47 protein-coding genes and 1 pseudogene (1 of these 48 running past the window's edge) are annotated in these 57,671 nt (G+C 47.6%); 28 read left to right on the top strand and 20 right to left on the bottom strand.

Annotation, left to right across the window (positions count from 1 at the left end; all coding sequences use genetic code 11):
* The 3 genes in view from AAKU61_RS01240 to AAKU61_RS01230 are tightly spaced (each overlapping or abutting the next) and all read left to right on the top strand, a layout consistent with a single transcriptional unit that may run on beyond the window.
* A protein-coding gene (locus tag AAKU61_RS01240; RefSeq protein WP_354328941.1) for a DUF1839 family protein crosses the window boundary here: on the top strand, positions 1-850 show its 3' portion. The gene continues 212 nt to the left of window position 1, outside the view; 850 of the gene's 1,062 nt are visible here — the last part of the coding sequence; its start codon lies off the left edge, out of view; it ends in the stop codon at positions 848-850.
* Positions 850-3,525: a glycoside hydrolase family 2 protein gene (locus AAKU61_RS01235; RefSeq protein ID WP_354328939.1), complete on the top strand. Its 2,676-nt coding sequence runs from the start codon at positions 850-852 to the stop codon at positions 3,523-3,525. The genes AAKU61_RS01240 and AAKU61_RS01235 overlap by 1 nt, the downstream gene beginning before the upstream one ends.
* The gene (locus AAKU61_RS01230; RefSeq protein ID WP_354328937.1) at positions 3,522-5,504 is read left to right on the top strand and encodes an alpha/beta fold hydrolase; all 1,983 of its coding nucleotides are present in this window, start codon (positions 3,522-3,524) and stop codon (positions 5,502-5,504) included. Before AAKU61_RS01235 ends, AAKU61_RS01230 begins: the two co-directional genes overlap by 4 nt.
* 23 nt (positions 5,505-5,527) lie before the next feature.
* Here AAKU61_RS01230 and AAKU61_RS01225 read toward each other — a convergent pair whose 3' ends face one another.
* Positions 5,528-6,868, bottom strand: a complete 1,341-nt coding sequence (locus AAKU61_RS01225; protein ID WP_354328935.1) for a lipopolysaccharide biosynthesis protein — start codon at positions 6,866-6,868, stop codon at positions 5,528-5,530.
* Positions 6,869-7,149: 281 nt separating this feature from the next.
* Here AAKU61_RS01225 and queC point away from each other — a divergent pair, with 281 nt between their 5' ends.
* The 4 genes from queC (at position 7,150) to AAKU61_RS01205 (ending at position 11,371) form a co-directional block, all read left to right on the top strand.
* Positions 7,150-7,860: a 7-cyano-7-deazaguanine synthase QueC gene (gene queC, locus AAKU61_RS01220; protein WP_354328933.1), complete on the top strand. Its 711-nt coding sequence runs from the start codon at positions 7,150-7,152 to the stop codon at positions 7,858-7,860.
* Between the two features lie 443 nt (positions 7,861-8,303).
* Positions 8,304-9,047 (top strand): metallophosphoesterase family protein, encoded by a 744-nt coding sequence (locus AAKU61_RS01215; RefSeq protein ID WP_354328931.1) that lies wholly within the window; start codon positions 8,304-8,306, stop codon positions 9,045-9,047.
* A gap of 55 nt (positions 9,048-9,102) precedes the next feature.
* Positions 9,103-10,671, top strand: coding sequence for a protein kinase domain-containing protein (locus AAKU61_RS01210; RefSeq protein ID WP_354328929.1), 1,569 nt, complete (start codon positions 9,103-9,105; stop codon positions 10,669-10,671).
* A gap of 151 nt (positions 10,672-10,822) precedes the next feature.
* Entirely contained in the window at positions 10,823-11,371 is a 549-nt protein-coding gene (locus tag AAKU61_RS01205) for a DUF4399 domain-containing protein (RefSeq protein ID WP_354328927.1), read from the top strand.
* A gap of 93 nt (positions 11,372-11,464) precedes the next feature.
* On the opposite strand, the gene AAKU61_RS01200 is transcribed toward AAKU61_RS01205, so the two are convergent.
* From AAKU61_RS01200 to AAKU61_RS01175, 6 genes are all read right to left on the bottom strand, one after another.
* Positions 11,465-11,683 (bottom strand): hypothetical protein, encoded by a 219-nt coding sequence (locus tag AAKU61_RS01200; RefSeq protein ID WP_354328926.1) that lies wholly within the window; start codon positions 11,681-11,683, stop codon positions 11,465-11,467.
* 23 nt (positions 11,684-11,706) lie between these two features.
* Complete coding sequence (locus tag AAKU61_RS01195) at positions 11,707-12,096, bottom strand: DUF423 domain-containing protein (protein ID WP_354328924.1); 390 nt, start codon at positions 12,094-12,096, stop codon at positions 11,707-11,709.
* Between the two features lie 153 nt (positions 12,097-12,249).
* Positions 12,250-13,401 (bottom strand): tetratricopeptide repeat protein, encoded by a 1,152-nt coding sequence (locus tag AAKU61_RS01190; protein WP_354328922.1) that lies wholly within the window; start codon positions 13,399-13,401, stop codon positions 12,250-12,252.
* 180 nt (positions 13,402-13,581) lie between these two features.
* Entirely contained in the window at positions 13,582-15,063 is a 1,482-nt protein-coding gene (locus tag AAKU61_RS01185; protein WP_354328920.1) for a peptide MFS transporter, read from the bottom strand.
* Positions 15,064-15,550: 487 nt separating this feature from the next.
* A complete protein-coding gene (locus tag AAKU61_RS01180) occupies positions 15,551-16,675 on the bottom strand; it encodes an ABC transporter substrate-binding protein (RefSeq protein WP_354328918.1) in 1,125 nt (374 codons plus the stop codon).
* A 306-nt stretch (positions 16,676-16,981) separates the two neighbouring features.
* Positions 16,982-20,557, bottom strand: coding sequence for an indolepyruvate ferredoxin oxidoreductase family protein (locus tag AAKU61_RS01175; protein WP_354328916.1), 3,576 nt, complete (start codon positions 20,555-20,557; stop codon positions 16,982-16,984).
* Positions 20,558-21,828: 1,271 nt separating this feature from the next.
* Here AAKU61_RS01175 and AAKU61_RS22645 point away from each other — a divergent pair.
* From AAKU61_RS22645 to AAKU61_RS01115, 12 genes and pseudogenes are all read left to right on the top strand, one after another.
* A pseudogene (locus AAKU61_RS22645) lies at positions 21,829-22,770 on the top strand (methyl-accepting chemotaxis protein); the annotation flags it as partial.
* Between the two features lie 445 nt (positions 22,771-23,215).
* Complete coding sequence (dapF, locus tag AAKU61_RS01165; protein WP_354328912.1) at positions 23,216-24,067, top strand: diaminopimelate epimerase; 852 nt, start codon at positions 23,216-23,218, stop codon at positions 24,065-24,067.
* 156 nt (positions 24,068-24,223) lie between these two features.
* Complete coding sequence (locus tag AAKU61_RS01160; RefSeq protein WP_354328910.1) at positions 24,224-24,889, top strand: DUF484 family protein; 666 nt, start codon at positions 24,224-24,226, stop codon at positions 24,887-24,889.
* Between the two features lie 117 nt (positions 24,890-25,006).
* Positions 25,007-25,933, top strand: coding sequence for a tyrosine recombinase XerC (xerC, locus tag AAKU61_RS01155; protein ID WP_323492324.1), 927 nt, complete (start codon positions 25,007-25,009; stop codon positions 25,931-25,933).
* 326 nt (positions 25,934-26,259) lie between these two features.
* Entirely contained in the window at positions 26,260-26,793 is a 534-nt protein-coding gene (locus AAKU61_RS01150; protein WP_354328908.1) for a Fur family transcriptional regulator, read from the top strand.
* A 23-nt stretch (positions 26,794-26,816) separates the two neighbouring features.
* A complete protein-coding gene (locus tag AAKU61_RS01145; protein ID WP_354328906.1) occupies positions 26,817-27,875 on the top strand; it encodes a CobW family GTP-binding protein in 1,059 nt (352 codons plus the stop codon).
* A gap of 219 nt (positions 27,876-28,094) precedes the next feature.
* Positions 28,095-28,499, top strand: a complete 405-nt coding sequence (gene dksA, locus AAKU61_RS01140; RefSeq protein ID WP_322121674.1) for an RNA polymerase-binding protein DksA — start codon at positions 28,095-28,097, stop codon at positions 28,497-28,499.
* Positions 28,500-29,128: 629 nt separating this feature from the next.
* On the top strand, positions 29,129-30,532 hold the full coding sequence (locus tag AAKU61_RS01135; RefSeq protein WP_354328904.1) for an STAS domain-containing protein: 1,404 nt from the start codon (positions 29,129-29,131) through the stop codon (positions 30,530-30,532).
* 206 nt (positions 30,533-30,738) lie between these two features.
* Positions 30,739-31,275 (top strand): ATP-dependent protease subunit HslV, encoded by a 537-nt coding sequence (gene hslV, locus AAKU61_RS01130; protein ID WP_322120945.1) that lies wholly within the window; start codon positions 30,739-30,741, stop codon positions 31,273-31,275.
* 13 nt (positions 31,276-31,288) lie between these two features.
* Positions 31,289-32,671 (top strand): ATP-dependent protease ATPase subunit HslU, encoded by a 1,383-nt coding sequence (gene hslU, locus AAKU61_RS01125; RefSeq protein ID WP_354328902.1) that lies wholly within the window; start codon positions 31,289-31,291, stop codon positions 32,669-32,671.
* Between the two features lie 207 nt (positions 32,672-32,878).
* Entirely contained in the window at positions 32,879-33,073 is a 195-nt protein-coding gene (locus tag AAKU61_RS01120) for a hypothetical protein (RefSeq protein ID WP_322120943.1), read from the top strand.
* A gap of 51 nt (positions 33,074-33,124) precedes the next feature.
* Positions 33,125-33,346, top strand: coding sequence for a hypothetical protein (locus AAKU61_RS01115; RefSeq protein WP_354328900.1), 222 nt, complete (start codon positions 33,125-33,127; stop codon positions 33,344-33,346).
* A 31-nt stretch (positions 33,347-33,377) separates the two neighbouring features.
* Here AAKU61_RS01115 and AAKU61_RS01110 read toward each other — a convergent pair whose 3' ends face one another.
* From AAKU61_RS01110 to AAKU61_RS01090, 5 genes are all read right to left on the bottom strand, one after another.
* Positions 33,378-34,376: an NAD(P)H-dependent glycerol-3-phosphate dehydrogenase gene (locus AAKU61_RS01110; protein ID WP_354328898.1), complete on the bottom strand. Its 999-nt coding sequence runs from the start codon at positions 34,374-34,376 to the stop codon at positions 33,378-33,380.
* 171 nt (positions 34,377-34,547) lie between these two features.
* Complete coding sequence (locus AAKU61_RS01105) at positions 34,548-34,994, bottom strand: SH3 domain-containing protein (RefSeq protein WP_322120940.1); 447 nt, start codon at positions 34,992-34,994, stop codon at positions 34,548-34,550.
* Positions 34,995-35,102: 108 nt separating this feature from the next.
* Positions 35,103-35,594, bottom strand: a complete 492-nt coding sequence (secB, locus tag AAKU61_RS01100) for a protein-export chaperone SecB (RefSeq protein WP_322120939.1) — start codon at positions 35,592-35,594, stop codon at positions 35,103-35,105.
* A 282-nt stretch (positions 35,595-35,876) separates the two neighbouring features.
* Positions 35,877-36,140 carry a glutaredoxin 3 gene (gene grxC, locus AAKU61_RS01095; protein ID WP_354328895.1) on the bottom strand — a complete coding sequence of 88 codons (264 nt, stop codon included), beginning with the start codon at positions 36,138-36,140 and terminating at the stop codon, positions 35,877-35,879.
* A gap of 85 nt (positions 36,141-36,225) precedes the next feature.
* Positions 36,226-36,627 (bottom strand): rhodanese-like domain-containing protein, encoded by a 402-nt coding sequence (locus AAKU61_RS01090; RefSeq protein WP_354328893.1) that lies wholly within the window; start codon positions 36,625-36,627, stop codon positions 36,226-36,228.
* A gap of 276 nt (positions 36,628-36,903) precedes the next feature.
* On the opposite strand from AAKU61_RS01090, the gene gpmA reads away from it, so the two are divergent.
* From gpmA to AAKU61_RS01055, 7 genes are all read left to right on the top strand, one after another.
* Positions 36,904-37,650: a 2,3-diphosphoglycerate-dependent phosphoglycerate mutase gene (gpmA, locus tag AAKU61_RS01085; RefSeq protein ID WP_354328892.1), complete on the top strand. Its 747-nt coding sequence runs from the start codon at positions 36,904-36,906 to the stop codon at positions 37,648-37,650.
* 120 nt (positions 37,651-37,770) lie between these two features.
* The gene (locus AAKU61_RS01080) at positions 37,771-39,099 is read left to right on the top strand and encodes a murein hydrolase activator EnvC family protein (RefSeq protein ID WP_503012567.1); all 1,329 of its coding nucleotides are present in this window, start codon (positions 37,771-37,773) and stop codon (positions 39,097-39,099) included.
* A 15-nt stretch (positions 39,100-39,114) separates the two neighbouring features.
* The gene (locus AAKU61_RS01075) at positions 39,115-40,578 is read left to right on the top strand and encodes a S41 family peptidase (protein ID WP_354328890.1); all 1,464 of its coding nucleotides are present in this window, start codon (positions 39,115-39,117) and stop codon (positions 40,576-40,578) included.
* 331 nt (positions 40,579-40,909) lie between these two features.
* Positions 40,910-41,662: a HesA/MoeB/ThiF family protein gene (locus tag AAKU61_RS01070; RefSeq protein WP_354328889.1), complete on the top strand. Its 753-nt coding sequence runs from the start codon at positions 40,910-40,912 to the stop codon at positions 41,660-41,662.
* Positions 41,663-42,157: 495 nt separating this feature from the next.
* On the top strand, positions 42,158-42,508 hold the full coding sequence (locus AAKU61_RS01065; protein ID WP_354328888.1) for a hypothetical protein: 351 nt from the start codon (positions 42,158-42,160) through the stop codon (positions 42,506-42,508).
* Positions 42,509-42,540: 32 nt separating this feature from the next.
* Positions 42,541-42,948 (top strand): DUF2946 domain-containing protein, encoded by a 408-nt coding sequence (locus AAKU61_RS01060; RefSeq protein WP_354328887.1) that lies wholly within the window; start codon positions 42,541-42,543, stop codon positions 42,946-42,948.
* 198 nt (positions 42,949-43,146) lie between these two features.
* Positions 43,147-44,160: a TonB-dependent receptor gene (locus AAKU61_RS01055; protein ID WP_354328886.1), complete on the top strand. Its 1,014-nt coding sequence runs from the start codon at positions 43,147-43,149 to the stop codon at positions 44,158-44,160.
* A 186-nt stretch (positions 44,161-44,346) separates the two neighbouring features.
* On the opposite strand, the gene AAKU61_RS01050 is transcribed toward AAKU61_RS01055, so the two are convergent.
* The 7 genes from AAKU61_RS01050 to AAKU61_RS01020 form a co-directional block, all read right to left on the bottom strand.
* Positions 44,347-44,808, bottom strand: a complete 462-nt coding sequence (locus AAKU61_RS01050) for a zinc-ribbon domain containing protein (RefSeq protein WP_354328885.1) — start codon at positions 44,806-44,808, stop codon at positions 44,347-44,349.
* A gap of 360 nt (positions 44,809-45,168) precedes the next feature.
* A complete protein-coding gene (locus AAKU61_RS01045) occupies positions 45,169-46,536 on the bottom strand; it encodes a toxin-antitoxin system YwqK family antitoxin (RefSeq protein WP_354328884.1) in 1,368 nt (455 codons plus the stop codon).
* 277 nt (positions 46,537-46,813) lie between these two features.
* Positions 46,814-47,518, bottom strand: a complete 705-nt coding sequence (locus AAKU61_RS01040; RefSeq protein ID WP_354328883.1) for a hypothetical protein — start codon at positions 47,516-47,518, stop codon at positions 46,814-46,816.
* 111 nt (positions 47,519-47,629) lie between these two features.
* The gene (locus tag AAKU61_RS01035) at positions 47,630-48,991 is read right to left on the bottom strand and encodes an 8-oxoguanine deaminase (RefSeq protein ID WP_354328882.1); all 1,362 of its coding nucleotides are present in this window, start codon (positions 48,989-48,991) and stop codon (positions 47,630-47,632) included.
* A gap of 73 nt (positions 48,992-49,064) precedes the next feature.
* On the bottom strand, positions 49,065-49,994 hold the full coding sequence (locus AAKU61_RS01030; protein ID WP_354328881.1) for an ABC transporter permease: 930 nt from the start codon (positions 49,992-49,994) through the stop codon (positions 49,065-49,067).
* Positions 49,991-51,109, bottom strand: a complete 1,119-nt coding sequence (locus AAKU61_RS01025; RefSeq protein ID WP_354329110.1) for an ABC transporter permease — start codon at positions 51,107-51,109, stop codon at positions 49,991-49,993. The genes AAKU61_RS01030 and AAKU61_RS01025 overlap by 4 nt, the downstream gene beginning before the upstream one ends.
* 1 nt (position 51,110) lies before the next feature.
* Entirely contained in the window at positions 51,111-52,781 is a 1,671-nt protein-coding gene (locus AAKU61_RS01020; RefSeq protein WP_354328880.1) for an ABC transporter ATP-binding protein, read from the bottom strand.
* A gap of 691 nt (positions 52,782-53,472) precedes the next feature.
* Here AAKU61_RS01020 and AAKU61_RS01015 point away from each other — a divergent pair.
* Positions 53,473-54,249 (top strand): outer envelope protein, encoded by a 777-nt coding sequence (locus AAKU61_RS01015; RefSeq protein ID WP_354329108.1) that lies wholly within the window; start codon positions 53,473-53,475, stop codon positions 54,247-54,249.
* Between the two features lie 186 nt (positions 54,250-54,435).
* Positions 54,436-55,515, top strand: coding sequence for a BMP family ABC transporter substrate-binding protein (locus AAKU61_RS01010; protein WP_503012563.1), 1,080 nt, complete (start codon positions 54,436-54,438; stop codon positions 55,513-55,515).
* Positions 55,516-55,622: 107 nt separating this feature from the next.
* On the opposite strand, the gene AAKU61_RS01005 is transcribed toward AAKU61_RS01010, so the two are convergent.
* Positions 55,623-57,221 (bottom strand): methyl-accepting chemotaxis protein, encoded by a 1,599-nt coding sequence (locus AAKU61_RS01005; protein ID WP_354328879.1) that lies wholly within the window; start codon positions 57,219-57,221, stop codon positions 55,623-55,625.
* Positions 57,222-57,671 lie beyond the last annotated feature (450 nt).

Below are 57,671 nucleotides of genomic sequence, written 5' to 3'. Positions count from 1 at the left end.
CGATCAATGGACCTTCTACAAACCGCCGCACGAAGATTTATTTGCGCTGTATGGCATTGATGTACAAGAGCTCAATGTCTGGCGCTCTTTGTTAGAAAACGCTTGTACACAATTACAACGCGGTCGTCTGGTACTGACAGAAGCCGATTCTTTTTATTTACCCGACACTTCAGGTACCGATTACCGCAGTAATCACGTTAAGACCACGATTGCGATTCAAGAAATTGATTTAGAACAGCAACGTTTAGGCTATTTCCATAACAGCAGTTATCACCAGTTGAGCGGTGAGGATTTTGTTAAAACCTTCCGGGTTAGCGCACCATATGATGCGACGTTTATGCCACTGTTTGCCGAGTTTGTACGACTCGATCATTTACACCATGCAGACGATCGGACGCTGGCAATAATTTCTATCTCTTTGCTGGCAAAGCATCTGGCGCGCCGCCCAAAACATAATCCCATCAGCCTGTTTATGCCTGTATTTATCGCTGATGTAGAGCGTTTAAAAATCGAGGGTCTGACGGCATATCATGCCTATGCCTTTGCCACTCTGCGGCAATTGGGTGCGGGGTTTAGTATCGGGGCCAGTTATTTGCACTGGTTGCAGCAGTCTTTGGTCATGGCAGATGAAGCAGCAGAACAATTAAACACTGCGGCAACGCATTTTGAAGCCATCTCAAATGCAACTAAAACTTTGCTACTAAAAACCGCCCGCGCCGTCATGGGTAAAAAGCCGGTTGATCTGACGCCTGGCTTGATAGAAATGGCGCAGCACTGGCAATCCGGGATAGATCAACTGACGGTATTTGTGGGCGAGCAATCCAAGGCAAACGGTAAGGTGGACGGCTGATGGCCAAAATCACTCATCCCGGTCAAACCATCCTGGACGCTGAGTGGCAATATGCCGAGGTCGAGGCAGGCCAGTTTGCAGATGCGTCTATATTACCGTCTGAGTTAAATGCGCTGATCTGGAAAGCCGCCCAAGTACCCGGCACAGTGGCATCGGCACAACGTGAGGCAAAAGAATTTGCCTACGGTGCAACCAATTATGATGATTACGATTACTGGTTCCGTTGTGAATGCAGTTTGTCGCAAGCTGCCAGTCTGCGGTTTGATGGGCTGGCAAGTCTGGTCGATGTGTACTGGAATGATGCACTGCTGTTCAGCGCGGACAATATGTTCAGGCAATATCGTGTGGACATGCAGGCACACCAGAGCGGCGGCACAAACGGCGTAATCAGTCTGCGTTTTAAATCAGTCAACGCAACTTTAAAAATCCGACGTCCACGCGCACGCTGGCGCACTAAGCTAGTAGAACAACAGCAATTACGCTGGTTGCGCACCAGCTTGCTTGGTCGTATTCCCGGATGGTCGCCGCCGGTTGCGCCAGTCGGACCGTATCGGCCTGTGGTTATCGAAGCTGCGAGCGTAGTCCAGATCATCCATGCCGATATCCGTAGCAGCGTGCGAGATGGCGACGGTATCGTCAATGCGACAATCGAAATTAATACGTCCGTGTCGGTTGATAGCGCTACTTTAGCCATTAGTTTATGCGTAGGCGATCAACGTCTTGCGCTCACACTGGCAAAAAAAGAAAATGAAATGCATCAGCTACTGGCGCAAGGAGAGATGCAGATTGCACAAGCGCAGCTTTGGTGGCCACACACCCACGGCAATCCGGCCTGCACTCCTGCCTTATACTCGGCACATATTGAAGTCACTATTGGGACACAACAATACCTGTTTGACTTAGGCAAACTCGGCTTCAGGACAATTGAGGTGCGACAAAATGATGGCGACTTCCATCTGTATGTGAACGGTGTCTCGGTATTTTGTCGCGGTGCCTGCTGGACACCGGTAGATCTGATCTCACTCGCTGGCGATGCATCTGATCTATTGCCAACGCTGACATTAGCCCGCGATGCTGGTATGAATATGCTGCGGGTCGGCGGCACGATGTTGTATGAAAGCGATGACTTTTACCGGCTGTGTGATGAACTTGGACTACTGGTGTGGCAGGATTTTATGTTCGCCAATATGGATTACCCAGTGGATGATCCTGCTTTTGCTAAGAACATCCGCCAAGAAGCGACACAATTTTTAGGCCGCACACAACTCTCCCCCTGCATCGCGGTGTTATGCGGCAGTTCAGAGATAGAGCAACAGGCAGCAATGCTTGGTGTAGCGCCAAATCTATGGCGTAATCATTTTTTTGCAGACAGTTTGCCGCAGTTGTGTAAGTCCATGCGGCCAGATGCCACCTATATTGCCTCCAGCCCTAGCGGCGGCGTCATGCCATTCCAGCTGGATGCGGGTGTTGCGCATTACTTTGGCGTTGGTGCCTATTTACGGCCGCTGGAGGATGCGCGTCGCGCTGGTCTGCGCTTTACCTCTGAATGTCTGGGCTTCTCAAATATGCCGGATGACAGCACGATAGAGGCGCTGTTAAAAAATGGCGAAGCACCCGGTACACATCCAGTCTGGAAGCAACGGGTACCGCGTGATAGTGGTACAGGCTGGGATTTTGAGGATGTGCGCGATCACTATATGGCGCAATTATTTCAGCTCGATCCGGCGCGCTTACGCTATGCCGACCCGACGCGTTATCTGGCGCTGGCACGTGTGACAACTGGCGAAGTGATGGCACAAACGCTGGCCGAATGGCGGCGTGCAGGATCAAGTTGTCACGGTGCTTTGATCTGGTTTTTACGTGATCTTTGGCTAGGTGCCGGCTGGGGGTTGATTGATGCCATCGGCAAACCCAAAGCCGCTTATTACTACGCAAAAAGAGCAATGGCACCGTTAAGCCTATTAATGACGGATGAGGGTTTAAACGGTCTTGCGCTGCATCTCGTGAATGATAGCGCAGTCGCTTACCAAGGCACACTATCACTCGATTTATACCGGCATGGCGAGACGCGTATCGCGCTAGGACAACTCCAGATTGATCTGGCACCGCATAGCGTGATGCAGGTACGTGCGGATAGTATGCTGGAACATTTTTTTGATACCACCTATGCATATCGCTTTGGACCGCCCGGACATAATGTGGCGGTAGCGCGGTTTCAAACTGCACCGTCGTCAGCGCATTGCGAGGCCTTCTATTTCCCGTTGGGCATCGGTCAGTTAAGTAATCCGGTCGAGCGCGATCTGGGCTTACACGCGCATTTTGTGCAGACGGATGATGACCATGTGATGCTACATGTCTCAACCCGAAAACTTGCGCTGTCGCTGGCAATTGAGGTCGTTGGATATCAGCCAGAAGATAATTTCTTCCACCTGGCACCTGGCACAGAGCGTCATATTCGTCTGACACGTCTGACGCACCTAAGCAAAAATGATATTACCCAGAAAAATCTGGCAAGTGCCGACAAAATCCAAGGGACAGTTACGGCGCTCAATGCCATTAGTCCGTGCAAGATTATGAATGCTAGTCTCGTTACTAGTGCGAATGCGAATGCGAGTACGAGTGCGAACGCCAACGACCGTGATGCTGGAAGCCGTCTGGAAAGCAGCATCACATGACGACATCAGACAAGCAGTTGCTAGCCGATGCGCCATCGTCAGAATCGACGCTCACATCAACACACGCATCGATGCATATGTCGGCATTCAGACCCGCATTCACGTCGGCAGACATCCCGACAACATCGCCAATGAATATAGAGCAGCATGCTGCAAAGGCATTCTGGTTTGGCGATGCAGATACGCCTTTGTTAGCTTGGTATCACCCGCCTAAAACGGCGATGCGCAATTCTGGCGTGGTACTTTGCCCACCCTTTGGGCATGAGTATATGGTCTCGTATCTGTCGTATAAGCACTTGGCGATGCAATTGGCAGAAGCTGGCTTTCCGGTTTGTTTTTTTGATTATGATGGCTGCGGTGATTCTGCCCAGAGTGATACGGCGCGGGTGGCTGCCTGGCAGCACAATATACGTCAGGCGGCAGAACAACTACGCCGCTTGTCCGGAGTGAAGCAGATCAGTTTGTTTGGTATGCGCATGGGTGCTTTACTCGCAGCAGGCCTGGCAACTGAGTTAGCCTCACCTGCGCTGCTAATGCTGGCACCGGTAATATCTGGTCGAGCCTATGTGCGTGAACTAATGGTCTTGCGCGGCATGAGTGGGGTTGGCGCTGCGCATAAAAGTAATGAAGCAAAACCATCAGAACATAGCGTCAGTGATGATCAGCTGACGGGCTATACATTTTGCGCCAGTACGCGTGCAGCTTTAAGCGAATTAAACATCCTCAATCTGGCATCGCCACCGGCTGCCGTTATGATCGCCGCGCGTGATGATATCTCTGGTCAAGAGGCCAAACTGGCGACGACCTGGCGGCGTGATGAATATCAGATGCATCTGATTACCACTCCAGGTTATGCCGCAATGATGACCGAAGATGCGCATGAGTCCAGCGTGCCGCATGCGATCTGGGCAGAAATGTGCCAATGGTTGATACAGCAAATCCCGTTGCAGCAAGTCTCATTACAAGATCAGCAGGACGATACAACATCCACCTCAGCAAACATGCTGACCACGCGCTGTCGTATCCGGCATGGCGAACAAGTATTGCAGGAAGAAATCGTACAGTTTGATGGCATGGTTGGCATCGTTACCCAGCCTAGCCCGACCGCCACCAGCACCGATATCGGAATCAACACAGACAAAGCCAAAAACGACACTGCGCGACCAGCCATTATCCTCACCAATGTCGGTGCCAATCATCGCGTCGGCAATCATCGCTTATATGTAACGATGGCGCGCACACTGGCTGCGCAAGGCTTTACTGTTTTGCGTTATGACAAGCGCGGTATCGGCTACAGCCAACCAACACCGGAAGAGCAGGAAAATGATGTACACGGATTGCAAGGCGTAGAGGATATCGGCTCTGCCATGCAGTTTATGCAGCAAGCTTACAGACAACCCAGCTTTGTGCTGGCAGGCTTATGTTCTGGGGCGTATCTGTCGTATCTGGCAGCGGTACACGACCCGCGTGTGACTGGTCTGGTATTGATGAATCAGCTGACGTTTCACTGGCGCACCGGTAACGTAATACAGACGAAAAAAGCAGCGACCTTTAAATCAACCCAGTTTTATTTTAAAGCTGCCACGCATGGCAATACATGGCGTCGCATGCTCAGAGGCAAAATTGCCTCTCGTAAGATTTTTAGAAATCTTGCTAAAAAATTGATACAAAAACTGCTCGATCATATACGACATCGTTTAGCGCATTTTATGAAAACTCATCACCTGCTGGGACCGGTCGCCAGAAACTTTAAGACCATGCAGGCGCGTGGGGTGGAATTAGTATTTGTGTTTGATGCCAACGACAGCAGCATCGATTTGATGACCAAACATCTGGGTAGCAATGCCCATCTTTTGCAGCACAGAGACAGTCTTAAAATTGAAGTGATTAATGGCGTTGACCATACCTTCACACCAATGTGGTCGCAAACATATCTGGCGACCATGCTGGCGCAGCATCTGGCTAAGCGCTTCCCATAGGGGAAATCTCGATTAAATTAACATCACGCGTTCTTCTGCAAACCCGGCAGAATATATTTCCACACTACGAAGAGTTCAAACACTTCTACCGCGATCAATGCGGTAATCGCGCCCGACGTGCCGAGGTGCGGTATGGTCCATGAGGTGATGCCCAATACCAGTACCAAAGTCACGCTCCCCAGATAAAACAGGGAACGAAAAGCACCGCCGCTGCTCAGCCAGGAGGTGCCGACCCAACGTGCGGCGTTGATCGCAAAGTAGGCACCCCACAGCATCACCAAGGGATCAAGCCCGCTGTATTTGGCACCGATCACATGCGCCTCCAGCCAAGGCAACATCAGCAGCATTACGCCCACATAGGCCAGCACCACTAGCTCAATCCCGGCGATAGAAAACAAGGTTAGCTTGCGTAGGCCAGTCCAGTTTTGCTCCGCCATCAGGCGGCTAGCTTCTGGCCGCGCAATCCGCGACCATGCTGCCACTGCCAGCGGTATGGGCATCAATAAAGTACGTGAGGCATTCAAGTCCGCAATCGCCGCCACGCCTAGCCATGCGCCGGACAAATATACATAGCTGTAGTTAGACAGCCAGCCGACCAGCACGCCTAAAATCGCCCAGCGGCCATGTCCACTAATGGTGTCCTGATGATCGACAATTACCTGCTGCAAATCTTCCTGGACTTGGGTAATTTTTGCGCCGCTCAGTGTGTCACTTGCAGTCTCACTTAAGGTCTGATTTTGATGGTCGCTGTGATTACTAGTACTGGCTTTTAAACGTCCGATGCCGAGTAAAGAACAGACAATTGATGAGCTCGCCAGACAAGCAAAAATCCATTCCAAACCAAGATGATCTGTCAAATACAGCGCTAGCAAACTCAGTGCGACCAAAGTCACATAGACAATATCCTGACGCAGTACGGCAAAAATGTCCGATTGAATAAAACCAACAGTACGACCGTATTCACGCACGCCATTACCAATCACGTACGCGGCAAAAGCAATCGCCAGTAAATAGCCAGGCTGACTGTTGTGCGTGGCTGCTGGGATAAAGGCGACAATCACAAACGCCAGTCCGCCCATCAATAGCGTGCTCCAGATCTGACGTTTCCAGTAGTGACGTAACAAGGCTTTTCTGGTGTTCTCTTGCACTGCACTGGCAACCGTCGTCAAGGGTCCTGCGATCCAGGAATCCACCACCAGGCCGGCCAACAAACCACCAGCGTACAATTGGCCGTATAAACCGTAATCCTCTTTGGTCGCCAGACGTATCAATAGCATGCCAATCGCAAAATTCAGCGCACTGAGCATGCCCTGATCAATCACGGACAAGATAGAAGAAGAGAGAAATTTTTTGGTGAAGCTCATGCAGTCTTTTTAGAAAAAATCAGGGTAGGTGTTGATGTAAATAGACAGCTATTTTGAACAAAAGTATCTCATTCTCTTACAATATTTCATTGACTGCCAGCAATCTCACCTGATCTTGATAAAATGCTGTGCGGGCTTTGGCAGGCTTTACGCCGCAACTCCGTTGATTTTAAAAATAAGGGGAGTATTTAGCCTGATCACTGGATTGTCCATATATTCTATGGACAATTAAGTACCAAACAAGCCTACTCCCATCCAGTATACAAACATAATAAATCTATATGAACTCTTCAAACGACAGCGCACTGGTTCTGTTCAGCGGCGGCCAAGATTCCACCACCTGCCTGGCATGGGCTTTGTCACGCTATCAGCGGGTAGAAACCATCGGCTTTGATTACGGCCAGCGCCACGCGATCGAGTTAGGGCAACGCCCGATTTTGCTAGAAAAGATGCGCAGCTTGTCGGCCGACTGGGACAGCAAGCTGGGCGAAGATCATATGATCGACCTGTCGCTGATCTCGCAGCTATCCCACACCGCAATGACGGAAGATATAGAAATCGTCATGCAAGAGAACGGCCTGCCCAACACCTTTGTCCCAGGTCGCAATCTGATGTTTATGATGGTCGCCGCAACACTGGCGTACCGGCGCGGTGCCAACGTGCTGGTCGGCGGGATGTGCGAGACTGACTTCTCCGGCTACCCCGATTGCCGCGACGACAGTATGAAAGCCTTGCAAGTCGCACTCAACCTTGGCATGGCAACCCGGCTCAAATTAGAAACTCCGCTGATGTGGATCAACAAAGCCCAGACCTGGCAATTAGCAGAACAATTGGGCGGCACCGATCTGGTCAACCTGATCCGCGCTGACACCCACACCTGCTACCTCGGCGAACGCGGACAATTGCATGCATGGGGTCACGGCTGCGGCACTTGCCCGGCCTGCGCGCTACGCGCCAACGGCTATCAAGAATATGCCGCAGCGACGGTATAAAACTAAGGAAATCAATATACTCCCCATAATTTCTTATAAAAATGGCCTGTGAGGCAGTAAATCTATGGACAACTAAATATACTACCCATGAGTAATAGTATTTAGCGACCATATTCAGATTGAATATTGATGTTCATCTCATCGATGCTCACCACATAATGCTCAAAAGAGACGGGACGTCATTCCGGCGTGGTATTGGCCGAGATGACATCCAAAAGCAAGCGAAGTAAAGAAGTCTTGGCGTTATCTCAATCTCGGCAACAAACTGCTTTGTTGGTTTTTTGCGTGCCCCGATGAATGTAAGGCCAGCGTTAGCATAATGAACTAAAATCAGTTTTGCTTACTTATTCAAAAAATAAGCAAACTGATTGTCGATTGTCTTTGCAGCTTCACGAACAATTCATCATCCACCAAAGTCATTACTCCAAACCAAGATCCATATCATGCTGCTCGCCGTTCTCACCGATGTACATGCCAATCGCGAAGCACTGGAAGCTGTCCTGGCTCATGCGCAGCAGCAAAAAGTCCAGCAATATGCGTTTTTGGGCGATCTGATTGGCTATGGCGCTGATCCCGCCTGGGTGATGAGCACGGTGATGGAGTATGCTCAGCGCGGTGCGCATGTACTCATGGGCAACCATGACGTAGGCCTGCTGCAAGACGACAGACAAGGCATGAACCCCACCGCACGACAAGTCGTAGAGTGGACCCGCTCGCAACTGAACGAAACGCAGATCGGCTTTATTCGTGATTTACCTTACCGCATAGAGCTGCCCGACATTTTGCTAGTCCACGCCAACGCCTGGGCGCCCGAACATTGGGAATATGTCGATGGTGTGATGGAGGCCATGCGCAGCATGTACGCGACCAAAGCGCACATCACGTTTTGTGGCCACGTCCATTTACCGCGGCTGTACCACATGACTCTGGCAGGCAAAACCGGCGAATTTTTACCTGCGCCAGAACACAGTATTCCACTCAACAAACAACGCCGCTGGCTGGTGATACCCGGTGCAGTCGGGCAACCGCGAGACGGCAATCCGGCTGCGTGTTACGCCACTTTTGATACAGAAACACTAGAGCTGACCTACTACCGCATCCCGTACGATCACGACGCGACAGCGCTCAAAGTCATCGCCGCCGGTTTGCCTGCAGTTCTGGCACAGCGACTGGTGAGCGGCAACTAAATTCAGCAAAGATCACAAGTCCAGCCAATCAAGCCAAACAGAAACGGGTAAAAAATTGCCAGCTCCGCCAGCACCTTCAACACCGTCACCACCGAAGAGCGACAACGGTCCAGTTGAACACGCCAAGCTGGCTTCAAGTTCGCCCTCACATCACCGCGTTCTGCACACGGGCATGCAAGTCAATGGCTACCTACTGGAAGAAAAATTACACACCGGCGGCATGGCAGCCTTATGGCGTATCAGCGATCTGCAACAACGCCACCCGCCGGAACCAAGCGGACCAGGCGATATTGACGAGCAAGATAAAACCCAGCCTGCACTGATCATGAAAGTACCGCTGCTTTTTTCCAGCGAAGACCCCACTGCCATCGTCGCGTTTGAGGTCGAACAAATGATCATGCCCAAACTCAAGGGTAAGCATGTACCGCGATATTTCGGCTCCGGTGATTTTGATGCCCAACCGTATATCGTCATGGAACACATTGCTGGCGAATCACTGCGCAGCCGCTTTGATCAGGCCCCGCTGCCCGTGGCCGAGGTGGTCGATATCGGCATCAAGATCGCGCATGCGCTGCAAGATTTACATCGTCAGGGCGTGATCCATCTCGATATCAAACCCAGCAATATTATGTTCCGCGCAGATGGGTCCGCCGTGCTGATTGATTTTGGTCTATCACGACATGACAAACTGCCCGACCTGCTAGATGAAGAATTTCGACTGCCACTCGGCACCGGTCCCTACATCTCGCCAGAGCAAGTGCTGGGTGTGCGTAACGAACCCCGCAGCGATTTATTCGCCTTAGGTGTTTTGCTGTATCACCTAGCGACTGGTCAACGTCCGTATGGATATCCGACCACAGTCAATGGTTTGAAAAAACGTTTATACCGCGACCCGATTCCACCACGCAGCCACAATCCCAACATCCCCGACTGGCTACAAGAAATTATTTTGCGCTGCCTGGAAGTCAATCCGGCTGCCCGGTTTGACACCGCCGCCCAGCTCGCTTTATCACTGCAATATCCAGAACAATTAACGCTCACCGACAGAGCAGAAAAAACCGAGCAAGACGGCTATTTATCGGTACTCAAACGACGCTTCCAGGCCGCAGGATCAGAACCCGCGCTACCGCATAGCGTGACCGAGCAATTATCGCAAGCGCCCATCATTATGGTGGCACTCGACTTGAGCAATCCAAGCAATCCCGGCAATCCAACCAATGCCTCAACACAACTAGCCGACAGTCTGCGCAATATCACCGAACGCACACTGCAAACCAAACAAGGTGCACGACTCGCCTGCGTGACGGTGCGCAAAACCAACCGCATCGGCATGGACGACAGCCTGATCCAGCAAGGCCAAAACATCCATGTCAAACAATTAGTCGACCTCAAACACTGGGCAAGGCCACTCAACATCACCCCAGACAAAATCACCTTCCACGTACTGGAAGCACACGATCCAGCCAGTGCCATCCTCGACTACGCCAACAACAACGACGTCGATCACATCATCATAGGATCAAGAGGAAGTTCCGCCATCAAACGCTATCTCGGCAGCGTGTCCACACAAGTAGTCGCCGAATCGCATTGCACGGTAACTGTGGTGAAGGTGAATGAGAAATAGAGCAACCGAATGGTTGACTAAAGCCTCGCCGGAACAATTTGAGACCCTAATCGGTGCCGTGTGGCGGATAAAACGCAGCTCGGCTTAATCAGATAAACTGATGTTGATGCAAAGTAATTTGCGTGTTCAGTGCAATATTTCAGGAGGTCTGATGACTAAGCAATTTTCCAAATCAAAACTACAATTTCTTTTCTTTATCTCATTATTAACAGCTGGATCACAAACAGTAGTTTTGGCGGCGACCAACAAAACTGGAGCCACAAATCAGTCTCCAGTCGATACCGAGGCGGCAATTAGCACAATCAACGCATCTGACAGAACTCGCCCGTTTCCGATAGGAGATAAACAAGCGTACTTTACGAATATTAAAGACGGCGATAAAGTCAAATCACCGTTTCGCGTAGCCTTCTCGGTGTACGGCATGGGAGTCGCACCTGTAATTGCAGGCAAGGTTGAGGGAACAGGACATCATCATATTTTGATCGACCTACCTTTCCCAGCCGATATTAAAGCACCCATACCGTTTGATAAACCTGACGAAATAGAACATCAACATTACAAACATTTTGGCAAAGGCGAGACTGAAACAGTATTGAATTTACCACCAGGAAAACATACTCTCCAGTTACTTTTCGCCGATCATCAACACGTTCCTTATTACATCAAAAGTAAAGTTATTAATATTGAGGTAGTCAAGTAATCGCACTCAGACTTGTTGTACAGAACGGTATTGCAATCGCTGCCTAAGAGCCATGAACTATGTTTACAAAATAAGGCAGACTATCAATCAAGGTCACTTCTCAACCTGACTAGCGCTTACCTCATCAATCACCTGACGTTGTGCGTCGGCTGTTTTTTGTAAGGTCTGCTCTACCTGTTTAGCTTTCTGTAATTGCTCGCGCTGTGGCTCGGCAATCTTGAATAGTGGTGGTTCTGAGGAGATCGCTGGCTCTGGTTTTTTGCTGCATGCACTAACTAAAGTAAGTACTGATAAAACGATGATGGTGCGCATGATGTGCTTTCTTTTATGTGTAATCAAACTGATTTGGTATCGCGATACGCCGCCCATGCGAGCATTGCCCAGGCGAGTAAAAATGCTAGTCCGCCAAGTGGCGTGATCGCACCGAACCAGCGTATGCCACTGGCTGCCAGTAAATATAAACTTCCACTAAAAATCACAATACCGATCAGCATCGCAGTGGCAGAGCGCGCTAGCCAGATGGACTGCAAACGCGGCATCAGCAAGGCGATGCCAAATAAGCCAAGCGCATGGCTGGTCTGGTAAGTTACTGCGGTTTGCCAGACTGCCAGCATGTCGGTACTGAGTATTGTTTTTAGCCCGTGCGCGCCAAATGCGCCTGCGGCGACGGCGATGAACATATTGACCGCGGCGATCATGATAAGAGTGGACTGATTTAACTTCATTTGACCTTCATTCTGTTTTATTGCGACGGTAAAAATGGTGCTGTCGTTAGCTTTATCCTTAGCTTGACGATTTACTTTATCGCCGGATTTATCGCTGTTTTATCACTCGTGCCAACACCAGTATTGTTGGCAATATTCAATAAAAAATTAATGTCAAAAACGCTGATTAACAGCGTTGATATGATCTAACTTGGCTGAGTACAAAGCATAATCACTACGCGTAGTACTGTTTTCTTTAGCGATGGCTAGTTGTTCGGTTGCGAGTTTATTTTCGCCTAGTTTTAGGTAAGCTATCGCAAGCCAGAAATGGGACTCATGATAGTCCGGTGCATGTTTAATTTCTTCAATAAAAAAATCTCTGGCAGCTCTAAAATCGCCTTTTTTGATTGCGCTAATGCCGCGCTCAAAATAATAAAAAGGCGGATAATTTTGTAGTTTTTCTAGCGTCTGGCTCAGCATATTTGCTTGCGCATCCTTACCCACCAGTTTCCATACTTGTATTAAGTTGGACATGACGACCAGGTTCTGCGGATCTAGCTGAATCGCGTGGGTTAATACCTGCTCTGCTTCGGTTAAATGTTTTGTCTGTCGATAAATGACAGCCAAAGTATTATAGCCAGGTAAAAATTTTGGGTCTTGTATTACAGCCTCGCGCGCCCACCAATAGGCATCATCCAGCTTGCCTAGAGTAAGCGCTTCAGCGGCGCGATTATTCATGTACATAGCGACGATGGTGTTTTCATCAATCGATACTACACGCTGGCCTAAAATTTCTTCTGGCGGCAAAAAATCTATGGTCATCAAGCGGTTGGAGTCATAACTATGATCGATGTCAAATCGCCTTTTCCCAAGCACTAAATTGACATGTCCGCTAGAAAAGTACAGACCGCCATTACGACTCCAGATCTCTTCGGTATCGACCCGCTGATACTGAATTTCTAGGTTTAATTCTTTGGCGAAAGCAGCGGTCATGATGACGAGGGACAAGCAGTTGCCAGACCGGGCAGAAAAAGCTTCTGACGCATTACGCGTCATCACGGCATCATATTCAAGCCTGAGGCCATCTTTTTTATACAAGGCATCAAATAAGGTTTGCTTATATCCCTTGCCATGAAGTTGTCCAACGATGGCCGTACTAAGATAATCTCTCATTGGCTGATTAACGGCAAACACGTCCTGAGCGTTAACATGCGTGGAAGGCGGTGCAAATAGCGCATCGTTGAAAAGAGACGGTGGTGGTGGCTTGGCCGGAGTTGCACAAGCCGCCAGCAAAACGATGGGTAATAACATCAGCCATTTGCGCATTTTGATCTCCTTTGGCATCACAACCAAGCAGACGCAAGCTAACAGAGAAGCGACGATCATTCACCATCATTTGCGTGACGAAGGCAATTTTTTGCCTTCGTCACTATCAGTATCCTCGGCAGTTTATCGACTGTCAAACGCAATTATTGCTGCGGTTTCTGATCACAAATCCAACAGCAATTAAATTGGTGATGGCTCAACTGCTTGAACGCCGTTGGTAATTAATTTACGCAATACCGGTATCAACAAAACCAGCACCACACCGACTCCAACCGCACCCCAACCAAGATTAGAAAAAATTTGATAGTAAGTTGGATTGGTGGAGGCTGCCATGCCGCTTGCCGCTTCGGGGATCAGTCCAGAGAAATAACTGGAGAAAATGGATGCCGTGCCAGTGACCAGCATCCAGGTGCCCATCATTACACCTTGATATTGCGTTGGTGCCAGACGACCGATCATGGCATAACCAATCGGTGAGATCAGCAGTTCGCCCGCGCTTTGCAGCAAGTAACTGATGAAGATCCATTTGAAAGCGACCAGGCCATTGGCAGCTGCCAATGTGATGCCTAAGGGTAGAACTAAAAATCCTAATCCGATCAACACTAAGGCCGCTGCAAACTGCCTAGGAATGTCGATATTCCAACCCTTTTTACGCAACGAACTAAACAGCATTGCCATCAAAGGCCCACCAACCGTGATGGTAAAACTATTGATATTTTGTATCCACTGCGGCGCAACTTCAAAGCCCCAGACCATGCGATCTACATTATTGTCTGCAAATAATTGCAGGCCCGTCGGTGCCATTTGGTACAAGGTCCAAAAGACTAAAGAACCGACAGCGAGGATTAAATACGCGCACATATTTCTGCGTTCTCTCGGGTCTTTATGAATAATAGTGAGGCAAATTAAAACTAAGGCAATCACGGCGCTAATGGCCAGTACAACGTAGCCACTGACCTCGGCATGATGCAACATAAAATAGATCAGCGGTACCAGACCGAATAAGACCAGTAAACCAACGGATAAACGCCATTTAAATTCATTTGGTCCTGCTTGTAGCAGAGGCGTATTCAAGTCCGATAGCTTCTTCCAGTTAAATGCAGCAAGCACGATCGCCATAAAGTTACCAAAGGTGGCGAAGATAAACAAACTGGCGTAATCCTGTTGTAATTGATAAGCACCTGCCGCTGCAAAGCCGATAGTAAAACCCAAATTCATCCCGGCGTAATTCCAGAGGAACGCGCTTTCGCGACGGTCGTCTTCTGGCTTAAATCGCTGCGTGAGCATGAGATTTAAACAAGTGACGTTTAAGCCACTGCCAGTCAGGAAGAAAGCTAAACCCCAGTACAGTTGCTGTACTGTGCCGCCAGAAATCAAGCCGCAACCAATCACCTGCAACACCATGCCGCCAACAAACAAATTGCGATTGCTGATAAAACGACCACCCAGATAACCGCCGAATAAATGCAAGCCGTAATTGAATGCGCCAAACACACCCATAATCGCGGTGGCGTCCTTAACACTAAAGTTCAGTTTTTTAGTCGCGTATAACACCAAGGTGGAATACAACACGGCAAAACCCAAGGTGGCAAATATCTGAATGAAAAACAACGCTTCGGCCCCTTCTGGAATAGCGGCTATTTTTTGTTTTTGTGTTAACAAGGTGGTCTCCTATCGGGTTACTTATTTGTTGTAGCTAAGCAGACTCGTGGCCTGCTTAGTCGTTAATCGCTCACTCTTTTTTATTGCCAATACAGCAAAAAATATTGTGGTGAACGTGCTTTATCAAATAGAGAATTGACCACATTGATAATGCGGAACAAAACTGGCTGGGAGGCATTGTAAATCCAATTGCAGCAAAGTTGGAAAATGGCAAGAAAGCTTGAATCCTGCACTGATCAGTGAGGGGTGGAAAAAGTGGCCTGGATGGTTGCTGATTTAAAACTAATTTTAAAGCTGGTTTTATAGCTAATTTTATAGATGACTAAGCATAAACCAAGTCTGAGCTCGCTTCAAAAGCGCTGATGAAGGATGGGATAAAGCAAAGCAGAAGTACTGGAGCACGCGTCATTCTAGCGAGGGCGGGAATCCAGTGGCATGAGCCTGTGAAGTCACTATGAATTCATTAGGTAACGATCTATATGAGCTCTCAAAATAACAGGCCACCACCTTTACGGAACAAGGCGATATCTACATAGCCAGACATATGACGACTAGGGTCGTCCGGCGTGACGCTGATGCCACCCAGGTCGAGTGTATGTTTTTGTGTGATTAATGCTTGCAAACCATCTCGACCAGATTTAGACATAGTGATCGCTTTTGCCAAAGTCTTTGCGACAATAAATCCCTCTAGCGTCAACGAAGATAAATCCTCATCCCGAAACTTTTTCATCATCGCGCTATGGTCAATCTGGACGATGGTTTTTTTACCCAGAGGATTGGGGACGACTTGCGAAAATACTGTCCACTCCAAGGCACTACGCCCTGCGACTTCGGCCAAGGTTTCTAAATTAATTAAAGACATTCCTGCGACAAATGTCTTATCTGCGCGCTTACGGAACTGTTTCAAAAACAGGCCTGCCCCAACGGTATCCGACACAACGATCACGATGCCTGGATTTTTGGTAGCCAGCGCGCTAGCTTCTTTTTCGTTTTCCACAGGTGAATTAGAAATGCGTGCGACGCCGCTTAAGCTCATTTTGCGTTTACTGACTTCGGCTACTACGTATTGGTACATTTCCTGATTGAACTCAGACTCCTGATACGCGATACCAACGCTTTTGATACCTAACTTATCAAAATAAGAAAAGATATATTGCATCTCTTGTTCTGGACTAGGACGCCAGAAGACGACGCGGGAATTGTAGTCTTTGACGGAGCTAACCAGCGGCGCAAATAGCGTCAGTGTGCTTTGTTTAAACGCTGGCGAAGCAACAACTGCATTGGTGACCGACAGACCAATTCCACCCAATAAATAGTCTACTTTGTCTTTAATGATCAGCTCAGCAACTGCTTTAGCGGATATAGCAGCGTCACCCTGATCATCACGCACCAGATATTTAATCCGGCGTCCATTGAGACCGCCAGCAACATTCAGACTATCAAAATAGGTAGTAATACCCGCCACATAATCGCGACCGATACTACCGCTGGGGCCAGACAAATCAATCGCTTGCCCAATCACAATCGCATTGTCTTGTGCAAAGGCAGAATTCAACAGAAATGCGAGGGAAACCAAAACGACAGTCAGTACAGACTTAAAGAGGGAAATCATTGGTGAGTGCCATGTCTTATTGCGATGTGCCAAGTTTGACAGTGGATTATGACGATGGAATGACTCAGACCAGAACTTGCTATATATCCAAGCGGTTTTATTAAGCTAGTAAATGAAATCTAGTTTTATATATACTTCCCTATAGTATATTTTTACTGTGCTTATAATAAATGGACAATCCGATATTTTCTATAAAAATAATGGGGAGTATATTGAAATCACGATTACCACTAGCATTGTAGTGACAAAAAAATGACCGGTCTGACCGGTCATTTTTGATATTACCCAAACCTATCCTCTACAGCATCAAGCCGCCTTTTGTGCCTGACTTGGGGTAGAAAACTCGGCGATCAAGCTTGCTTCTTTGGCTTTTGCCGCTTCAAAATGACGTTCTTTGACGTGGCCATAACCGCGGATATCTTCTGGAATACTGGCAATCGCTACTGCCTTCGGCAAATTGTCCTTCGTCAATTGCGTTAACAATTTGCTGATAGTGGCTTTGTATTCGACTGGCAAAGCGCGTTCCATCTTGCGTTCTGCGGTGTAGCCGAATATATCAAACGCACCACCGCGCAGGGATTTGAGCTTGGCCAAGATGCCAAAACCTTTCATCATCCACGGGCCAAACTGCTGCTTGATCAAATGACCTTTGTCATCTTTTTTAGCTAGCAAAGGTGGCGCTAAATGGAAGTTGATTTTGTAGTCACCCTCAAACATGCCAGCGATTTTTTGCTGGAATTTGCCATCGGTGTACAGACGGGCGACTTCGTATTCATCTTTGTATGCCATCAGTTTGAACAGATATTTAGCGACCGCTTCCGTCAGACGTAATGGCTTGCCATCAACGATGCTAGTTTCTGCGGCTTTGACTTTGTTCACAAACTCGCTGTACTGCAAAGCATAGGCAGCGTCTTGATACTCCGTGAGGAAAGCAATGCGTTTGCTGATGGTGTCATCTAAAGTTGGTGCACGTTTCAGCTCAATCACTTGCGCTGGCGTGACCAGTTTTTTGACCGCTGCCAGATCATGTGCCGCGACGCGACCCCAGTTAAAAGCTTGCTTGTTGAAGTCGATTGCAACGGCATTCAATTCCAACGCGCGCATCAGCGCGACTTGGGTCAAAGGTACCCAGCCTTTTTGCCAAGCATAGCCGAGCATAAACATGTTGGAGGCGATGTTATCGCCCATCAGCGTAGTCGCAATGTGGGACGCATCGATCATGTCCACACGGTCGCTGCCACAGGCTTTGCCAATTTCCGCCTCGGCGGCTTCCACTGGAAATTGCCAGTCTGGATTTTTAATGAAGGTCGATGTCGGCGATACGGAAGAATTGACCACAGCACGGGTACGGCCCTCGCCCATGCGTGACAGTGCATCGCGACTCGCCGTCACGATTTCATCGCAACCAATGACGACGTCAGCCATACCTGTACCGACGCGAGTGGAATGCAGATCGTCGGCATTGTCTGCCAAGCGCACATGCGACATCACCGCGCCGCCTTTTTGTGCCAGGCCAGTAATATCCAATACCGAGCAAGCTTTACCTTCCAGATGCGCAGCCATCGCCATCACCTGACCGATAGTGATCACGCCGGTACCGCCGATACCTGTTACCAAGACGTTCAGTGGCTCGGTGGTGGCAGGTAAAACTGGATCAGGTAAGCTGGCTACATCCAGCGCCGTGCCCTGCTCTACTTTGGCTTTGGCAGGCTTTTTCAGCTTGCCCCCCTCGACCGTAACAAAACTTGGGCAAAAGCCATTCACGCAAGAAAAATCTTTGTTGCAGGAAGACTGATTGATCTGACGCTTACGACCAAATTCGGTCTCTAATGGTTCGACAGAAAGGCAGTTGGATTGCACGGAGCAATCGCCGCAACCTTCGCAGACAGCCTCATTGATCACAGCGCGTTTGGCTGGATCAGGAAAGCCAGGTTTGCCATCTTTATCAAATTTTTTCCGGCGGCGACGTTTTTCTGAGGCGCAGGTTTGATCATAAATCATGGCGGAAGTACCAATGACTTCGCGCAGTTCGCGCTGGACGGCATCCAGTTCGCTGCGATGACGCACAGTGACGCCGGGCGCCCAGTTGTAGTCGGCTGGATATTTTTCCGGCTCATCGGTCACGACGATAATCGGGGTGACACCTTCCGCAGCGATCTGGCGTGAAATCATGCCAGGATCGAGCGGACCGTCAAACTCTTGACCGCCCGTCATCGCAACCGCGTCGTTGAACAAAATTTTGTAAGTAATGTTGACCTTGCCGGCCACCGCAGCACGGATCGCCAGCAGACCGGAGTGGAAATAGGTGCCATCACCCAGATTGCTGAAGACATGCTTCTCAGTTGTGAACGGTGACTGCCCTACCCAAGTCACGCCCTCGCCACCCATATGGCTGAAGACGGTAGATTCGCGGTTCATCCAGGTCACCATGTAATGGCAACCAATACCAGCTAATGCGCGGCTGCCTTCGGGCAATTTGGTGGAGGTGTTGTGCGGACAACCTGAGCAAAAGTGCGGTACACGGTCTTTGTTAGGGTCAGGCTTGGCAGCGATATTTAAAGCTGCTTCTTTGGCTTCCAGATACGCTACACGCTCTTTCACACGTTGTTCTACCGGATGGCCGGAGAAGTATTTAGTAATACGCGATGCAATTGCACGGGCGATTTGTGCCGGGCTTAATTCATACGTTGCTGGCAGCAACCAATCACCATGACCGGCGTGATCCAGATCACTCCATTCGCCGGTGTCGTCGAACTTACCGACGACGCGTGGACGTACATCATCTTGCCAGTTGTAGAGTTCTTCTTTAATCGCGTATTCCAGAATCTGACGCTTCTCTTCCACGACCAGAATCTCATCCAGACCTGTCGCAAATTCGCGTACACCCTGGGATTCCAGCGGCCAGGTCATACCGATTTTGTATAAACGGATACCGATATCGGCAGCCGCTTGTTCATCAATCCCCAGATCGGCCAATGCCTGACGTGTATCTAAATAAGACTTACCGGCAGTGATAATCCCGACTTTGGCACGTGGACTATCCCAGATAATTTGATTGAGTTTATTGGCACGCGCATAGGCCAGAGCACCGTACCATTTATAGTTGATCATGCGCGTTTCTTGCGCTAATACTGGATCGGGAGTACGGATGCTGATGCCATCCGCTGGCATCTGGAAATCACTAGGAATAATCGGTTTGATACGATCGGGATCGATGTCGACGGAAGCGCCGGATTCGACCACTTCGGTCACACATTTCATCGATACCCACAAGCCGGTGTAGCGAGAGAGCGCAATACCATGCAAGCCGTAATCTAAATACTCTTGTACCGAGGACGGGTACAGCACCGGAATACCGCAGGCTTTTAAAATATGTTCGGACTGATGCGCAGCGGTAGAAGACTTCGCGGCATGATCATCACCCGCGATGACCAGTACACCACCATGTTTGGACGTGCCTGCCAGATTCGCATGTTTAAACACGTCGCCACAACGATCGACGCCTGGACCTTTGCCGTACCACATCGCAAATACGCCATCATATTTAGCGCCGGGGAATAAATTGACTTGCTGCGTACCCCAGACCGAGGTTGCTGCCAAGTCTTCATTCACGCCAGGATGAAATTTGACATGCGCTTTTTCTAAATGTTTTTTAGCTTTGGCGGCAGTCAGATCGACGTTGCCTAGCGGTGAGCCGCGATAGCCTGTGATGTAGCCAGCGGTGTTGAGCCCGGCTTTTTCATCGGCTTGACGTTGCAGCATCATCAAGCGGATGAGCGCTTGCGTGCCAGTCATAAAAGCGCGGCCGCGCTCTAGGGTAAATTTGTCGTCCAGCGTGATGTCATTGTCGATCAACGTCTGTGACTTGATGGGTGCGTTCATGGGGTCTCCGTGCTTTTCACCAGGCGAGGGTATCGCCTTAAATCGAATCGAAAGAATCACCTTGTGAGTGAATCATATACTTTTTATCCCACCTCTAAACCAAAATACAGGAACAGCACACACTCATACAACGAGGTGATGGTTCGCAGTGATCGTTTTAACTCGTTTGATCTCGTTTGATCTAAGGATGGATTACGATGCCTCGCACACTAACATGGTGTACTGCCCGTCTCAATGGACAGTACAGCACAAATAGACCAGTACAGTATGACTGACAGATGAAAGAAGTGTACTGGTTTTTGTATGCTATCTCAACGAAACCAAAATTAAGCCAAAATTAAACCAAAACGAAATCCCGCTAAGCCGCGCCCCGGCGTACCGATGAGGTCGCGCTTGATAAAGTCGCTTTAAAACTAGGACGCAGCTTTGCTACCACTGTCCCACAAAATTCAATACGGATACGGGAATCGATTAAATCGGCTTAAAAATCTGCGACAATGATTTTGAACTATATTGTCAGTAAGAAAATCACTGAAACGAATTAGCTAATACTACAACCTATTAAAGAGGACAGCATGGCAACTCTCCAACAGCTTGTCAGTCGCTTTATGGCTCCGTCTAGCATGATCATGGGCAAGTTCAGTTTGCGCGCCAAATTATTGTGTATGGCAGCTGTGTTTGTATTACCGATGTTGCTTCTGAGCGTCAATATCATTTCTAATTATCAGCAAGAACTTCAAAGCGTAATGGCAGATAGTCAAGTCGCCTCACCAGCTATACAAACCAGCCAGACCGAACAGAATAAAGCTACCAACATACTTGAGCGCAGCGAGAACTTGCGTTTTAAGCGCAATTCCGCTGGCGCAATCGCGCTGATAGTGTTGTTACTGGTAGCGTATTTGTTTTATGGATTTTATCATTCGTTTTTGCAGGGATTAGCTGCCGTCACCCTCGCCGCCAAATCAGGTGCCTCGGGCGATCTGACGACACAAGTGATCGTCATTGGAAAAGATGAGTTAGCCACCACGGGGCAAACTTTAGAGACGATGAATTACAACTTGTCGGCACTGGTCGCTAATATAAGAACCAATTCCAGCATGGTGTCCCAACTGGGTCATCAACTGGCGAATGGCATCAGCGACTTATCCACTCGCACAGAGCAGCAGGCATCCAGCTTGGAACAAACCTCTGCCAGCGTAGAAGACCTAGCGGAAACCGTACAAAAAAATGCCGCCAGCGCCAGATCGGTGGATACTCTCGCCGCCAATGTCCGTCTGATTGCAGAATCGGGTAGCAGCACCATGAACGCAGCGGTCGAATCTATGAATGGCATCCAAACCAGTGCGTTGAATATGCAAGAAATCGTCAGCCTGATTGATACCATCGCATTCCAGACCAATATTCTCGCTCTTAACGCGGCGGTTGAGGCGGCACGCGCAGGTGAACAAGGGCGTGGCTTTGCGGTAGTCGCGGCCGAAGTGCGCAATCTGGCGCAACGTAGTGCTGGCTCGGCCAAAGAGATCAAATTGCTGATTGATGATTCCGTCAATCGGGTTAAAACAGGTGTCTCGCAGATTAACGAGGTCAACACCACGCTGGCCGATATTGTGGATGGCATCCGTAATCTGGCAGGCAATATCAACTCCATTTCTACCGCCTCAGAAGAACAAAGCAATGGCTTGGCACAAATCTCAGAGGCGATACGCCATCTAGATGAGATCACCCAAAGCAATGGTCAGATGGCAGAAGAAGCCAAAAATGCGTCCATCAATCTGGAAGATCGCGCTACCGCCTTATCGAAAGCGGTGTCCTCATTCAAACTGCGGCAAGGCACGGCAGATGAAGCATATGCCTTGGTTAAAAAAGCAGTGGCGCTTTACCAAAACAGCGGTAAAGCTGCGCTGCAGCTCATTACCGCCGATAAAAATCACCAATTTGCCGACCGCGACATGTACGTATTTGCCTTTGACCGTAGCGGCCAATACATAGCCTTTGCCGGGAATTCGTCTAAATTACAAGTCAATCTGCTACAAGTCACCGGATTGGATGGTCGCAAATTAGTTGCTGACGCCTTCGCAATCCCGCGCAGCGGCGGCTGGGTTGATTACACGATTTTGAACCCGAATACAAAGAATGTGGATACGAAAACATCGTACATCGTGCCGGTTTCCAAAGATGTCGTCCTAGGTTGCGGCGTGTATAAAATTGTCTAAGATTGCCTGAAATTAGCGAAGACTGCCGACGAGGGCATCAGTGGCGATCACTGTTTTGGCTAACTTATGCCGGCGAAAAGCTAGCGCATTTGCGCTAAAAATGTTGCTACCATCATCGATAACATCCTCAGGAAGATTCATCGGCGATTTATAAACCGAGCCACGCTAATCAATATACTCCCCTATTTTTTTCCATTTATGGCATGAAGGTCAATTTAGTTATGGACACTCTATATATACTAATATGGAGTATGCTTATTAATCTTGATCAATGCAGCCAAATATTTGAGCCCAAGATAGGCCGATGCCAGACCGATATTAGACCGATACCAAACGCAGAAATTTTCCCTTTGCACTAAGGTTGACGGGTAAGTCACGGCTAAAGTAGTAGCGGCAAACCTTTGATCAGCGCTAGAACCAACATCAAGCAAGTTATAATAAAACGATGAAACTCAAATTCACTAAAATGCATGGCGCAGGTAACGACTTTGTTGTGATTGACGCCATCAATCAAGCTATTTCATTTACGCCTGAGCAGTGGAAATTGCTGGCTGATCGCCGCTTTGGTGTTGGCGCCGATCAAATCCTGGTGGTCGAACGCTCTGACACCGCAGGGATTGATTTCCGCTACCGTATCTATAACGCAGATGGCGGCGAGGTCGAGCAATGTGGCAATGGCTCACGCGCTTTTGTGCGTTTTGTTATCGACAAAAAACTGACCTCTAAATCGGCCATCAAAGTAGAAACCATGTCGGGCATTATTGAGCCGCGCTTAGAGGCCGACGGCCGTATTACGGTCAACATGGGTGCACCGATACTTGATGCAGTTGCCGTACCATTTGATGCTGCCGGACTAAACGCGACACCCCAAGGACACGACTCGCTCTGGCCTTTATTGATCAATGGCAAAGCAGCGCTTTCCTCAGTCGTCTCTATGGGCAATCCGCATGCGGTTCAAGTGGTGGACGATACCGACACCGCTGCGGTCGCTCTTGACGGACCCGTGATTGAACATCACCCGCGCTTCCCTAAACGGGTGAATGCTGGTTTTATGCAAGTGCTAGATGCGCAGCATATTCGTCTGCGCGTATTTGAGCGCGGCGCTGGCGAGACTCTGGCCTGCGGCACTGGTGCCTGCGCGGCAGCAGTCGCTGGTATACGCCGTGGTTTGCTGACATCGCCAGTCCGTGTCAGTATGCAGGGCGGCGAGCTGTCAATTGCCTGGCAAGGTGAAGGCCAACCGGTATTTTTAAGCGGTCCGGCAGTCACTGTGTATGAAGGTGAAATTGATATTTAAGACATTCACATAACATTGAGTTCTAATGTATTGGCCAATGTATCTATCAATGTATTTTCGGCAGTCCGTACCACCAAAACCCTGCAGTTATCTTTGCATCATTTTTTGCATAGAATTATGCAAAATTCGCTACCGAACATTTATAAAGTTTTAAGCATGAACTCCACCGATATCGCCACTTACCTCGTCAGCCATCCGCACTTTTTTGAAGAGCATGCTGAGCTTTTATCCAGCGTTAAACTGACTAGCCCAGTACTCGGGCGCGCCATCTCGCTGCAAGAGCGGCAAATGGAAGTCGTGCGTGAAAAATATAAAGTGCTGGAACTGCGCATGGCAGAGTTAATGCGCATCGCTCAAGAAAACGATGCGATCACTACCAAGTTTCAGACATGGACGCGCTCTTTACTATTAGCACGTAACGACGTCGAACTCCCGTATGTGCTGACACAAGGCTTGCAAGATATTTTCTCTTTGCCTTACGCAACGCTGCGCTTGTGGCAAGTCGCTGAAGACTTTTCGCATACCTGGTTTGCAGAAGAGGTAAGCGAAGACGCACAGTTATTCGCCAAAGGATTAGGCACGCCTTTCTGCGGGAAAAATCAAGATTTTGAAGCATCAACCTGGATAGAAACAGACGAGAAAATTGAATCCGTCGCGATGCTACCTTTACGTATTTCGCTAGGAGCCGGCTCACCGAACACCTTTGGCTTGCTGGTACTTGGCTCTCCCGACCCAGCTCGTTTTACCAAAGAAATGGCGACCGATTTTTTAGTCAAAATTGCAGACACCAGCAGCGCTGCACTGAGCTGTCTGATTGATTAGTTGATTAACCGGTATATGAAATGATGCGATTACTTTTTAACGAGCCTATCGTAATAGCAATATAAATTTCGTCGATGTCGCTCATATCTTAAAACTGCTCACTAAGAATTCAACATCATGTCCACTGAGGCGCAACAAAACCGCATTACAGACTATCTGGAGATGTTGCGGTCGCAGCGGCAGTTATCACCTCATACGGTGGAAAGTTACCGGTTAGATTTAGCCGAGTTGCTCAAGTTTGCAGCTGAAAGTGATTTGACAGATATATCGCATCATCAAATCCGGCGCTTTACATCACAACTGCATGCGCAAGATTTAAATCCACGTTCGATTGCGCGCAAACTGTCTTGCTGGCGCGGCTTTTATCGCTGGCTGGCAGAGCAAACTACGATGATTGCCAATCCGGTGGATGGCATCAAACCACCGAAAAAAAGTAAATCCTTACCAAAAGCCTTGGGTACCGATGATGCGGTGCGTCTGGTATCGCAACATCGCTCAGATACAGCGACGCAAGCGGCTAACCGTGCCATGTTTGAATTGCTCTATTCCAGTGGCTTACGGGTGTCAGAACTGGTGGCGCTTGACGCTCTGCAATCTCATCAAAAAGAACATAGCTCACAAGGCTGGGTGGACATGCAGCAGGCAGAAGTCCATGTCACAGGTAAAGGCAATAAACAAAGAATAGTGCCGGTCGGTCGTCCGGCACTGGAGGCAATCAAAACCTGGTTGGCTATTCGTCCTACCCTGCTGAAAGCCGATCCGCATCCGCTCTTTTTAAGCGAACGCGGTAGCCGGATTTCTGTACGGCTGGTGCAATTACGCATTAAAGCCCATGCCCAATCCTTGGGCATTCCAGCCGATGTCAGCCCGCACGTCATGCGCCATTCTTTTGCCTCGCATGTGCTGCAATCCTCCGGCGACCTGCGGGCCGTGCAAGAAATGTTGGGCCATAGTTCCATCGCGGCCACCCAGATTTACACCTCGCTGGATTTCCAGCATCTGGCAAAAGTCTATGATCAGGCACATCCACGGGCAAAAAAATAAGTCGCATTTAGCCGATACTATTTGGCTCCATGCCGATCAGCTTATAGTTAATAAATTACCATACTCCCCACCATTTTTTGTAAATAGCTCGTGATGACTAAGGAATATAAGGACAATAAAATATACTATATAGGAGTATATTTTATTATGCGTTCAAGATAGCGGCAATTCCACTTAGCAAAATCCAATTTCCATCCAGCTCTGAGCACCCATTTTTGCAACTCAATTGCATTTTCAGGCATAATATGGCATCGCGTTTTTAGCATTCGGTTCAATTGAGATTTGACCCGCACACTCAGCTCACTCATTTCACCACCAGCCCGCCCATGAAATCCACATCATCTAGCCAGCCAATTTCTGCCAGCATGCCACCGGATCAAGATCGCGCGCTGGCCGAAACGATGTTGCGCCAAGCCGCCATCCGCGTGACGGATGCACGCCTGAGTGTATTGACAGTACTGCTAGACACCAGACGTGCGCTATCGCATCAAGAGGCGCAAGATGCTTTGCCCGACATGGACAGAGTTACGCTATACCGCGCTTTGGATTGCCTCACCGATGCCGGTCTGGCGCATAAAATTGCCGGTGACGACAGAATATTTCGCTACAACACAGGGAGCGATCATCAGCCGCACATTGTTGCCAGCGGCATTCAACATCAGCATGGTCATTTCAAATGCACCCGCTGCGCCAAAGTGTTTTGCTTAGATGAAGAACAGCATTGCACCAATCAGGCACATCACCATCCCTCACTGCAAGACCAATTGCAAGTGACGCTGCAAGCGACGCTGGGCAAAGGTTTTCAAAATCACGATATAGAACTGACCATCAAAGGTTGGTGCGCAGACTGCGCGACATAAAATTGACTAAGGACTTGATTGACATGGCTTTAATCCCGACGACTATCCTGACCGGCTTTTTAGGTTCAGGGAAAACCACGCTGCTGAATCGTATTCTGCAAGAGAATCACGGACATAAAATTGCCGTCATCGAAAATGAATTCGGTCAGGAAAACATCGACAACGAAATCCTCGTTCACAACAGCAACGAACAAATTATCGAGATGAACAACGGCTGCATCTGTTGCACCGTGCGTGGCGATCTGATCGTCGCACTAAGTAATCTGATTCAGCAAAAGAACGAAGGCAAACTCAATTTCGATCGCGTGATTATCGAAACTACCGGTCTGGCAAATCCCGGTCCGGTAGCGCAAACTTTTTTTGTCGACGAAGAAGTCGGCAGCTACTACATGCTGGATGCCGTAGTCACCATGGTTGACGCACGTCACGCCATGCAACAATTAAATGAGCATGAAGAAGCGCAACGGCAAGTCGGTTTTGCCGACAAAATTATTCTGTCCAAAACCGATCTGGTCGATGCGGAACAAGTCGCCCAACTGCGCCAGCGCCTGGTGCGTATGAATCCGCGCGCGACCATCAGCACTGCCGATTTTGGCCAGGTAGCGATCGGCGAGGTACTGGATTTAAAAGGCTTTAACCTGAATGCCAAACTAGAACTTGATCCAGATTTTTTACAGGCAGAACAAGAAGAAGAGCACGTACACGACGAGCATTGCGGGCATGATCATGCGGATCATCAGCACAATCATCACAACGAACACAACCACCATCATGCGCACCACTCGGACGACATCGCCGCCTTTGTGTTTAAAAGTGATCGTCCGTTTAACACCGGCAAACTCGACGAGTTTTTGGGCGGACTGGTACAAGTGTTCGGACCACGCATGTTGCGCTACAAAGGCGTGCTGTTAATGGATGGTGCAGACCGCAAGGTGATTTTCCAAGGCGTGCATCAAATTATGGGTACAGATGTCGGCGCTAAGTGGAGCGATGATGAGTTGCGTGAGAGTAAGATGGTGTTTATTGGCAAAAATCTGCCCAAAGACGTATTTATTGATGGTTTAAGACTATGTTTGGTATAAACTAGCGGGCTACTGAATGGGGCGAACTAATTGAAGCGCCCAAGCAAAGCAACGACAGACTTCATACGGATGTCATTTACTTTGCCAGTAAGGGGAGGATAATAGCGGCCTGAATGCAACATTGTGCTATTTCTTATGTATTAACCCGTCGTATCGAAAGTAAGCGAAGTGGCAACTAAATCACCTAAATCGACTGTTACAGTCAGCGCACCGGCAGCTCTGCTCACTGAGGAAGAACTTCTCAAGATGGGCGAGAAAGACTATATGAACGCTGCACAACTGGCTTTTTTCAAAGCCCGTTTGCAACAGCTAGAAAAGGATTTGCTTAAAAACGCCGACGAAACCACAGAGCACCTGCGTGAAACTGTGTTGGTACCTGATCCGGCAGATCGCGCCACGATCGAAGAAGAACATGCCCTGGAACTACGCACCCGCGACCGTGAACGCAAACTGCTGAAAAAAGTACAGCAATCTATCGCCAGTATTGATGAAGGCGAATACGGATGGTGCGAAGAAACTGGCGAAGCGATTGGCGTACCACGCTTGCTGGCACGTCCAACGGCAACATTGTCGTTAGAAGCGCAGCAACGACGTGAAATGAAACAAAAGCTATACGGCGATTAAGTCATAGCCAAACTTTATAAAGAAGCGTGCAACTGAACCTTGCGCGCTTTTTTTGCGTAAAATTTATTCACTAACCCGGTGAGTTTTACGCCTGCAGAACCGTCTGTCCGGCTAAATAGTCCAGTCACGCCATAAAATTGTAGGTTTTTTACCACAACTGATTGCAGGCAATATTTTCTAAAATATTGCCTGCATCTGCTTGTGATGTTCTGCGCAGATGTAATTTTTAAAAATAGATAGCCGTTATTGAAACTAATGCTTTCTTTGCTACCGACAAGATAGAAAGTGTATTTTTATTACAAATAATGGCAAACGATCGTCAGAACTCGGCCTAAGTTCAATACAAAGGATTAAGAGATAAGGACAGCTTCTTTTTTTTCAAAAATCAATTGTGCTGGTTAAAGTAAAACCAATTACACATGAAATAATTCAAGTTCGTTACAATTCATGCACTGAAATTTACGCTTAAGCCTGTGTAGGCAGCATAAGTGACTAACCATAGTTACATGATTCAGACTATACTTTAGCTTCGGAAAATTGCTTGTTTGTGAATGACGTTCAGCACAAATTAAGATTATTTTTTAATCAAAATAAAAGATACATTTTGTCTTTTTATATTCAGGAATAACGTGGGGATTTTTTCACTTTTCGGCAAAAAGAATGGTCAGCAGGAGAAAGACTCCGCGCTGAAAACTTCTGCCAAAAAAACACGTTCTAAAAGCGGCAATACGGATATCTTGGTGACGTCCAGTGACGACGCACAATCAAATTCCATCATGGCTCAACGCCATATGGCTAGAGCAACAGCGCGCAAAATTGATGCGATAGAATTTGAAATGTCGCGTGACATGGGTAAAACAAAAAATGTACTGCCCAATAAAACAACTCCTGATGCAAAAGCCAATTCTGCCAACAAACCTGCTTCGGCAACTGAGCCGATTACAGACTTCCAAAGTACGCTGCCTCTGGCAATGCCTACTACAGATTATTTGTTGGAACAGCATACCGATTTAATGACCGCAGATCTGGCAGAGACAGAGTCTGTTCCCTTACTAGAAGAAGCGGCGATTTTATTCGCCAGCGGTCAAAAAGAAGTTGCCGAACAAATGCTGCAGGCTGCGATTCATAATAGAAATTTGGGTCAAGCAGAACAAATTGGCTGGTACATGCTGTTTGATCTGTACGAAATTTCAAACAATCAAGCCCAGTTTGACCGTCTGTCATTGGAGTACGCCAGTAAATACGAGATGTCGCCACCGATTTGGCATGATTCACGCTACCAGATGGACAAATCAGGCGATGATACAAATCAGACAACGGCAAATATTTCTTTCCCTGGGCAGCTAGATGGCAACATCATCAAATTGCTGGAACGCTTGCAACAAGTCAGCAAGCAAAGTCAAAGTATTAAACTGGATTTTACTCGCGTAAAAAATGTCGATGCAGTCGGCTGTGGCTTGTTATTGCGTGCACTCAAAAATCTGAAAAAAACTAAACATGACTTAATGTTAGTTGCAGCACAAGACCTAGCGGATAACATCCGCGCGATACTGCAAGTTGGCAGGCGTGACGAAACCGAAGCACCGTGGTTGCTATTGCTTGAAATTTTGCAACTACTGCATTTTGAAAAAGCATTTGAAGAAGTCAGTATGGATTACTGCATTACCTTCGAAGTTTCCCCTCCTTCTTTTGAAGCGCCAAAGAATAAAGTCACCACTTCATTTCCAGAAATTCAGCTCGAAACAGAATCAGCCCATCGGTTTATGATGCCAGCAGTGATTGAAGGTAAAACCGATATTTTGATCGCGCAAATTACCGAACACTCCAAAATGTACAACCAAATAGTATTAGATTGTTCACGTTTAGACCGAGTCGAATTTGGTGCTTCTGCACAGTTACTCAATGGCCTGGTACCCATCGCGGTTGTTAGAGATAATCACATTCAATTTGTGGAAGTTAACTACTTAGTCATGGCCTTGTTTAACGCCATGGGTTTGAAAAGCGTTGCTACCATCTTCCCTCGCAAGCATTAATTAATAAGCTATTAGCACGCGTCAAAGTTGCAAGCCACCTCTGCTTTCTGCTCTATCTTGTAATTTGAAGACCTAGCCCCATTTCTATCCAACGCGATCGAAGGCTGTCTAAAACAATCAGCACGCCATTATTAGCTTAAGCATATCAAGTTTGGCGAGCTCGCCAACGGATAATCGCTACCTGCACATCATTATTCGAGGATCACATGGAACAATTTCACGGCACCACCATCTTGTCGGTACGACGCGGCAATCTGGTCGCACTCGGTGGCGACGGCCAAGTCACACTCGGCAATATCATCATGAAGGGTACTGCCCGTAAAGTGCGCAAGCTGTATCACAACAAAGTATTAGCCGGTTTTGCAGGCGGTACTGCGGATGCTTTTACGCTGATTGAACGGTTTGAAGCCAAGTTGGAAAAACACCAAGGCCACTTGATGCGTGCCTCGGTCGAACTTGCCAAAGACTGGCGCACCGACCGCATGCTGCGCCGGCTGGAAGCGATGCTACTGGTCGCTGACAAAGAGACTACGCTCGTCATCACCGGTAATGGCGATGTGTTGGAACCGACGGACGGCATCGGCGCGATTGGTTCTGGCGGCACATTTGCCCAGTCAGCTGCCAAAGCTTTACAAGAAAATACCGATTTATCCCCTATCGAGATCGTGAAAAAATCACTGACGATCGCTGGCGAATTGTGCATTTATACCAATTTATCCCACACGATAGAAACTCTCGACTGATTTGGATCGCACCATGAATATGACCCCGCAAGAAATCGTTTCTGAACTCGATAAACATGTCGTTGGCCAAGCCCGCGCCAAACGTGCCGTCGCCATTGCATTACGCAACCGCTGGCGCAGACAACAAGTCCCGGAACCATTACGGCATGAAATCACGCCTAAAAATATTCTGATGATAGGACCGACTGGTGTTGGTAAAACCGAGATTGCACGTCGTCTAGCAAAACTGGCAGATGCGCCTTTTATCAAAATCGAAGCTACTAAATTTACCGAAGTCGGTTATGTTGGCCGCGACGTAGATACGATTATCCGCGACTTGGTGGATATCGGTATCAAACAAACCCGCGAAGCAGCAACTCGCAAAGTACGTGCCCGTGCTGAAGATGCGGCGGAAGATCGTATCCTGGATATTTTGCTACCACTTGCCCGTGATTTTGGTTTTAGTCCCAATAAAGAGGTGTCTGAAACTATTGCAGTGTCAGCAGACAATGCAGAAAAAGAGGCTGGCAAAACTGCGGATAACAATACGCGACAAATTTTTCGCAAGCGTCTGCGTGAAGGTACATTAGACGATAAAGAAATCGATATCGAAGTAGCCGAGACCGCGCCCACCATGGAGATCATGGCACCACCCGGCATGGAAGAAATGACTGAGCAGATCAAATCCATGTTCTCCGGCATTGGTAGCGGACGCAAAAAATCTCGTAAGCTCAAGATTAAAGATGCTCTGAAAATTTTGATCGAAGAAGAAGCCGGCAAGCTGGTCAATGAAGACGAGCTGAAACAGCAAGCAATACACAATGTGGAACAAAACGGCATCGTATTTTTAGATGAGATCGATAAGATCGCATCACGTTCTGAGTCTGGTGGCGCCGAGGTATCGCGTGCTGGTGTGCAGCGTGATTTATTGCCTCTGGTCGAAGGCACTACGGTCAATACTAAATACGGCATGATCAAAACGGATCATATTTTATTTATCGCCTCAGGCGCTTTCCATTTGGCCAAGCCATCTGATTTGATACCCGAACTGCAAGGACGTTTTCCGATCCGGGTTGAATTAGAATCTTTGTCGATTGCCGATTTTGAGCGCATCTTAACCAGTACCGACGCCTGTTTAACGCATCAATACAAAGCCTTGCTGGAGACAGAAGGCGTGACGATAGACTTTACTGATGAGGGCGTGCAAAGACTGGCGGGCATCGCTTACGCAGTCAATGAGACCACAGAAAATATCGGCGCCCGACGTCTTTATACGGTGATGGAAAAATTGCTGGAAGAAATCTCCTTCGATGCGCATCAAAATAGTGGCACAACCATTGTGATCGATGCCGCTTACGTAGAGCAGCGGCTGCAGGCATTGTCGGTAGATGAGGATTTATCACGCTATGTTTTGTGATTTAATTTGATGGCGATTTGACGTCGACTTAATGTCTACTTAGTGTCTACTTAATGTCTACTGCGCGTTGAATTGATAGCCATTGACACGCATCAAATACAAATTTAGCCTGGCTTGAGGCTTGCGGTAATAAATCTTAATACTCTTTGTTACTGCAAGCGATTAACTTAACTTCAAAACAATAGTTAAAAAGAGAAAGGAGTAGTGATGGCAAATAAAACGACAGGCACACGCCAGAAGCTGACCTTTCGACTTGACCCTGCACAAACCAAACCACGTAATCCAGTTGCCGTTGCAGCAAAACAGCGCGCAGCAGGTAGCCACCAAAAATCTGCGTCGGCGCTACGACAAGAACAAAACCGTTTAGCAAAAAAGCTGCCCATAGAAGGCGAACAAGATTAAGATTGATGCGTCATGTAATGTCAGGCAATGTCTTAGGACTAAGGTATATGTATGCCAGGAAGCAGACGCCGCAAACAACTTTATCATCGCAAATTATCTTTGCGCAGAAAAGACATTCGTACCCGGTTTGTGGTCGATCTCGCGATACTGTATTTACCGACATTAGGCATACAAAAAACCCGGGAGTTGTTGCGTAGCCAGCTCGTGCTGGATTCCGTGATCAACCGCGTGCTACATCATCCCAAGTTGCGCCGCACTTACACACAACCATAGTCCTCGATATCTTCGTCAAACATTGATAAAGTTAAAGCACTTCCTGCTTAGCATCACGCGCCAATAAACGGGCAATCATCTGCTGCGCAGAAATTTGATCAAACAACACGCCAGCGACGGCATCGGTAATTGGCATCTCCACCTGCAAACTGGCGGCTAAAGTTTTGACTGCCTGCGCACAACGCACGCCCTCGGCAACATGCCCTAATTCTTGTACGATCAACGACAAGGATTTACCCTGCGCCAACGCCAGACCGACTTTGCGGTTACGTGACAAATCTCCGGTACATGTCAAAATCAAATCCCCTACGCCGGTCAAACCCATCAGAGTCTCCGCGCGTCCGCCTAGAGCGGCGCTGAGGCGGCTGATTTCTGCCAGGCCGCGTGTCATCAGGGCTGCCCTTGCGTTTAAACCTAAACCCAAACCATCAGCAATGCCGGTCGCGATGGCCAGAATATTTTTCACTGCACCACCGACTTCTACACCGACCACATCATCACTGGAATACACCCGAATCGCATTCCCATGCACCGCACTGACGACTTTTTGGCACAGCTCTGCTGAGGTAGAAGCGATGGTCAGTGCACACGGCAAACCCTTAGCAACCTCTTGCGCGAACGAGGGGCCGGTTAAAGCGCCCGCCTGCACCGCATCGCCTAAAACCTGACGCACCACTTGATGCGGTAACAGTTGCGTGCCCTCTTCAAACCCTTTGCACAACCAGACCACATGCTGCGGCTGAAATGGCAGACATTGCTGCAATAAAGGCCGTAAGCCAGATACCGAGGTGGCAATGATCAACAAGCCATCTGCCGAACTTGCATGCGCCATAGCCTGCTCAAAATCGGCTGTGGCTTGTAAATCAGTAGGGAAAGGACAGCCCGCAAGATAGGTCTGGTTTTCGCGCTGAGTCTGCATTTGCTGCATCAGCTCGGGCTTTCGCCCCCAAAGCAACACCTGATTTTTAGTGGCAAGAGAAATCGCTAATGCACTGCCCCAGGCACCAGCGCCAAGTACGCTTATGTTCATGATTGCCTGACCTCGTTGTGAAAATACAAATAAAGATTAAATATATACCCCATATAGTATTTATAAACTGTCCAAAGAATCAATGGACAATAAGGCATATTTTCTTATAAATGAGGGGAGTATATAAAAAAGGACAGCATGCTGTCCTTTTTTCGATCACCTTGCAGCCTGCTACACGCCCCAGACTTCAGACACTTTGACATAGCCAATCTGTCCGTCGCGGTGCTTTACTTTGACCCATCCTGATGACACCGGCTCGGCCATTTCTAGCAACACATTTTTGTCTGCGCTAAACACCATAGGCGAGGCTTCATCCGCAGCCGAGTGGGCTTTGACATTGGCGACACGTACAACCACATTGCGACGCGCGACCAATTCTTTTGATTCTACCCAGCTTAAATCGCCACCCATGTCGCGTACTTTGCTCCAGGTGCCGTAAGTCAAAATCACTTCCACTGGCATGCCACGCGGCGCAACATACACCTTGCCGCCCTTGGTCGATGGCGCATCATACAAAATCACGGGGGACGCACCGATAGCTCTAAACTCCAAGGCCTGGGCGATGCCAGACCAAGAAGCGATACCTAACAGTACAGATAAAATCAGAGAACGACGCATAGTAATTTCCACTTTAAACCCGATCAGCTAAGTCAATTAGCTAAGTCAATTAACTAAGCTAATTTAGTCATTAACCAGCTCATCGGGCTAACACTCGATCACGCGCAATTAGTGTGTCGTTGCTGGTGTTTGTTCGCCGCCTTCAGCTTGTAATTTAGCTTGCTGTTCAGCGATATTTTGCAGACGCTGTTGGTAGAAAGCTTCAAAATTGATTTCAGACAAATGTACTGGTGGGAAACCCGCACGGGAAATCACATCAGCAATATTGGCACGCAGGTAAGGATAGATGATATTTGGGCAACCAATACCCAGCAGTGGATCTAACTGATCTGCAGGAATATTGCGTGCTTCAAAAATACCTGCTTGCTTGCCTTCAACCAGGAAAGCAACTTTATCATTGACCTTAGCAGTCACCGTTACAGTCACGATGGACTCAACGATACCGTCGGCTAATGGCGCTGCGCTGACATCCAGAGCGACTTCGATCGTTGGTGCTTCTTGTTCCAGAAAAATAGCTGGGGAGTTTGGCTGTTCAAGCGACAAATCTTTCAGATAAACGCGTTGAATTTGAAATACGGGCTGCAGATTTTCGTCAGACATGTGAGACTTTCTAAAAATTCTAAAAGATTAATAACAATTAATGAACAACGAGATGGCTGTAGATAGAGCTGATTCAGGCCATTTCAAGATCGCGGCGCGTTATTCTACCAAGTGAAATGCAAAATCAGCAAAAATCTGCTATTTAAGTGATTTTTGCCGATTGATTTGTCAATGTGATGACATTTTATTGAGACTCTGGCAAGGAAGCACAGTGTTACACGCCAGAAAAATGGCCCTGATTGAGCAAAACCGCAGTCAGATCAGAGCTGATTCCTCGCCTGATCAAGCGGGATTCAATAAAGCTTCCAGCTTGCCAGTACGATCTAGCGCCGACAAATCGTCGAAACCGCCGACATGCGTTTCGCCGATGTAAATCTGCGGTACTGTCCGGCGGCCGGTCTTTTGCATCATGTTTTCGCGCGCAACCGGGTCCAGATCGACACGGATTTTTTCAATCTCATCCACGCCTTTTGACTTCAGCAGGCGCTCTGCCATAGTGCAATATGGGCAAACTGCGGTGCTATACATTACAACATGCGCTGTCATGATTTTCTCCTGCTAACTTAAATATCTACTTATTTTAATGATTTATTCAATTATTCACCGAACTGACTTACTTGTCATTCGGCAATTACTTAACTGTTGGCAATCCTTGAGTTTTCCATGCGGAAACACCGCCCTCAAGACTAAACACTTGCTCAAATCCAGCCTTCTTGAGTACGCCAACCGCTGATGCAGACCGCACACCACGCTCGCACACAGTGATGATGGTACTGTTTTTTGATTTTTCTAGTTCTTTTACGCGGCTAGACAAATCGGCCAGAGGAATATTTTTGGCGTTTGGCAAATGACCGGCAGCAAATTCTTCTGCGTCACGTACATCTAACACGACAGTTTTACCCTGGTTCATGACTTGCGTTGCCTGCAATTGCGTTAGCTTGGCGCCACGACGTTGCAGTACGGGGAACAACAAAGCACCGCCAGAAATGAGGGCGACGGCAATCATCCAGATGTTTTCAATTAAGAATTTCACAGTATTCCAATGGGTAATATGGTTATAGATCGTTGGAAACTTCTAAAAACCCCATACTCGAGCGCATCGCGTCGTTGCAAAGCCTCGCAATACCGACGTATTGCTACGTTTTGCGCCTAGCGCTACATCTCGATTAAAGGGTTTTTAGAAGTTCCCTGTTATAAATGGTTTTAAAGAACGCGCCCATTATAAAATAGATGCTGTTGTAGTTGCTGCTCTACTGTTTTGCGTAAGTCCTAAACTCCAAACTTCTTTTTAATCACACTTCATTACACCATGTACAAAATCGTTTTGATGCGCCACGGCGAATCCACCTGGAATCTTGATAATCGTTTTACTGGCTGGACCGATGTTGATCTGACTGAAAAAGGCGTAGCAGAAGCGCGCCAGGCAGGCAAAGTCTTAAAAGAAGCTGGTTTTATGTTTGACGTGGCTTACACCTCCGTCCTTAAACGCGCTATCCGCACACTCTGGGGTACGCTGGATGAAATGGACTTGATGTGGTTGCCCGTCGTACACGACTGGCGTTTGAATGAACGCCATTATGGTGCTTTGCAAGGTTTAAATAAAGCAGAAACAGCTGCGCAGTATGGCGATGAACAGGTTCTTGTATGGCGTCGTAGCTACGATACACCGCCCAATCCCTTGCCAGAAAATGACCCCCGCACGTCGTTCAACGATCCTCGCTACGCTGGTTTAACACGCTCACAAATCCCGCTGACGGAATGTTTAAAAGACACGGTAGATCGCGTAATGCCTGCATGGGACGACACGATTGCCCCCGCCATCCGTGCCGGCAAACGTATCATCATCAGTGCCCATGGTAATAGTTTGCGCGCCTTGATCAAAATGTTAGATGGCATCAGCGATGCAGATATCGTCAGCTTAAATATACCTAACGGGCAACCGCTGGTGTATGAGTTGGATGCCGATTTAAAACCCATCAAGCATTACTATCTGGGCGATCAATCCGCGATTAAAGCGGCATTGCACGCAGTTGCCAGCCAAGGAAAATCGAAGTAAGACCATGATAAGACCTTGATGCTGAACGCAGTGACTCACACCAACACCAAAGCAGACAAAGTAAACACAGGCACCGGGCCAGCGTACTCTTCACGGGTGCCGCTGGGCTTGTGCCTGCTGATGCTTGGCAGTTTGTTCAGTTTATTCTGTGGACTAAGTAATCCCGCTCAAGCAGCTAGTAATGCCCGCACGACGCAAAAAAATCAAGTCGAAGCGCAGCGCACTGAGTTACAGCAAAAGCTGCAAGCACTCAAAAAAGATATTAATAAAACAGAGTCGGCTAAAGACAAAGCTAGCGATGCACTGGCTGATTCTGAGCAAGCCATTTCTGAAGCCAATCGTTCTTTGCGCGATTTGCAAACTGAGCAAAACGAGACCCAGACCCGCCTGCAACAATTATTAGCCGAACAGAGCAGACTCAGCGCCAAGGTCGAGCAGCAAAAAAAGCAGCTCTCGGATTTTTTGCGTCATCAATATATGCGTGGCGACAGCGACCGCATCAAGCTACTACTATCGGGCGACAACCCCAACCGCATCAATCGTGATTTGCAATACATGGGTTATGTCTCGCAAACCCAGGCCAAAATGATAGAAGGCTTGCGCACCAGCCTAGCCGCAGTACAAAAAAATGCCAAAGAAGAGCAAGACGCTAAAGACGATCTGGACGAAATCGCGCAAGAAGAAATCACGCATAAAAAAGCCTTAGAGGGCGAGAAGAAAAAACGTGGCACTTTGTTAGCGCAATTGGCCGACAAGCTGCACGCGCAAAAGAAAGAGGCCGACAATCTGCAAAAAGATGAGCAACGTCTCGGTAATCTGGTCACACAATTAAATAAATTGATTGCGGAACAAATCAAAGCAGAACAAGAACGCGCAGCACAATTAGCAAAACAAAAAGAAAAACAGCGCCTGGAAAAACTCGCTCAAGAAAAAGCACTCAAAAATAAAAAATCCGGTAAGCCGACCAATCCCGATGCGATCGACGATGACGAACCTCCAAGTAAAGTGATCGCAAAGAATGAGCAAACACCGGTAGCGACTAGTTTTGACGGCAATTTTGGCAAGCTAAAAGGACAACTTCGTCTGCCAGTTAAAGGGGAATTAATCGCCAAGTTTGGTAGCAAACGCGGGGATGGTCCTAGCTGGAAAGGTATTTTCATCAAGACCGCAGAAGGTGCAGAAATCAAAGCGATTGCGGCTGGCCGAGTAGTGTTTGCCGATTGGCTACGCGGCTTTGGGAATATGGTGATTGTCGATCATGGTAACGAATATCTGAGTTTATATAGCAACAATCAAGCAGTCTTAAAACATGTGGGCGACATCGTAAAAACCGGCGACGTCATCGCCAGCGCGGGTAATAGCGGCGGCAATGAAGAATCAGGTTTATACTTTGAGCTAAGGTATCAAGGGCGCGTATTCGACCCATTGACGTGGGCAACAATCAGATGAGATGTGGATATTGAAATGGGTAGCAAAATAAAAAGTTTTAGCTTAATCAGTTTTGGCGTTATCGCTGGCGTTGCTGCGACGATCCAGTTTTCTGCTTTGGCACAAAAAAATACCGGTTCACCTTTGCCCGTGGAAGAACTACGGCAACTGGCTGACGTTTTCGGCATGATCAAGACCGACTACGTCGAGCCCGTAGAAGACAGCAAACTATTGACCGAAGCCATTTCTGGCATGGTCGCTTCACTCGATCCGCATTCAGCTTATCTGGATAAAAAAGCCTACAAAGAATTACGTGAAGGTACGCAAGGCAAATTTGTCGGTCTGGGCATTGAAGTCGGGATGGAAGATGGTTACGTCAAAATCATTTCTCCGATTGAAGATTCGCCCGCTTATCGCGCTGGTATCAAACCGGGCGATCTGATTACGCGTCTGGATTCGATACCGATCAAAGGTCTGAGTCTGGATGAGGCCGTCAAAAAAATGCGTGGCGAACCAAATAGCAAAATCACGCTGACGCTGGCGCGCAAAAACGAGGATAAGCCTATCGTCGTCACCATCACACGTGAGCTGATCAAACAGCAAAGCGTTAAAGCAAAGATGGTAGAGCCCGGATACGCCTGGTTGCGGATAGCCCAGTTCCAGGAGCCGACGGTTGAAGACATGGCAAAAAAAATTCAGGCTTTGTACACGCAAGATCCTAATCTAAAAGGTCTGGTGCTCGATTTACGCAATGATCCGGGCGGCGTATTGCCTGGTGCGATTGGTGTCTCAGCCGCGTTTTTGCCAAAAGATGCCGTCGTCGTTACGACCAACGGCCAGTTAGCAGACTCCAAAGCCAGCTACACCGCTAAGCGTGAAAACTATGCCACCCGCGCCATCGGCGATCCGCTCAGCAAATTACCAGAAGCGATTAAGAACGTGCCGATGGTCGTGCTAATCAATACTGGCTCAGCCTCCGCGTCCGAAATCGTGGCAGGTGCTTTACAAGATTACAAACGCGCCACCATTCTGGGGACTCAAAGTTTTGGCAAGGGATCGGTACAAACCATACGCCAGATCTCTGCTGATACCGCCGTCAAACTGACCACCGCACGCTACTACACACCGAACGGTCGCTCGATTCAGGCGAAAGGTATCACCCCTGATCTGGCAGTGGAAGAAACTGCAGAAGGCGACGGCTTCAACAGCCTGCGCACACGCGAAGTAGATTTAGACAAGCACTTAAATAACGACAAAGAAGCTGAGCAAGCCAATAAATCCAAGGTTGATGAGGTGGAAGAAGAACAGCGCCTGATCGCTCTCGCCAAGAAAAGCAAGCCACTGGAATACGGCAGCAAAGATGACTTCCAATTGGCCCAAGCCTTAAATCACTTAAAAGGCTTGCCAGTCAAAGTCACCAAAGTTGATCCAAAAGATGCCGCAGAAGAGAGCAAAGAAGAATCTAAATCTGAATCTAAAGCAGAGTCAAAGAAAAAATAAAGCGACATTGATCACGGTCGTGTTCTGCATGCCACGATCTGATCTGACCAGGCCGCATATTGTGCGGCCTTTTTTACGACTCTCTTTTAGTTTTTTTAGGTTCTTTTTTGAATCTCTATTTGCAAGCCAAAAGACTAGCATTAAATATACTCATAGTTAGTATATTTTAATCGTCCATAGGTTAATTGATCTATATGCCAATTTAGAAAAAAGTAATGGGGAGTATATGAATAAGCTTTCCTCATCAGTCACTACAAAGTCAGCATAATGCCGCTCAACTTTATTGTCCTTACTCCGTGTTTTAACTAAATTATTCCTGCCAATAATTACTATGAATGATCAGCAACTCCTACGTTACTCGCGCCATATTTTGCTCGACCAGATCGGTATTGAGGGTCAACAAAAAATCAATGCAGCACATGCGCTCATCATTGGCGCTGGAGGTTTAGGATCACCAGTAGCGATGTATCTCGCCAGCGCAGGCGCAGGCAAAATCACGCTGGTCGATCATGACGAAGTCGATTTAACCAACTTACAGCGCCAGATTCTCCACACCACCGCACGCGTCGGTCAGCCCAAAGCAGAGTCCGCCAGACAGACTTTGCAAGCCATCAATCCCGACATTGAGATCGTCACTCTGCAAGAAAAAGTCAGCGGTCAACGCCTGCAAGAACTAGTACAAAACGCCAGCATCGTGCTGGATTGCTGCGACAATTTCAGCACCCGCCACGCAGTCAATCAAGCCTGTGTAGAGTTTGGTGTGCCACTGGTATCCGGCGCAGCGATCTCATTTGACGGACAAATCAGCGTATTCGACAGTCGGGATACCAGTTCACCCTGCTACGCCTGCCTGTTCCCACCGGATCAGCAATTTGAAGAAGTCCAATGCGCCACGATGGGCGTATTTGCGCCGCTAGTCGGCATTATCGGCAGCATGCAAGCAGCCGAAGCACTGAAGGTCATGATGGGCATAGGCAAACCGCTACTAGGCCGCTTGCTACTACTCGATGCGCAAACTATGGAATGGACGCAAATCCGCGTGGCACGTAATCTTGCATGTGCGGTTTGTGGTCAGCGACATTAGTGCAAATTACAGTTTTCATGCACTAGTCAGGTAGCGATCTTCTCCTAGCAGCGCGGTTCTTAGGCTAGTCTCTTTAGATATTGGTAACTCCTACACGGCTGTACGTCCAGCCTTTTCCCTTTTGTACTACAGGATTCTGAGTCCTGCTGGAACGTTGCTCCTTGAAGTTTGGAGCTGCATACAATATGAGTTACTCCCCATATGTATATTTTAGTCCTCCATATAATACTTAGACAATTAGGTATTTTTAAATAATTTTTAGGGGAGTATATTGAATTATGCCTTGATTACCGTTGAATAAGAGCAAGCGGATTTAGCTGGTAACAGTCCATCTGCCAGTCTACATTCCGATTTTGTGTGGGTTTTTTTCATCGCTGGTTAAATTTGCTAGATAAATTTTCAATTCTAAATTGTAAGTAGATTGAGCAACTGTTACTATTTTCCTTTTAGTCAACATACGGCGCTGTTGAAGGCATCATCAACATTGCAACGCTGATGCATCTACACAAAACCATGGCACTAACCATCATCAAAAACGAGATCCGCTCTTTACTGAAAATACGTAAAGAACGGGTGATACCGCCACCCAGTGGAATGCCGCAGTTTGGTAGCACCATCGTTTGGGATAAACTTAAAATCCAATTGCGCATGACTATCGACGGTGAGCAATGGGATTGGCTGACACTCAAAGGTTGGCGCGTGCAAGATATGCGTAAAAACCGTCGTAATTATTTTAAAGTCCCGAGCAAAGCCGTTGAACGTTTGTTGCTGGCATCACAAGAAGAGCGAGAAGATGTTTATCAGCGCATTGTGAATTACGACTACGATAAGAGCAGGCTAAGCTGATCAGCAAGTCTGCCTCCGGCCTAATCAGTAACATGAATCAATGGATTAAACGAAGTAGGCTGCCGCTCTGGATTGCATTGTTTGCGATCTTGCTGAATGCGCTTGCCCCTTCGATTTCCCATGCGCTATATGCGCGAAACGGCGCATCGGATCTTTTCGAAATATGTACTGTATCTGGTACACAATTTGTCAGCATTGATAGTGCAAAAAATGGCGCCTCAGTACAGATCAAATCCTCGAAACCTGCCACACCTCAGTTGTTGGAACACTGCCCTTTCTGCATGACACATGCAGGGTCGTTTGCCTTGCCTTCCACGCCTCCCGTTGCACCATTCGTCATTGGCAGACACGATCATTTCCCCGCGCTGTTTTATCACTCACCTTCCCCACTCTTCTCCTGGTCAGCCGCTAATCCGCGCGCGCCGCCCTTCACTTCCTGATGATATTTCATCGCCTGCTGCACTTGATCTAAGTAAGTACAAAGTAAATACAAGGTAAATGCGGCAAAGGTGATTCGTAGTCGATTTTCTATTCAAGGTCCGCTTTGCAGTGAGCTTGGCTCTCGCGATTGCGGACGACTATTCGTTCAGACGCGCTCCAATGCGTTCAAAAATATTTCAGCATTTAAAGGATTCATCATGTCTCTTCTTTCACCGTTAAAAACTGTTTCACTCATCGCTGGCAGTGTGGCGATGTTATTCCCTATGATGGCAAATGCCTGCGCAAGTTGCGGCTGCACGCTAAGTTCTGATTGGGAAAATATGGGAATGTCCAGTGGTACTGGCTTTAAGTTGGATATCCGCTACGACTACCTGAATCAAGATCAGCTGCGTAGTGGTACAAGTAAAATCAGCCCCGCAGCAGCGAGCCAGGTAACCAACAATGGTGACCCGCAAGAGGTAGAAAAATTCACCAAGAATAATTACCTGACATTTGGACTGGACTACAGCAATAGTCCGAACTGGGGCATCAATCTGCAAGTACCTTATATCAACAGAACCCACAGCACACTCGGGACTGCATCCGACGGCACGGTGGCAGATGATGGTGGCGGCCAATATGATTCCAGCACCTCCAACATTGGCGATATCAAAGTAGTGGCACGATACCAGGGATTTTCAGAAGAGCATAAATTTGGTTTGCTGTATGGCGTCAAACTGCCAACTGGTAGTCATACCCAGACCGGAACATCAACGGATGCGACAGCGCCTGGGATAGCGGCAATTGACCGCGGCCTGCAACCAGGTACCGGGACGACAGATATTATTGTCGGTGCGTATTATTTCGACAGCTTGAATAACAATTGGGACTATTTTGCACAAGGACTATATCAAGCGGCGATCAATTCTAGCGACGATTACAAACCGGGTAATGGTTTAAATCTGAATGCAGGATTGCGCTACAAAGGATTTGAGAGCATCACTCCGCTATTGCAAATTAACGCTAGACATGTGGCACATGATACCGGTGCCAATGCTGACACAACCAGCACTGGTGGCACACTAGTTTATCTAAGCCCTGGCGCAGTGATGCCGGTCAACGAACGTTTATCGGTTTATGGTTTTGTGCAATTGCCCTTATACCAGAATGTTCGTGGCGTGCAACTGGCACCTCTCTATACCGCTTCGTTAGGGGCGAGAATTTCCTTCTGATCCACTTGCTAAGACCTCAGGATAGGTGCGATTGGCATCGCGTAATCGCACCTATGTCAATGGACTGAAATTGTGAGTTGTGTTTATGTGGTGACAGGTTTGCGAGGATGTTACGTTACTGCGCGAAACTGATGATCGGCTGCTTCAACCGCTAAGCCGTCGGTCTATTTTCGCCATAGCTGACATTCAAAACCCATCTTTAACATCATCCGTCTTAATGGATAGTGCCACAATACGGAGCAATTTCCGTAGCATGTTCTTGCGAGCAGAGTCACGCCGATATGGGACATATGTCTCCTGCTCTACGAGGAGTTGAAGCCAATAAGAAAGAAATATCTCATCGATTTTAAGGCTACATTTTGATTCATCCCATTTGACTACACATTCATTTAGCTCGGCGGCAAGATGTAGCGACTGACTCCAGCAAGTCTCGCAAAGAATACGTCGCTGGTTAATGCTCGCTTTCTTTATCTCAAAAGTATGTTTCTGATCTAAAGCGGAGAAAACAGCTTCGGTTTGACAATGCCAGCAGCGATATTGAATATCGGTATATTCGAACTTAAAGCTAGCGGCTACAGAGCATTGGCTTTTTTCAGACCATTTTTTCGGGTCTGCTTTTATCTTATTGATTAGAGGACGAGCAGGCATTTAACGCCTCATTAAAGTATGTGTATTGCAAAGTTTTTCGAACGAAGCAGCGGACAGGGCATGTGCCAACAACTCTGACTAAGAAAGTTCGTTTGATTAGTTCATTTTTTCATGTCACAGCTGAAATAAGTGCGCATACGACCATGCATGTCGTTTCCATATCGCAGTTCACTGAGCTTTCAGAAAGTGAGTTGCAATTTGTCTGCTACAACCTTTAAACCGTCATTCTAGCGCGACACCTAAAGGCGCCCCTTAATTCAAACGTTGGCGCCAAGCATGGTCGATTGCCAGGGTAAAGAAGTTGAGATCGGTGATGTTGTTCGAGTCTTGTAAACCTGCCAGGACGTGCATCACAGAACGCTATTTCCGGATTTCTTTCACGCTGCCATCTGAAAAGTAGCGCTCTTCTTTATCCAGCTTTCCTTCTTTGTAATACTTCGCGTGTGTAACATGATCATCTTCGTAATCACGTTCGATGGATAACACTTCTTTGCCAGGCATACCTTTAGGTTCATAAACTTTTTCATGTCCTTGTCGCAAGCCCTTGGCAAAGAAGGCTTCGGCTTCGATACCGCCGTTTCGGCTGTAGAATTTTTGCGGCCCTTCACGCTTAAATCCGTAGTCACTAGGTTCACAAGACATTAAAGATTCGACGTTATTGCTGCCCCAGACCATTTCGTCATTTTGCAAGCTGACATTACCGGTAAATTGCAATTTTTCATTGTCCCAGTAATATTGCATACTGTAGATATCGTTTTTTTTCTGAATGACTGCGCGCGGACTACCATTTTCCCACCAGCAAGAACTTTGCTGAACGATCAAATCTTTTCCAGAACTGCCACCAACGCCATAGGCAGTGCTGCGCGCTTTACCGCCTGAGTTAAACCACTCTTCGTCTGTGCCAACCAGCGCCCCTTTTGAATCGACGTGCATCACGCGTTTGATTTTTCCATCGGCATACAGGTCGGTGATCGTTGCAGAACCATCGCTGTTGATCTGTTTTTGGCGTTTCGCCGCCTTGGGTACTGTTATAGAGCCAACTTTCAATACCGAATCCCATTCGCTGGTGGCTTTAACAGCTTCTTCGATGTTGGTTTCCTTACCTTGCACCAACCGGACTTTTTTGTAAACTTGCCCATGAATATCGTAGTAGACGATATCGCTAGGGCCATTGAAGCCACACAACTTTGCATCAATCGATGTTTCTTTTTTGTCCGAGCAACGAGCAAAACGAATTTGTCCACCGGGCAAATAGCCAATGGAAGAAACCTCATATCCAAGCTTTCCGGTAGTCCCATCACCGTACAAGGTCCGCTGAAAAATTGATCCATCCGCACTGTACTCCTCCTTCATTCCGGAGTTCTGGCTACTTTTTACATTTTCTTTGATGCGAATTTTTGAAGTGCCCGGAAAGTAGGTAATTTGTTCACCAGACTTGGTATCGTATCCATTCACTTGAGCATAGTGACGCAGCACATGCTGTCGTGGCCCGTCAATTTCTTCTTCGAGCTTGTGGCCCTTAGAAAAAACAAAACGTTCCTTTTGCTTTTCGTTACCCCAATCACGCACGCAGCTCACCGTGCCATCAGACTTTTGCCGATCAGCCTCTTTATCCATATCCAAAGCGTTATCGCAGGTATAGGTCATGCCCGAATGGGCGAAGGAAGCAGATAAACTCAACAAAAAACCAAGCGTCCAATGTTGATAAATTTTATTTATTTTTTTCATATGGCAATGGCATTACGGTGATATTAAAGTGCATTTTTTAAAATACGAGAATTGTTATAGCGAACTTACTTGAAAGACTATCCTCAGTTGCACCATTCCCTGCTCCGCGAAGAAGATCGCGACTCGTTGCTCTAAGTACCGTTCGGGGTCAGGTGTAACCAACACGGCTCCTCCTTAGATAATTCTAAGTGTTCTCTAGCTAATACGGATGTAAGTATCGAATGTCTCTTTTGTGCCGTTTTGTCCCGTGAGATGATGCTCGGTTATTTAATCAACATTAAAATTTGCGTGTAATATTTCTACCTAACCAGTCATTGCAAGACGGAATTTTCTTGATCTTCTTAGCCCAACCATACAAATCGTAAATTAGGGATAATTTGACCAAGACAGGCGCATTGTTGATCGACCCGTGAATTTCTTTCTCTGCTAGAAACGGCCAACCAAAAACGAATTTAACACGGTCTCCATTAGCGAGTGTCAATAACATTACTTCGCTGGGTTCCCATGACTCCTTTGGACCCCAATAGGCATGAACACCACCATTCTTGATAATGTCCACCATATCTGCCACAAGTGGGGAATCACCAGTCACATATAAGCACTCCGATTGCTCGACTTGAGACTCCGTTTTTGCAGCTCGGCTTTCAGTAAAGGGCTGGATCATAGAAAGCGAAACAGACTTAACATTGGCGAAGGAGCTAATCAATTCTTGAAGATCAAGATTTGTTGCGCTCGCGTTAGTGTTCTGATTTTGTCTCTTTTCAACTGTATCGGCTTGGGTCGCCTGGCACCAAACAAATGAGCAAACCAATACGACTAAAAACGCATTTATTTTAGACTTTCCGAAAACTTGTGCTTTGTTCATAGATTCCTTATTTTTGGGAGTGAAATCTTTTGCTTCGACACCCACAGGCCGTCCTTTTGTTTTGTCGAAAAAGTTGGTGTATTCAACAAATATCAGCATTGTACCGATTGCTACCATAAGAAAAATCTAATTCATAATGGAGTCGGCGCAAGCGAATTTTAGAACTAATACAAATTAGTTGAAATCTGGATACGCAGAAGTTTTTATACAAAATACGCTCTTAGAGTGTCAACGTGCCACTTCTGCCAGATCCATTGCAAGACGGTTATGGCGCGCCATCACAACTGGTAAATTGATCGATGTCAAATTACCTTCTCGCACTACTACACGACCGTTGATGATGCTGTAATCAGTATTTGATGGCGTGCAAAAAACCAATGCAGCAACTGGATCATGCCATGCACCGGTAAAGTTAATTTGATCGAGATTGAAAAGTGCTATGTCGGCAGCCATACCGGGTTTTAGTGCGCCGATATCGTCCCGGTTCAGGACTTTGGCACCGCCGAGTGTGGCAATCTCTAATGCCTGACGAGCCGTCATCGCATCGGGACCAAATCCGACACGCTGCAACAAGATCGCTTGGCGAACTTCACCCAGCATATGTCCGGAATCGTTCGAGGCGCTACCGTCAACACCCAGGCCGACTGACATACCGGCATCAATCATTTTACGAACTGGCGCAATACCAGAGCCGAGCCGCATATTGGAACAAGGGCAATGTGCAACACCGGTGCCGGTGCGTGCAAACATCGCAATGCCGTCATCATCTAGCTGTACGCAATGCGCATGCCAGACATCATGACCAACCCAGCCGCAATCCTCTGCATATTCTGCTGGCGTCATATTAAATTTTTCGCGGCTATATGCAATATCGTTGATATTTTCCGCCAGATGCGTATGTAACGACACTCCATAGTTGCGGGCCATCAAGGCGGACTGTTTCATCAGTTCTCTCGATACCGAGAATGGCGAACAAGGTGCAACCACAATGCGTTGCATCGCAAAGCGCTCTTTGTCATGGTAAGTCTCGATTAAACGCTGCGTATCTTTCAGTATCGCAGATTCTGTTTCTACGACGCGATCTGGCGGCAAGCCACCTTTAGACTGTCCAACGCTCATCGAGCCACGCGCTGCATGAAAACGCATACCGATCTTCTGTGCAGATTCAATGCTGTCGTCTAACTTGCATCCATTGGGATAAATGTACAAGTGATCGCTGCTAGTCGTACAGCCGGATAAGATCAGCTCGGCCATCGCCGTCAAAGTTGAGACTTTTACCATCTCTGGCGTTAAGTTAGCCCAGATCGGATAAAGATTGGTCAGCCAGTTAAACAGCTCGCCATTTTGCGCTGCTGGAATCACGCGGGTCAGGCTTTGGTACATATGATGATGGGTATTGATCAGGCCAGGAATTACCACATGATGGCTGGCGTCAATCACTTCATCCGCCGTATCTGGCAAGTCCACAGTATGACCGACCTGCTCAATTATATGATCACGGATGAATACCCCACCATCAGCGATTTCTCGGCGCTCTGCATCCATTGTGACCAGAACGCGGGCATTTTTTATCAGTAGTGTTTTAGTCATAATGATGATCTGAACAATCGACAGACATTAATTCGCATTAGTCCAGCCGAGTCCAAGTTGAAGCTCAAGTCCATCACGATCCCGGATGAAAGTTTTTTCCCAATGACAGAGGCTGATTCAATAAAATTGTTTTTGGATCACGGCAAATAATCACTAGTACGACGATCGTTGCGACATACGGCAACATCGATAAAAATTCTGACGGTATTCCTAATCCAAAACCTTGTGCGAATAACTGCATCACAGTCACACCACCGAACAGATATGCGCCAAGCACAACGCGCAGCGGCTTCCAGGTTCCAAAAACGACTAACGCCAAAGCAATCCAGCCCTTACCTGCGGTCATACCCTCTACCCACATTGGTGTCTGCACCAGAGACAGATAAGCTCCGGCAATACCCGCCGTCGCACCACCAAACATCACGGCACAATAGCGTATCCAGATCACAGGATGACCAACTTCATGCGCGACGGTGGGTGACTCACCGATAGCACGTATTTTTAGGCCAGCATAGCTTTTGACCAGAAACCATTGAACTGCAATAAACAGCAAAATTGATCCATAGACCATGGCGTCATAGCTAAATAATAGTTTCCCAAGCACCGGTATGTCGGATAAGAAAGGGATGGGCAGTTTCTTTAAACCAGCGATCGGTGTACCGGCAAAATCATGCCCGACAAATGCAGATAATCCTATGCCAAATAAGGTAAGCGCCAATCCGGTAGCAACCTGATTTGCCTGCAAACTCAAGGTCAATACGGCAAATACCAGCGACATCAAAATACCCGCACAAGCGGCTGCGATAAAACCAATCACCGGACTGCCCGTCGCCAAGGTCGCGGCGAATCCTGCTACCGCACCGACCAGCATCATGCCCTCAATTCCCAAATTGAGAACGCCTGCCTTCTCGACTACGGTTTCACCTAATGCTGCATAAATCAAGGGGGTTGCCGCGGTTACTGTACTGGCAAAAATAGCGAGTAATGGAATATCAAAATTCATACTACCCCCTTACTAGCAGCGGACGGATTAACCGGCATACTGAGGTTGGGTGCATGCGGTGTATGAACTCTTTTCAATCTGAAGGTAATAAACAGATCGGCTGCCAACAAATAGAACAGTAACAAACCCTGAAACAAGCCAGTAATCGCCGAAGGCAACGCCATCTGCATTTGTGCCGACTCACCGCCCAGGTAAAGCAGCGACATCAGCAAGGAACCAAACACAATGCCAATCGGATGTAAGCGGCCTATCCAGGCCACGATAATTGCGGCGAAACCATATCCCGGTGATATCTGTGCCTGCAGCTGTCCAATCGGGCCGGCCACTTCACACATGCCCGCCAGACCAGCAGTCGCACCACTGATCATTAGTGCAACCCAAACATTACGCTTAATCGAAAATCCAGCATACGTCGCCGCTGCAGGTGCCAGTCCAGCTACCTGCATACGATAGCCCGCATACGTCTGACTAGAAAAAATCCAAGATGCAATCGCCAGCAATAATCCCAACACAAAACTCCAGTTGGTACGAGTACCTTCGACTAATAAGGGAATTAAGTACGCGTCAGCGAAGGTTTTCGATTGCGGAAAATTAAAACCTTGGGGATCGCGCCATGGACCATGAACTAGAAACGATAAAAATAACTGAGCAATATAAACCAACATCAAGGTCACCAGAATTTCGCTGGTATTAAAACGGTTCCGTAAAAATGCCGGTATCGCAGCCCATGCCATACCGCCCAGAGCACCAGCCAACAACATCAGCGGCAAACCCCAAGCGACGCTGGTATCTCCCAACCACAACGCGACACCGCCACTGGCAATCGCGCCCATCGTCAACTGGCCTTCTGCTCCGATATTCCAGACATTCGCGCGGAATCCTATTGCCAGACCAAGTGCGCACAATAATAAAGGTGATGCCTTCAATAATAATTCGCCAACGCCGTATATGTTCTCGACCGGTTTGATGAAGAAGACATAAAACGCTTGTTGCGGTGGTTTTCCAAGTGCAGTAAAAATTATGATGCCGGTAAGTAACATCGCCACCGCCGCAATCAGAGGTGATGCGATCTTCATCATGGAAGACGGCACAGGACGGCGCTCCAACTTAAACATATTAGGCAAAATGGCTCTCCTGATGATTGCTTGCTTGTCCGGCTATAAATGAAAGGCCTGACTGCGTAGACGAGCCGTCCATTCTCTTCGTCACTGCATCAAATTTGCCGCTCATCCAGTTTCCGATTTGTTCAATACTTGTATCGGCCAAAGGCAATGCCGGCGACAAACGTCCCTCAGCCAAAACGCAGATACGGTCGCTGATCGTGAACAATTCCTCCAGCTCTTCCGAGATGACTAGCAGGGCCACTCCTTGCTGTCGCAGATCCATCAGGGCTTGCCGTATCATCTGTGCAGCACCCACGTCCACGCCCCAGGTCGGCTGCGCGATTATCATCAATTTGGGATTGAGCATCGTCTCGCGTCCGACAATAAATTTTTGTAGATTGCCACCGGACAGACTAGAAGCAACAGCGCTGTCACCACCGCATTTGACTTTGAAGTGCGTAATAACTTCTTGTGTGAACTGACGAATCGCAGAATGACGTAAAAATCCATTCTTCACCATGCCATGCCGGGCGCCAGTTAATAATGCGTTGTGCAATAGACTCATGGCAGGCACCGCACCACGCCCTAAGCGCTCTTCAGGAACAAAGGTCAGGCCTAGGCGTCGTCGTTGTGCTGAATTCAGGCGTCCGGCATCTTGTCCAATAATGCTGATCATCTTACTTTGCGGGCTGAGAACTTCTCCCGACAACGCAGCTAATAATTCTTTTTGTCCATTACCAGAGATACCTGCAATCCCCAATATTTCTCCGCTTTTTACAGACAAGCTGATCGATTCCAGCGCGGTGCCAAAAGGATCAATCGTCGACATGGATAACTGGTTTAGCGCTAAACGCACTTCCCCTGTTTCTTGTGGGACTAAATGACATTCGGCCAGTTCGCCACCGATCATCATCCGTGCCAGACTGTCGTTGGTTTCTTGTTTAGGTACCGCAGTACCCGTGACACGACCGCCGCGCAGCACGGTTGCTGTGTCACATAATGCCCGGATCTCATCTAACTTATGGCTGATATACAAGATGCTGCACCCCTCTTTAGCCAATTGTCGCAACGTGTCAAACAAGATCAATACCGCCTGTGGAGTCAGCACGGATGTTGGTTCATCCATGATTAACAGCTTAGGCTCCAATAACAAGCAACGAACAATTTCTACCCTTTGCCGTTCGCCTACTGACATGCTATGTACTAGGCGGTAAGGGTCAATCGGTAATCCGTATTTGTCAGAGACTTCCGTAATCCTGGCGGCGAGCGATGCCGGTGCTGTCGGCACATCCATTGCAAGTGCAATATTCTCAGCAACCGTAAGGGTCTCAAATAAAGAAAAATGCTGAAACACCATTCCTATCCCCATACGTCGCGCTTGGGCGGGATTGGTGATATCCACATAGCGCCCCTCCCACAAAATCGTACCTTCATCGGGTTGGGTCACGCCATACACGATTTTCATCAAGGTACTTTTACCGGCACCGTTTTCGCCGAGTAAAGCGTGAATCTCTCCGGGCTGCACGGTCAGTGCGATATCGTCGTTTGCAACCACAGTAGGGTAGCGCGTGGTGATTCCAGTTAACACCAGACGAGGCGACTGTGTCGATGACGATATCGTCTGATCTGGCTGAATTGGCAGAGCCGTCGCAGGTAACTCAGGTGAAGCTGGCAAGTGATCCATAGCGTCCCGTTAAAGAGGAAGTAAATAGCAAAATCAACTGTCGCAATTGTCATGCCAAGCTCAGTCATTCCATATTGAGAAGTTCTTTGTATCGACATGCTGAGCATACAATCAGATGATGCAAATTGTCGACAATATTTCACTATATTGATAACAATTTTTACTTGTGTTGTAGTTAAAGCTGTTATATTTTCTGCTCATCATCACATCAATGATGAAAATAATATGAATAACAATCTCATGAGCTTAGCAGAACATAGCCATGCTCATTAGTTGACAGCGTGTCGCTAATCTTCCGATTTATGCATTAATGATGCACTAATAACGCACATTTATCTTCATTTAAGAGCAAATTTAATGCGCTCAGATTATCTGAATGACGTAAAACTGTTCCTCATTGGTGAGAAAATCCAAAAGAAGAGTGGCACATTTTTTGCTGACAAAGAAGTTGAAAATCGTCAACAAGCAAATCCGTTATTGTTGACAACTAAAACTATAACTGTCCATAAAACACTGAATAGTGAAAGATTTTTCGATTCTTAGCTGTGATCCAGTTCCATCCCAGTATCAAAAAACAATCAGACGGAAACAGATTCATTTTTAATCGTAAATCCTTATGGAGAGCATTATGTTGGCAACACCTTTAAAATCCCGAATTAACAAGACAATCGCTTGCGCAGTCACCCTACTGATGACCGGTATTGCGGCCAGTGAGGCCAACGCAGCGGATTGGAGTGACACCTCAATCGGCTACCGCTATGGTTCCAAATTTGCAGAGCCGTACAACCCCGAAGACATTTCAAAAAACATTTTCAATCTGACCCACGTCAGCGGATACAAATACGGCTCGAATTATTTCAATATTGATCTATTGCAGTCTGATAGCAAAGACAGCAATGCGCAAGAAGCCTATGTGGTGTACCGGAATACCCTAGATCTGGGTAAAGTCACTGGCAAGAGTCTGGGCTTCGGTCCGGTGCGCGGCGTTGGTATTACTGCAGGCTTTGACTGGAATACCAAGAACGATACCGGATATGCATCCAAAAAACGCATGCTCGTTGTCGGCCCGACACTGATGGTGGATGTGCCTGGATTTTTAGACGTCAGTCTGTTGTTACTGCAAGAAAGCAACTTTCCTATTGGTGTCACTAGCCGCTACACCTATGATCTCCATCCTATGCTAAGTGCCGCATGGGGTATTCCTATCAGCACAAGCGGATTCGCATTTGAAGGCTATATGAATTACATCGCCTCCAAAGGAAAAAATGAATATGGTGGCCCAACCTCCCCAGAGACGAATATTGATGCGATGATCATGTATGACGTTGGCACTGCGCTTGGAATCGGCAAAAATACGTTACGAGCTGGTTTTGAATATCAATACTGGCGCAACAAGTTCGGCAATCCATCGCAAGTCCCCGGCTCATTGGCAAAAACACCGATGGCAAGAGTTGAATATCATTTTTAAACGGACAAAGTTGAGAGAGCGACAGTTTCAAACTAGTTGCGCGAGCTTCATCCCGCAAGAAGTTTGAGACTTCACGCTTGATTTTTTTTAGTCGTATTTATTACACGTTTTATCTTATTGTGTTTGTCTGTACTTACCAGTCGTCCCCGTTGCTATCAGGGATTTATTCAAGACAAGGAGTTATCAATGTACCGTATCCGTACCGTAGTAACTGCCATCGCCGTGGCAAGCAGCTTAATGACAGGGGCTTCAGCCTTTGCTGCCGAACCGCTCAAGGTCGCTTTTGTATATCTGGGACCTGTCGGTGACGGCGGCTGGACATTCCAGCATGACCAAGGTCGTCTGGCTATTGAAAAAGAATTTGGCGCAAAAATCAAAACGACGTTTGTTGAAAACGTGCCAGAAACTGCTGATGCAGAACGCATCATCCGCCAGTTAGCTGTCGACGGCAACAAGCTGATTTTCACGACCTCATTCGGCTACATGGATCCGACGGTGAAAGTCGCAAAATTATTTCCTAAAGTCCACTTTGTCCATGCCACAGGCTATAAAACGACAGCTAACTTAGGCACTTATCAAACCCGCTTTTACGAAGGTGCCTACCTGCTCGGCATTATCGCGGGCAAGATGACCAAGTCGAATACTTTAGGCTTTGTCGGCTCCTTCCCAGTACCAGAAGTCGTACGCAATATCGACGCCTTTACCTTGGGTGCAAAAAGCGTCAATCCTAAAATAAAAACCAAAGTTGTCTGGGTCAACACCTGGTACGATCCGGGCAAAGAACGTCAGGCAGCCGAGACTCTGGTGGCACAGGGCGCCGATATGCTGGCACAAAATACGGACTCACCAGCAGTGGTGCAAGTAGCGGAAGAAAAAGGCGTGCATGCTTTTGGCTGGGACACCGATATGGCGAAATATGGCCCTAAAGCCCAACTGTCTGCGAACACGGAAAATTGGGGTGTGTATTACAGCCAGGAAGTCAAACGTGAGTTGGCCGGCACCTGGAAACCTGAACAAACTTTTTGGGGCATCAAAGAAAATCTCGTCGTTCTTTCGCCCTTAAATGCCTCAGTACCAGCAGACGTTGCCAAGCTATTCAACGAGAAAAAACAGGCGATTGTCGATGGAAAGTTGCTGCCATTTGGCGGTCCGTTAAAAGACAATACCGGCAAAGTCAAAGTGGCTGCTAATGCTGAATTGCCGATGGGAGAACTGCTAGGTATCAATTGGCTGGTCGAAGGCGTAGAGGGATCGCTGCCTAAGTAATATCAAGTTCTTTAAGTTCATCAAATTCTATTAAAGACTTTGCCAGAGTTGATTCTGGCAAAGTTACCGCTTCTCTCCGCTAACATTCACTACGCTTCAATATCAAGTTATCTGGTTAGCTGACGTCTTTGTAGCGTGATCGTTGGTACGATCACTTGTAATCCATCAAGCTTAAATATACTGACTATTTGCGCTAATCCGGCTGCCTGCTCTTGCAGCGATGCAGCCGCCGCTGCCGCTTCTTCCACCAAGGCGGCATTTTGTTGTGTCACTGTATCCATCTCAGAAATCGCCTGATTGATTTGCTCAATACCGGTCTCTTGCTCTTGTCCCGCTGAGGTAATTTCGCCCATGATGTCAGTAACACGCTTGACGCTGGCAACGATTTCTTCCATCGTATCGCCAGCTTGCGCCACTAACTTACTACCGATTTCTACCTTCTCCACTGAATCACCAATCAAGGTTTTAATCTCTTTGGCGGCGCTGGCAGAACGTTGTGCAAGGTTGCGTACCTCTGCCGCGACGACAGCAAAACCACGTCCTTGTTCGCCAGCGCGTGCGGCCTCTACCGCGGCGTTCAGGGCCAAGATATTGGTTTGGAAAGCAATACTGTCAATCACGCTAATAATGTCGACGATTTTTTTGGACGACTCATTAATCGAGCCCATGGTTTCTACTACCTGAGAAACAACCTGTCCGCCCTTCACCGCAACGCCAGAAGCAGAAACCGCAAGCTGATTTGCCTGACGAGCATTATCGCCATTTTGTTTGACGGTAGAAGTTAACTCCTCCATAGAAGAAGCTGTTTCTTCCAGTGAACTTGCCTGTTGTTCAGTACGTGAGGATAAATCCAGATTGCCGCTAGCAATCTGGCTAGAAGCAGTCGCAATAGTGTCGGTACCAGAGCGCACGTGACCGACGATTTTTTGCAAACTAAAGTTCATGTCTTGTAAGGCTTGCAGCAACTGACCTGTCTCATCTTTAGAATCAACCACAATGGTGCTGGTTAAATCGCCGTCCGCGACTTTGCGGGCAACCACGACAGCATCATTTAAAGGTCGGGTAATACTGCGCGTCACGAACGCGCCCAATAAAACACTAACAATCGCAGCGATAATTGACAAGGCTAAAATAAGCAGCCGCGTCTCAGACGCACTTACTTCTGTCTCTTTACCAGAAGTCTCCATCAATTGGTTTTGAAACACCAAGACTTTATCGAGTGCGTCGAAATAAGCCCTCTGAATAGGACGAACATCGCTATATAAGAATGCAGTTGCCTCTTCTTTTTTACCGTCTTTTGCCAGGACAAGAAACGCTGCTCTTGATGAGATAAATTTAGTCCTCACTTCTAATACAACTTTGAGATTTTCTCGTCCTTTTTCTGATGTAATTAGTTTTTCTAATTTGGAAATCGCGTCACCAATAATGGCACTACTCTCATCGATATTGGCATATTCTTTTTTTATTGGCTCAGCGTCAGTCATTAGCAAAATATTGCGCATATTGCGAGCGGTTTCATTTAGCTCGTCTTTAACTGTATGGACTAACACCGTCTTTGGATAACGATCATTGTTGACCAAATCAATATCTGCGACCAAAGCGTTTACACGTGTATAGGAAAGCGCCGCTAATACCAGCATCAATACAATGACGGCTCCAAAGCTGATGGCTAGTCTTTGACCAATTTTTAGATTTTTGAAATTCATTTTTGTCCCCTGCGATGATTAAAGTATTTCTGTTCAAACTCTATTTTGCGGCTCATAGAACTTGCAGAATAGTTTTTACAACAGTAAGGCTGGTGATAGTCTGAATGAAACCGCTGCCATCTCGTTCTCATCTATCAATCATAAAGATCATACAAAATGAGATGATCTCAGATGCTTTGAGAGGTACTGAAGATCTTAAAACTAGACGATGTGACGAATATCTTACAAACACCCTAATCAGAAAAAGTAGGGGGGGAATTTAACGATGTATCCCCAGACTCAGTTCGCTTTTTATATCGACTTGTGGTGCCGATAAAGCAATCTAAGATTTATTTTTTATTAAATTAAATATAACGAGATCTTTGCACGATAAAAAGCCAAGCAGAGTGTTTACCTCAAATGAGACAATAGCAACAGGATAAATTTAAAGAGTGGCAATCATGGCGTGGA

Source organism: Undibacterium sp. GrIS 1.2 (genome assembly GCF_040544435.1).
Taxonomy (GTDB): Bacteria; Pseudomonadota; Gammaproteobacteria; order Burkholderiales; family Burkholderiaceae_D; genus Undibacterium.
This window is presented reverse-complemented; position numbering and strand designations above follow the sequence as displayed.

Coding starts and splice junctions, on each gene's coding strand:
- AAKU61_RS01235 (WP_354328939.1), top strand. CDS start 850: ATGGCCAAAATCACTCATCCCGGTCAAACCATCCTGGACGCTGAGTGG.
- AAKU61_RS01230 (WP_354328937.1), top strand. CDS start 3,522: ATGACGACATCAGACAAGCAGTTGCTAGCCGATGCGCCATCGTCAGAA.
- AAKU61_RS01225 (WP_354328935.1), bottom strand. CDS start 6,868: ATGAGCTTCACCAAAAAATTTCTCTCTTCTTCTATCTTGTCCGTGATT.
- queC (WP_354328933.1), top strand. CDS start 7,150: ATGAACTCTTCAAACGACAGCGCACTGGTTCTGTTCAGCGGCGGCCAA.
- AAKU61_RS01215 (WP_354328931.1), top strand. CDS start 8,304: ATGCTGCTCGCCGTTCTCACCGATGTACATGCCAATCGCGAAGCACTG.
- AAKU61_RS01205 (WP_354328927.1), top strand. CDS start 10,823: ATGACTAAGCAATTTTCCAAATCAAAACTACAATTTCTTTTCTTTATC.
- AAKU61_RS01200 (WP_354328926.1), bottom strand. CDS start 11,683: ATGCGCACCATCATCGTTTTATCAGTACTTACTTTAGTTAGTGCATGC.
- AAKU61_RS01195 (WP_354328924.1), bottom strand. CDS start 12,096: ATGAAGTTAAATCAGTCCACTCTTATCATGATCGCCGCGGTCAATATG.
- AAKU61_RS01190 (WP_354328922.1), bottom strand. CDS start 13,401: ATGCGCAAATGGCTGATGTTATTACCCATCGTTTTGCTGGCGGCTTGT.
- AAKU61_RS01180 (WP_354328918.1), bottom strand. CDS start 16,675: ATGATTTCCCTCTTTAAGTCTGTACTGACTGTCGTTTTGGTTTCCCTC.
- AAKU61_RS01175 (WP_354328916.1), bottom strand. CDS start 20,557: ATGAACGCACCCATCAAGTCACAGACGTTGATCGACAATGACATCACG.
- dapF (WP_354328912.1), top strand. CDS start 23,216: ATGAAACTCAAATTCACTAAAATGCATGGCGCAGGTAACGACTTTGTT.
- AAKU61_RS01160 (WP_354328910.1), top strand. CDS start 24,224: ATGAACTCCACCGATATCGCCACTTACCTCGTCAGCCATCCGCACTTT.
- xerC (WP_323492324.1), top strand. CDS start 25,007: ATGTCCACTGAGGCGCAACAAAACCGCATTACAGACTATCTGGAGATG.
- AAKU61_RS01150 (WP_354328908.1), top strand. CDS start 26,260: ATGAAATCCACATCATCTAGCCAGCCAATTTCTGCCAGCATGCCACCG.
- AAKU61_RS01145 (WP_354328906.1), top strand. CDS start 26,817: ATGGCTTTAATCCCGACGACTATCCTGACCGGCTTTTTAGGTTCAGGG.
- hslV (WP_322120945.1), top strand. CDS start 30,739: ATGGAACAATTTCACGGCACCACCATCTTGTCGGTACGACGCGGCAAT.
- hslU (WP_354328902.1), top strand. CDS start 31,289: ATGAATATGACCCCGCAAGAAATCGTTTCTGAACTCGATAAACATGTC.
- AAKU61_RS01120 (WP_322120943.1), top strand. CDS start 32,879: ATGGCAAATAAAACGACAGGCACACGCCAGAAGCTGACCTTTCGACTT.
- AAKU61_RS01115 (WP_354328900.1), top strand. CDS start 33,125: ATGCCAGGAAGCAGACGCCGCAAACAACTTTATCATCGCAAATTATCT.
- AAKU61_RS01110 (WP_354328898.1), bottom strand. CDS start 34,376: ATGAACATAAGCGTACTTGGCGCTGGTGCCTGGGGCAGTGCATTAGCG.
- AAKU61_RS01105 (WP_322120940.1), bottom strand. CDS start 34,994: ATGCGTCGTTCTCTGATTTTATCTGTACTGTTAGGTATCGCTTCTTGG.
- secB (WP_322120939.1), bottom strand. CDS start 35,594: ATGTCTGACGAAAATCTGCAGCCCGTATTTCAAATTCAACGCGTTTAT.
- grxC (WP_354328895.1), bottom strand. CDS start 36,140: ATGACAGCGCATGTTGTAATGTATAGCACCGCAGTTTGCCCATATTGC.
- gpmA (WP_354328892.1), top strand. CDS start 36,904: ATGTACAAAATCGTTTTGATGCGCCACGGCGAATCCACCTGGAATCTT.
- AAKU61_RS01080 (WP_503012567.1), top strand. CDS start 37,771: ATGCTTGGCAGTTTGTTCAGTTTATTCTGTGGACTAAGTAATCCCGCT.
- AAKU61_RS01075 (WP_354328890.1), top strand. CDS start 39,115: ATGGGTAGCAAAATAAAAAGTTTTAGCTTAATCAGTTTTGGCGTTATC.
- AAKU61_RS01070 (WP_354328889.1), top strand. CDS start 40,910: ATGAATGATCAGCAACTCCTACGTTACTCGCGCCATATTTTGCTCGAC.
- AAKU61_RS01065 (WP_354328888.1), top strand. CDS start 42,158: ATGCATCTACACAAAACCATGGCACTAACCATCATCAAAAACGAGATC.
- AAKU61_RS01060 (WP_354328887.1), top strand. CDS start 42,541: ATGAATCAATGGATTAAACGAAGTAGGCTGCCGCTCTGGATTGCATTG.
- AAKU61_RS01055 (WP_354328886.1), top strand. CDS start 43,147: ATGTCTCTTCTTTCACCGTTAAAAACTGTTTCACTCATCGCTGGCAGT.
- AAKU61_RS01050 (WP_354328885.1), bottom strand. CDS start 44,808: ATGCCTGCTCGTCCTCTAATCAATAAGATAAAAGCAGACCCGAAAAAA.
- AAKU61_RS01045 (WP_354328884.1), bottom strand. CDS start 46,536: ATGAAAAAAATAAATAAAATTTATCAACATTGGACGCTTGGTTTTTTG.
- AAKU61_RS01040 (WP_354328883.1), bottom strand. CDS start 47,518: ATGGTAGCAATCGGTACAATGCTGATATTTGTTGAATACACCAACTTT.
- AAKU61_RS01035 (WP_354328882.1), bottom strand. CDS start 48,991: ATGACTAAAACACTACTGATAAAAAATGCCCGCGTTCTGGTCACAATG.
- AAKU61_RS01030 (WP_354328881.1), bottom strand. CDS start 49,994: ATGAATTTTGATATTCCATTACTCGCTATTTTTGCCAGTACAGTAACC.
- AAKU61_RS01025 (WP_354329110.1), bottom strand. CDS start 51,109: ATGTTTAAGTTGGAGCGCCGTCCTGTGCCGTCTTCCATGATGAAGATC.
- AAKU61_RS01020 (WP_354328880.1), bottom strand. CDS start 52,781: ATGGATCACTTGCCAGCTTCACCTGAGTTACCTGCGACGGCTCTGCCA.
- AAKU61_RS01015 (WP_354329108.1), top strand. CDS start 53,473: ATGACCGGTATTGCGGCCAGTGAGGCCAACGCAGCGGATTGGAGTGAC.
- AAKU61_RS01010 (WP_503012563.1), top strand. CDS start 54,436: ATGTACCGTATCCGTACCGTAGTAACTGCCATCGCCGTGGCAAGCAGC.
- AAKU61_RS01005 (WP_354328879.1), bottom strand. CDS start 57,221: ATGAATTTCAAAAATCTAAAAATTGGTCAAAGACTAGCCATCAGCTTT.